General features: G+C 40.9%; 33 protein-coding genes and 1 pseudogene. 17 read left to right on the forward strand and 17 right to left on the reverse strand.

The features are described from left to right. Positions 1-195: pseudogene (locus VB732_RS20405) on the forward strand (Uma2 family endonuclease); the annotation flags it as partial. Between the two features lie 117 nt (positions 196-312). Here the strand turns inward: VB732_RS20405 and VB732_RS20410 are convergent. The 3 genes from VB732_RS20410 to VB732_RS20420 all read right to left on the reverse strand — a co-directional run bounded on the left by VB732_RS20410 (position 313) and on the right by VB732_RS20420 (position 4425). Further along, positions 313-1368 (reverse strand): 3-deoxy-7-phosphoheptulonate synthase, encoded by a 1056-nt coding sequence (locus tag VB732_RS20410; RefSeq protein ID WP_323232728.1) that lies wholly within the window; start codon positions 1366-1368, stop codon positions 313-315. Positions 1369-1867: 499 nt separating this feature from the next. Further along, entirely contained in the window at positions 1868-3526 is a 1659-nt protein-coding gene (locus tag VB732_RS20415) for an alpha-amylase family glycosyl hydrolase (RefSeq protein ID WP_323232729.1), read from the reverse strand. 521 nt (positions 3527-4047) lie between these two features. Continuing rightward, positions 4048-4425: a DUF1823 family protein gene (locus tag VB732_RS20420; protein ID WP_323232730.1), complete on the reverse strand. Its 378-nt coding sequence runs from the start codon at positions 4423-4425 to the stop codon at positions 4048-4050. A gap of 260 nt (positions 4426-4685) precedes the next feature. Here VB732_RS20420 and VB732_RS20425 point away from each other — a divergent pair, with 260 nt between their 5' ends. The 4 genes from VB732_RS20425 (at position 4686) to VB732_RS20440 (ending at position 8304) form a co-directional block, all read left to right on the forward strand. Next, positions 4686-4988: an acylphosphatase gene (locus tag VB732_RS20425; RefSeq protein ID WP_323232731.1), complete on the forward strand. Its 303-nt coding sequence runs from the start codon at positions 4686-4688 to the stop codon at positions 4986-4988. 3 nt (positions 4989-4991) lie between these two features. Further along, positions 4992-6698, forward strand: coding sequence for an RluA family pseudouridine synthase (locus tag VB732_RS20430; protein ID WP_323232732.1), 1707 nt, complete (start codon positions 4992-4994; stop codon positions 6696-6698). Between the two features lie 189 nt (positions 6699-6887). Then, entirely contained in the window at positions 6888-7559 is a 672-nt protein-coding gene (locus VB732_RS20435; protein ID WP_323232733.1) for a cysteine dioxygenase family protein, read from the forward strand. Further along, on the forward strand, positions 7543-8304 hold the full coding sequence (locus VB732_RS20440) for a class II aldolase/adducin family protein (RefSeq protein ID WP_323232734.1): 762 nt from the start codon (positions 7543-7545) through the stop codon (positions 8302-8304). The genes VB732_RS20435 and VB732_RS20440 overlap by 17 nt, the downstream gene beginning before the upstream one ends. A 131-nt stretch (positions 8305-8435) precedes the next feature. On the opposite strand, the gene VB732_RS20445 is transcribed toward VB732_RS20440, so the two are convergent. Next, the gene (locus VB732_RS20445) at positions 8436-8690 is read right to left on the reverse strand and encodes a hypothetical protein (protein WP_323232735.1); all 255 of its coding nucleotides are present in this window, start codon (positions 8688-8690) and stop codon (positions 8436-8438) included. A 107-nt stretch (positions 8691-8797) separates the two neighbouring features. Here VB732_RS20445 and VB732_RS20450 point away from each other — a divergent pair, with 107 nt between their 5' ends. The 5 genes from VB732_RS20450 to VB732_RS20470 all read left to right on the forward strand — a co-directional run bounded on the left by VB732_RS20450 (position 8798) and on the right by VB732_RS20470 (position 16014). Beyond that, positions 8798-9616 (forward strand): NADPH-dependent oxidoreductase, encoded by an 819-nt coding sequence (locus VB732_RS20450; protein ID WP_323232736.1) that lies wholly within the window; start codon positions 8798-8800, stop codon positions 9614-9616. 243 nt (positions 9617-9859) lie between these two features. Continuing rightward, positions 9860-12268 carry an EcoAI/FtnUII family type I restriction enzme subunit R gene (gene hsdR, locus VB732_RS20455; RefSeq protein WP_323232737.1) on the forward strand — a complete coding sequence of 803 codons (2409 nt, stop codon included), beginning with the start codon at positions 9860-9862 and terminating at the stop codon, positions 12266-12268. Positions 12269-12496: 228 nt separating this feature from the next. Beyond that, positions 12497-13984, forward strand: coding sequence for a class I SAM-dependent DNA methyltransferase (locus VB732_RS20460; protein WP_323232738.1), 1488 nt, complete (start codon positions 12497-12499; stop codon positions 13982-13984). 86 nt (positions 13985-14070) lie between these two features. Further along, positions 14071-14649, forward strand: coding sequence for a transposase (locus VB732_RS20465; protein WP_323232739.1), 579 nt, complete (start codon positions 14071-14073; stop codon positions 14647-14649). Positions 14650-14700: 51 nt separating this feature from the next. Next, positions 14701-16014 carry a restriction endonuclease subunit S gene (locus VB732_RS20470; RefSeq protein ID WP_323232740.1) on the forward strand — a complete coding sequence of 438 codons (1314 nt, stop codon included), beginning with the start codon at positions 14701-14703 and terminating at the stop codon, positions 16012-16014. 153 nt (positions 16015-16167) lie between these two features. On the opposite strand, the gene VB732_RS20475 is transcribed toward VB732_RS20470, so the two are convergent. From VB732_RS20475 to VB732_RS20495, 5 genes are all read right to left on the reverse strand, one after another. After that, positions 16168-16713 (reverse strand): RNA 2'-phosphotransferase, encoded by a 546-nt coding sequence (locus VB732_RS20475; RefSeq protein WP_323232741.1) that lies wholly within the window; start codon positions 16711-16713, stop codon positions 16168-16170. A gap of 59 nt (positions 16714-16772) precedes the next feature. Beyond that, on the reverse strand, positions 16773-18071 hold the full coding sequence (locus tag VB732_RS20480) for an amino acid permease (protein WP_323232742.1): 1299 nt from the start codon (positions 18069-18071) through the stop codon (positions 16773-16775). Between the two features lie 595 nt (positions 18072-18666). After that, on the reverse strand, positions 18667-18828 hold the full coding sequence (locus VB732_RS20485; protein WP_323232743.1) for a ribbon-helix-helix protein, CopG family: 162 nt from the start codon (positions 18826-18828) through the stop codon (positions 18667-18669). Positions 18829-19951: 1123 nt separating this feature from the next. Then, positions 19952-20224, reverse strand: coding sequence for a GlsB/YeaQ/YmgE family stress response membrane protein (locus VB732_RS20490; RefSeq protein WP_323232744.1), 273 nt, complete (start codon positions 20222-20224; stop codon positions 19952-19954). 441 nt (positions 20225-20665) lie between these two features. Further along, positions 20666-21517 carry an SDR family oxidoreductase gene (locus VB732_RS20495; protein ID WP_323232745.1) on the reverse strand — a complete coding sequence of 284 codons (852 nt, stop codon included), beginning with the start codon at positions 21515-21517 and terminating at the stop codon, positions 20666-20668. 569 nt (positions 21518-22086) lie between these two features. Here VB732_RS20495 and VB732_RS20500 point away from each other — a divergent pair. Then, positions 22087-22458 carry a hypothetical protein gene (locus VB732_RS20500; protein WP_323232746.1) on the forward strand — a complete coding sequence of 124 codons (372 nt, stop codon included), beginning with the start codon at positions 22087-22089 and terminating at the stop codon, positions 22456-22458. A gap of 226 nt (positions 22459-22684) precedes the next feature. Here VB732_RS20500 and crtE read toward each other — a convergent pair whose 3' ends face one another. The 4 genes from crtE to VB732_RS20520 form a co-directional block, all read right to left on the reverse strand. Then, a complete protein-coding gene (crtE, locus tag VB732_RS20505) occupies positions 22685-23614 on the reverse strand; it encodes a geranylgeranyl diphosphate synthase CrtE (RefSeq protein ID WP_323232747.1) in 930 nt (309 codons plus the stop codon). Between the two features lie 129 nt (positions 23615-23743). After that, positions 23744-25153: a family 2B encapsulin nanocompartment shell protein gene (locus VB732_RS20510; protein WP_323232748.1), complete on the reverse strand. Its 1410-nt coding sequence runs from the start codon at positions 25151-25153 to the stop codon at positions 23744-23746. A 370-nt stretch (positions 25154-25523) separates the two neighbouring features. Further along, entirely contained in the window at positions 25524-26933 is a 1410-nt protein-coding gene (locus VB732_RS20515) for a family 2B encapsulin nanocompartment shell protein (protein WP_323232749.1), read from the reverse strand. 68 nt (positions 26934-27001) lie between these two features. Then, entirely contained in the window at positions 27002-29359 is a 2358-nt protein-coding gene (locus tag VB732_RS20520; RefSeq protein ID WP_323232750.1) for a family 2 encapsulin nanocompartment cargo protein terpene cyclase, read from the reverse strand. 876 nt (positions 29360-30235) lie between these two features. Between VB732_RS20520 and VB732_RS20525 the strand changes: the two genes are divergently transcribed. Together VB732_RS20525 and VB732_RS20530 are read left to right on the forward strand one after the other, a co-directional pair. Beyond that, entirely contained in the window at positions 30236-30949 is a 714-nt protein-coding gene (locus VB732_RS20525; RefSeq protein ID WP_323232751.1) for a Crp/Fnr family transcriptional regulator, read from the forward strand. Positions 30950-31157: 208 nt separating this feature from the next. After that, the gene (locus tag VB732_RS20530; RefSeq protein ID WP_323232752.1) at positions 31158-32405 is read left to right on the forward strand and encodes a damage-control phosphatase ARMT1 family protein; all 1248 of its coding nucleotides are present in this window, start codon (positions 31158-31160) and stop codon (positions 32403-32405) included. Positions 32406-32454: 49 nt separating this feature from the next. Here the strand turns inward: VB732_RS20530 and VB732_RS20535 are convergent, their stop codons facing one another. Next, complete coding sequence (locus VB732_RS20535) at positions 32455-33831, reverse strand: dihydrolipoyl dehydrogenase family protein (protein WP_323232753.1); 1377 nt, start codon at positions 33829-33831, stop codon at positions 32455-32457. A 238-nt stretch (positions 33832-34069) separates the two neighbouring features. On the opposite strand from VB732_RS20535, the gene VB732_RS20540 reads away from it, so the two are divergent. Both VB732_RS20540 and VB732_RS20545 read left to right on the forward strand, forming a co-directional pair. Then, entirely contained in the window at positions 34070-35869 is a 1800-nt protein-coding gene (locus tag VB732_RS20540) for an ATP-binding protein (protein ID WP_323232754.1), read from the forward strand. Further along, the gene (locus VB732_RS20545; protein ID WP_323232755.1) at positions 35845-39501 is read left to right on the forward strand and encodes an ATP-binding protein; all 3657 of its coding nucleotides are present in this window, start codon (positions 35845-35847) and stop codon (positions 39499-39501) included. The genes VB732_RS20540 and VB732_RS20545 overlap by 25 nt, the downstream gene beginning before the upstream one ends. Positions 39502-39783: 282 nt before the next feature. Here the strand turns inward: VB732_RS20545 and VB732_RS20550 are convergent, their stop codons facing one another. Next, positions 39784-40485 carry a response regulator transcription factor gene (locus VB732_RS20550; protein ID WP_323232756.1) on the reverse strand — a complete coding sequence of 234 codons (702 nt, stop codon included), beginning with the start codon at positions 40483-40485 and terminating at the stop codon, positions 39784-39786. A 60-nt stretch (positions 40486-40545) separates the two neighbouring features. Beyond that, positions 40546-42468, reverse strand: coding sequence for a transglycosylase domain-containing protein (locus VB732_RS20555; protein WP_323232757.1), 1923 nt, complete (start codon positions 42466-42468; stop codon positions 40546-40548). A 425-nt stretch (positions 42469-42893) separates the two neighbouring features. On the opposite strand from VB732_RS20555, the gene VB732_RS20560 reads away from it, so the two are divergent. Further along, on the forward strand, positions 42894-44294 hold the full coding sequence (locus VB732_RS20560; RefSeq protein ID WP_323232758.1) for an ATP-binding protein: 1401 nt from the start codon (positions 42894-42896) through the stop codon (positions 44292-44294). A gap of 413 nt (positions 44295-44707) precedes the next feature. On the opposite strand, the gene VB732_RS20565 is transcribed toward VB732_RS20560, so the two are convergent. Further along, a complete protein-coding gene (locus VB732_RS20565; RefSeq protein ID WP_323232759.1) occupies positions 44708-45139 on the reverse strand; it encodes a biotin carboxylase in 432 nt (143 codons plus the stop codon). A gap of 133 nt (positions 45140-45272) precedes the next feature. On the opposite strand from VB732_RS20565, the gene VB732_RS20570 reads away from it, so the two are divergent. Next, positions 45273-45884 (forward strand): hypothetical protein, encoded by a 612-nt coding sequence (locus VB732_RS20570; protein WP_323232760.1) that lies wholly within the window; start codon positions 45273-45275, stop codon positions 45882-45884. Positions 45885-45943: the final 59 nt, after the last annotated feature.

Consider the following 45943-nt stretch of genomic DNA (forward strand, 5'->3'; position numbering starts at 1 on the left):
GCTTACCACTTACGGGACAATTCTCAAAATGACTTTGCCACCATCTACCCTGATACCTATGGGTATGAGCAAATAGCAGTAAGCGAGATACTGCCAGGATTGGACATTTCCCTGCTGGAGCAATGCATTTCAATTTCAGATTCAATTCAGGCTGTTGATGAATTTGAACAGGGGCTAAAAGCAAGCGGACAATGAGTGAAATAGATCGCACCGCGATCGCTCAACTTCACAGTGTAAAAAGCTAACGGTTTTTGCTGCAATGGCTTTAAAAAATTCCCGTGGAAAATACCCTACTGATTTGCTCCTCCTCCTTCAATTAAGTTTTTCGTAAGCAGCCAAAATAATTTTTTCGGTTTCTTCCCAACTAATACATTTATCAGTTACAGAAACACCATATTTTAATTCTTCTTTACCAGTAATTGGTTGACTACCTTCATACAAGTGCGATTCCAACATCATGCCAACTATTGATGTATTACCATCCACTATTTGCTGAATAATATTTTCTAAAACAGCACCTTGCAATCTGTAATCTTTATTGGTATTGCCGTGGCTACAGTCAATAACAATTCTCGGTGGTAAATTTGCCTGTTTTAATTTCTCTTCTACCAGTTTGACATTTGCTGCATCAAAGTTGGGTTGACTACCACCCCTTAAAATTACGTGCCCATAGCCATTACCTTTAGTTTGAAAGACGCTGACTTGTCCGTTTTGATTAATTCCCAAAAAATTATGCGGATTTCCAGCTGATTGCAAGGCATTCAAAGCTACTTGAATATTGCCATCAGTTCCATTTTTAAAACCTACAGGCATCGAAAGTCCACTTGCCATTTCGCGGTGAGTTTGTGATTCAGTTGTCCGTGCGCCAATGGCAGACCATGTAATTAGTTCACTAATGTATTGAGGTATGATTGGATCTAGTGCTTCTGTACCCGCAGGTAATCCCAATTCTGTAATTTTTAATAACAGATCGCGTGCAATTAATAAACCATTCTCTACATGGAAAGAATCATCCATATCTGGATCATTAATTAATCCTTTCCAACCAACGGTTGTTCTTGGCTTTTCAAAATACACTCGCATAATTAATAGCAGCTTATCCTTAACTCGCTCGGACAATGCTTTTAACTTTTCAGAATATTCGAGTGCTGCTTTTGTGTCATGGATTGAGCATGGGCCAACGACTATAAACTTTCTCCGATCCTGGAAATCCAAGATCGCTTCTATTTCTTGTCTGTATTCTAAAACTCTTTGTTCAGCTAATTGTGTTAAAGGTAATTTCGATTTAATTTCATTGGGAGTTAATAAAACCCGATCGGTCTCGATGTTAGCGTTGTCGATATTACTATTAAATAATTTGTTGTGCATGGGGATGCTTTGGCAATTTTCTATACGCACTTCAACTCAAAATTGTAACACAAACCCATGAAGTTTTAAAATAGCTTATTTTTTACTTGACAAATTTCTAATTAAACTGTATTTTTAGCAGATTGCAACTTAGTTAACTACAGATAATCGTAGGGGCAATTCATGAATTGCCCCTACCTTTGTACTTCATTTACCTGAAGTAATATCATGTTCGGCAAATCACTTATAATATGTCATTGCGAATGCAACGAAGTGGAATGTTCGCGTAGCGTCTCGTAGAGATAGCAATCGCAAAGGTTTGGGATTGCCGCGCAACGCTCGCAATGACATAAGTATTAAGTCGAACATGATATAAGCTGTAAATAGAACTTACGCTAAACTACATGATGATAAGGGTTTTGGCTATTATTTGGGTAAGTCCTAGTAATAACTGAAAAAGGGAGAATATGTCCCCCTTTTTTTTGCTATTGGATTACTGATTCAGTGTTTGTGTATATAATTACTGCCATACAAACACTTTGGCTTCGTATGGGCCTAAGTCAGTTCTGATACCATCATCACCAGCTTCGACATCATAATTACCTGTCCACTCGTGCCATGTACCAGCGCTAGGAATGTTAGGAACATGATAGTCAGCTAGGAAGTTTTCTGAGAAATTTGCGATTACAACTACACGAGAACCTTCATCGTTCCAACGAGTATAAGCTAATACTTTTGCTTCAGCATTTTCGTGGATAAAATCAATATTTTCTGTGTAGAGAGCGTGATTACTTTTACGCAGGTTAGTTAAGCCTTTGTATGATTCAAATAAACTACGATTGAGATCGTTACCTAACAATGTCCAATCGATTTTAGATGATTCAGGTTGTTTAGGTTTGTACTCGCCAAATTCCTCTCCCATCCAAATCAGAGGTACGCCGATAGCAGTCATTAAGATGGCGACTCCTAATTTAGCCCGTCTAAAGGCTTCTTCATTAAAAATTTCACGGTTCCCCAGTTCCACCATAACGTGGTTGTGGTCATGGTTGGTGAGATAATTGACTACATTTGTAGCACCCAAGAACCCTTGGCGTTTACAGTCAATAACATCTTTAAGGCGCTCTAAATCAAATGTATCACCGCAGATATGTTCTAGAATGCAGTGATAAAAACTGTCATGCCAGCAACCATCCATTGGCCCATCTACATTGGTAATGCTGGTAGTTTCAGGAATGTGTTCGGCAACGTTGTAAAAAGGCTTCATGCTAGCAGTTTTTTTGGCTTCCTGAACAATCCAGTGCATGAAGTCATAGTTAGCAATTTGCCGCGCGGCATCAAAGCGAATACCATCAAGATGATATTCTTGAATCCAGAAACGGATAGTCTCACCAATAAATTTCCACGCTGGCTTAATATCTAATTTTTCATCATAATGTTCGTAATTAAACTCAGGCCCCCAGTTATTATCAGGGTCACGAGGTTCATGATGATACCAATAATCGTGGTCAATTTGCGTTAAGGGAGCAGATGCTTCTGAGTGATTATAAATACCGTCAAGAATTACACGGATACCTTTGGCGTGACATTCATCAATCAATTTTTTCAACTCAGCAGTTGAACCATAACTAGATTCTGTTGCAAAGAAGTGACGCGGATTATAACCCCAACTATAATCACCAGGATATTCTTTAAGTGGCATCAACTCAATAGCATTTATTCCTAGTTCGCACAAATAATCTAACTTTTCAATGACGTGTTTGTACTTACCTCTTGCATAAGGATCATCCTCGCCACCAGAAAAGTCACCAACATGCAATTCATAAATTACTAATTCGTGGTCAGCAGGTAAAGGTTTATCATCATGTTTCCAGACATAAGTATCGGTAATTCTTTCGCCATCTTTTACACGGATGACACCATCATCTTTTCCACTTAGTTCATCTATATCAGTTGCTTGAGGATCTGTAACATCAACCCATTGTTCTGGCTCAAAAAACCATGAATTTGACTGGACACGAAATTTATATTTATAAACACCATCTTCTAGTTCAACACTTGTACGAAAATAACCATCATCACCTTTTTCCATTGGTATTTCTTGCCAATCGGAAAAAGAACCAATCAATGCGGCTCCTTTGTTATAAGGTGCAAATAAATTAAATTCAATTGGCTTTGCCATAGAAGTGTTTGTAATATCAAGGGTTGATAGAAGTATTCTCGGATAGTCAATTGAATTTGCAAATCGCTCTAGAGAAAGAATTATATAACCAGCGCTTCTATCTTCAGGATTAAATTATAAATGTTTTTGTAAATAATTAATATTTTCGGCGTTTTTTGGCTGTTTATCACGTTTATTTTTTTAACCAATATTTAGATTCGATATAAGACATTTTTTGCCGAAAATACTACTAACCTGAAAATGCTATTAAATCAAAGTGCAAAAACTCAATAGATAAGAGGTTATTTATAAAGTAAATATTAAGTAGGGTGTGTTGCGGCTGTTTAGGAATTTGAGGGTTTGAGAAAGTCTAATTTAGCGGTAGCACACCATATTTTTAGGTGCGTTACGCGCTGCTTTAACGCACCCTACAATTTTAGGTTTACTTTATAAATGGTCTCTAAATAATGTAATGGTTTTATTAAACAGTAGATATTCAGTAAAACAAATATTTTGCTTACTAAATATCTGTTATGTTTAGATTACTCAATTTTGCCGTTAGTTTGTTGCAGATAACTTAAAAACCAACTGGCGGCAGTTGCTCTGCGAGTTTGGCGAGGCCCAAATTCACCGATTTTATATCCTTTGAAACCAAGCTTTTCTTTTAACATTTGTTTGTTTTCAGCAGGGATAGAACGAGTTAATTTTACCGTTGCAGGGCGAGATTCGATGAAATTTGGTGGTTGTGGATAATCGTTTTGCCATTCTGGTGCAACTTTGCTAGTGTCCCATTGTGCAGTTGAGGAATCATAGCGATAGCCTAAATAATGCCATAGTAATTGGTTAACTGTGGCATCATCAATTTCATCATTAAGAATTGCCCAAATTGTTTCTGTATTTAGTGGTGGCAGGTTAGACATAAGCAATTAAAAATTACAAGTAAAAAAAATGATCTCTAGTGGAAGAAGAATACAAAATTTAGAACAATTAAGTGGGAGGTTCAGATCCGCCACTAAAGTGTACCGAGTTTTGTTGAAAAATCAAATAGGCGTTTTATATATGGTTTAGCGATCGCACTCACCCACATTCCCAGATGCAGGCTGGGCTATCAGATAAAAATCAAAGCAGACTGCTATACATAAACTAGGTAAACTGGAAATCGTAAAGATTAGACCAGTTTATGCAGAATTCTACAGCGCTACCAAAGATTATCCGTGCCCATGTATTCATTTCTGGCCGAGTTCAAGGAGTAGGATATCGCTATTCCACTGTGGATACAGCTAGACAGTTAGGATTGACCGGTTGGGTGCGGAATCTCCCCGATAGTCGAGTCGAAGCAGTCTTTGAAGGGGCGCAACAGGTTGTAGATGAGATGGTTCGCTGGTGTCACTCTGGGCCACCTGCTGCTGTGGTTAAAGATGTTGTGGTTGAGTATGAAGTACCTGAAGGATTACGGGGATTTGAAGTTAAGCGGATTGAGTAGTATATGGTAGTTCTCCACGCACTTTCAGATTTCATCGACTGCGATTTTGCCCTCAGCGATTTATCTCCAAGTTATTGGTACGAAGGGCGTTGTCTTCAAAGTGGCAATCGCTTAAAATTACCCCGCACCTCAATGTCTGAAGCGATCGCTCACAGACTAATGCAACAGCTTGCAAACAATGACTGTTATTCTCGTGAAGGTAAGATGTATGGAATACTCTTGGTTGAACTGCCTAATGGCGAACAACGAGTACTAAAAGCCTTTTCCGGTCTTTTGAATGGTTGCAGTTTGGTTGAAGGTTGGGTTCCACCAATTCCAGGACGGGACGAAGTTGCTTTAGAGGAAGCCCGCACTTTAGCTGAGTTGGACGCGATTAAACAGGAAATCCTTACCTTGAAGCAACTAACCGAACGCCAGCAATATGAAACCTTGTCTGATGAATTTGAGCAACAATTGCAAGCAATGAGCGATCGCCATCGTCATTGCAAACATCAACGACAGGAAAAACGTCAGCAAATCTGCGATACTCTTACTCTAGAAGCACTTGCGATCGCCCTTGAACAACTCGCCGAAGAAAGTCGTCAGCAAGGAATTGAGCGGCGACAACTTAAACGCCAGCAAAATGAAGTATTACAGCCCCTCCGACAGTTAATTGGAGCCACGGATGCGCGAATTAGCGAACTGAAACAACAGCGTAAAGCCTTATCCCGGCAATTACAAGCTCAGATGCACGCTACTTACAGCCTGACTAATTTTTTGGGGCGATCGCTATCATTGCAGCAATTGATGCCGGGAGGTTTGCCTACTGGTACAGGTGACTGTTGTGCCCCAAAGTTACTGCATTATGCAGCAACACACAATTTAAAACCATTGGCAATGGCTGAGTTTTGGTGGGGTGCATCTTCAGTAAATCAGGATAAAATTCAGGGAGAATTTTATGGCGCGTGTATTGAACGATGTCAGCCATTAATGGGGTTTTTACTCTCAGGGTTGAAACCTAACCCCCCGGCCCCCTTCCCTGCAAGGGAAGGGGGAGTAAGAAGCCCCTCCCCTGATAGGGGAGGGGTTTGGGGAGAGGTCACTTTACCGATTATTTATGAAGACGAATGGCTGATTGCTGTAGACAAACCTGCTGGACTACTTTCAGTACCTGGGCGTTATAGCGATCGCCAAGATAGTGTTTTGAGTCGCTTACGTCATCTATTACCCGATGGTATGGCGCTTGCATCTGTGCATCGCCTAGATCAAGAAACTTCTGGGATTTTGTTGGTAGCACGCGATCGCCAAACCCATAAGCAACTCAGCCAGCAGTTTCAGCAACGTCAGGTTCACAAGGTTTATGAAGCCATACTTTCCGGTATTGCGATCGCTGAACAAGGTGTAATTGACTTGCCATTGTGGGGAGATCCTGAAAATCGCCCCTATCAAAAAGTTGATTGGCAAAACGGTAAACCCAGCTTGACACAATTCCAAGTAATATCAAGAGAACAAGATTACACCCGCGTTGAATTTACGCCACTCACAGGACGCACCCATCAATTGAGAGTTCATGCGGCTGATGCGCGAGGACTTGGGATTGCTATTTTAGGCGATCGCCTTTATGGATGTGATGCAGTTACTACTCGCTTACATCTGCACGCTAGAGAACTTAATTTCGAGCATCCACAGTTAAAAAAAACCTTATATTTAAAAGCAATTACGCCCTTTTAACGGAACCCTCAAGAATCAAAGTATAGCTTTGTCTGCCCTAACGGTAGCCCTTTCAAGATGACTCGTAAAATCTCTTATCTTTTCTCAGCGCTCTCTGCGCCCCTAGCATTAAAATAATTCGTAATTCGTAATTGAATTCTTAATTACGAATTAGTTAATCTTATCCGCCTCCCAAACCGAGGAATATAGATGACGCAGACTATCTTAGAACCATTGCCAGAAGACCAATGGTTTATTGAGAGTCAGGAACTACGATCCTTTGTAGCAACAGTGCGAGAAATTAGCGCTATCACTGCTGACGATCGCATACAAACTCTCGCTAGATTAGAACCCTATTTTCAAGAACTACTTGCCCAACAGGAATGGCTAACTGAAAAATTTGCCCAAATTAATCCTGAAAGCAAGATGGGCGGCGGTATAGGTCAGTGGCTACTTTATCGCGCTAAAGACCGTTCTCTGTCAGTCTTTAGTTTGGTGATTCCCCCAGGTTCCACGACTCCCGTCCACGACCATTTAGCCTGGGGATTGATTGGTTTATACCAAGGCAATCAAGAAGAAACAGTCTACCGCCGTGTAGATAGCGGCAATGCCGAAGGACATGCACAATTACAAATAACTGAAGTGCGTAAACTTCAGCCAGGCGATATCTACCGCCTTTTACCCCCAGATGGTGATATCCACGCCGTCAAAACTACATCCCAGAGCGCATCTGTATCTATTCATATTTTGGGTAATGATACTGGTTGCATTTTGCGTCACCAGTTCATCCCAGAATCTCATAGCGTCAAATCTTTTCGCTCTGGATATTCCAACGCTCCCTGCAAAGAGGAAGAAGAAAAAGAACATGCCCAGATACGATAGACCAAAACCCCCTGTATTCGAGCGAGTTGAAGACGAACGTCTGCACCGCAAGCAACGTCTAGCTGCGGCTTTTCGCCTATTTGGTAAATTTGGTTTCAGCGAAGGAATCGCAGGCCATATTACGGCTCGCGATCCTGAATTTACAGACCATTTTTGGGTCAATCCATTAGGAATATATTTCGGTCATATCCGAGTTTCTGACCTGATCTTAGTTAACAAAGAAGGTGAGGTGGTTAAAGGCGATGCGGAAGTAAATCGAGCTGCTTTCACCATCCATTCTCAGATTCATGAAGCTCGACCTGATGTCATTGCGGCGGCTCATGCTCATTCAATTTATGGTAAAGCTTGGTCTAGTTTAGGCCGTCTCCTTGACCCCTTGACGCAAGATTCTTGTGCTTTTTACGAAGATCATGCCCTGTTTAACGATTTTACAGGTGTGGTTTTAGAAACTTCTGAAGGTCAACGACTGGCGGAAGCTTTGGGGGCCAAGAAAGCCATGATTCTCCGTAACCACAGCATTTTAACTGTGGGACAGACGGTAGATGAAGCTGCCTTCTGGTACATTAGTTTAGAGCGATCGTGCCAAGCCCAACTGCTGGCAGAAGCTGCGGGTAGACCCACTATTATCAAACATGAAACAGCCCGTTTAACACAAACTCAAGTGGGGTCGCGTACAAGTGGATGGTTTGGTTTCCAGCCCCTTTATGATCGTATTCTACGTGAAGATCCTGATTTTCTGAATTAATATTGTATTTTTTTAATACTAAATTAACGAGTAGGGGAAGTCTCAATTTCCCCACTTCCCATTATTTTTATGTCACATTTACTTGAATTTATTTATATACTCCGATAAACCTATAAGTCTACAGTATTAATCTAGTTTAGAGAAATCATTTTGATGATTAACCTAGTGTTTCGCCGTTTCATTGCCAAGTGGATATCGTTGACTAAGTACAGGAATATCCTATCTAACAACCAGCACAAATTATTCTCTTCTTCTGTTTTGCCAATTGTAGGGATTACAGGGCTGTGTCTGAGCTTGCTATTTGCTGCCTGCTCATCGCCATCAACTATTAATTCTTCTAATCCCAGTGCTAAACCTGTTAGTAATTCAGCTTCTAATAAAGCCATTCCTCAGAATTCCTCAATTCAAAAACTTACAATCATAAGTCGGCTGTAGGGGTGTAATGGATTTATGCCTCTACACAATAAAATATCTGAAAATTTAGGAGTTGATTATGACTAATCCTACAGAACTACTGCGATCGCGCTACGGTGAAATTCCCTTCAATCCCGAACAATGGAATGATTCTCTAACAGCACTATTATCTCACCGTTCCATCCGCTCTTATCTATCTGATCCTTTACCGCCGGGAACTCTGGAATTGTTAATTGCAGCCGCCCAATCTGCATCTACTTCCTCTAATTTGCAAACCTGGAGTGTGGTAGCAGTCGAAAATCAAGAACGCAAAGAAGAGTTATCTAAATTAGCGGGAAACCAAGCACATATTAAGCAGGTTCCTTTATTTTTGGTTTGGTTAGCAGACTTAGCGCGTCTAAGTTACGTTGCTGACAGTCGCGGCATATCTCACGATGCGCTGGAGTACTTGGAAATGTTTGTGACGGCAACAGTTGATGCAGCTTTGGCGGCACAAAACGCAACAGCCGCAGCCGAGTCACTCGGTTTAGGAACAGTATATATCGGCGGAATCCGCAACCACCCGCAAGAGGTAGCAGAGATATTAAATTTACCTTCCTCTGTGTATGCTGTATTTGGGCTGTGTGTAGGCTGTCCAAATCCAGAGGTAGAAGCAGCGATTAAGCCAAGATTGCCTCAGTCAGCCGTGTTGCACCGCGAAACTTATAAATTGGCAGATCAAGAAGAAGCGATCGCTCATTACAACGAGATCATCAAAGAATTCTATACTGAACAGAAGATGAATGTCCCTGGTGATTGGTCAGAACACTCATCCCAAAGGATCGCCACTGTTGAATCATTGAGAGGACGCGATCGCTTGCGGGAAGTTCTCAATCATCTTGGCTTCAAGTTACTTTAGAACAATACTTACACACAAAATAGCTCAAATCTTTATTTTGCACTTGGGGCAATTCGTGAATTGCCCCTACGGTGTGTAGTTTTGCCTAAGTCCTAATAATTTCTATTTTTGGCATTTTTCCTACCAATTCCATAATGAGGTTGGTATTAGTCGCAATTACAAGTGTGTATAATTGAGCAATTCATTCTTGGGTAGGGGTAATTCATGAATTACCTCTACCCAAAAAAATAAGTAAATTTACAGATGACTAATAAACGAGAGCTTTCAGAACAAGATATTTGTACACAGTATATTTTACCTGCCTTGCTTAAATCAGGGTGGGATGTCAGCAAGCAAGTCCGAGAACAGGTCTATTTCACTGATGGTCGGATTTATGTCAAAGGCAATCAAACACAACGCGGAAAGGGCAAAAAAGCCGATTATATTCTTTATTACCAGCCTAATATTCCTATTGCAGTAATTGAGGCTAAGAAAAATATTTATCCTGTTGGTCACGGGATGCAACAGGCTTTAAATTATGCAGATATTTTAGATTTACCTGTGGCTTTTAGTTCTAATGGTGATGGTTTTTTAGAACATGATAAATCTGGTTTTTCTAGTTTAATTGAACGAGAATTAAGTCTTGATAATTTCCCGACTCCCGATGAACTTTGGCAGAGATATAAGAAGTTTAAGCAGATTGAAACCCCAGAAGCGGAAGAAATAGCAACTTTTGATTACTTTTTTGATCCTAAAGGTCGCCAACCGCGATATTATCAACAAATTGCGATTAATCGGACAGTGGAAGCGATCGCTAAAGGTCAAGATCGTTTACTGCTAGTCATGGCAACAGGTTCAGGTAAGACTTACACCGCTTTTCAGATTATTTATCGGCTGTGGAAAAATGGCAGTAAAAAACGAGTTTTATTTTTAGCCGATCGCCAAGCCTTAATTAGTCAAACCAAACGCGGTGATTTTAAGCATTTTAAAAGCAAAATGACAGTGATTAAAAAGAAAGTCATTGATACTGCTTTTGAAATATATTTAGTATTATATCAGGGTTTGGTTAATTATGATGAAAGTGCTGATGCTTACCGAGAGTTTAGCCCAGAGTTTTTTGATTTAATTATAGTTGATGAATGTCATCGTGGTAGCGCGGCTGATGATAGTAAATGGCGAGAGATTTTAGAATATTTTAGTTCAGCAACCCAAATTGGCTTAACAGCGACTCCAAAGGAGACAAAGGAAGTTTCTAATGTTGAATATTTTGCAGAACCAATTTATACTTATTCCCTGAAGCAAGGGATTGATGACGGTTTTCTTGCTCCCTATAAGGTGATTCGAGTTGGGTTAAATGTTGACTTAGAAGGATATCAACCAGAAGCGGGTAAGCGAGATAAATCAGGGGATTTTGTCGAAGATCGGGTTTATAATCTCAAAGATTTCGACCGAAATTTAGTAATTGATGAACGGACAAAAGCTGTTGCAAAGCGAGTGATGGAATTTTTGCGGGAACCTGATGTTTACTCAAAAACAATTATTTTTTGTGTGGATACAGAACACGCCGAACGAATGCGACGGGCTATTACTAATGAAGCCGGAGATTTAGTCAGGGAAAATTATAAATATGTGATGCGAATTACAGGAGAAGATAAGGAAGGTAAGCTGGAATTGGATAATTTTATTAATCCAGAAGAACGTTATCCTGTAATTGCTACAACTTCTAAGTTAATGACGACGGGGGTTGATGCTCAAACCTGTAAATTAATTGTCCTAGATTCTAATATTCGTTCGATGACAGAGTTTAAACAAATTATCGGGCGAGGAACAAGGATTAATGAAGAATTTGGTAAGCAATTTTTCACAATTATGGATTTTAGGAATGTGACGGATCTGTTTTTAGATCGCGCTTTTGATGGTGATCCGGTGATGATTAAGGAAGTAGGGGAAAATGAGCGATTTACACCAGAAAATATTATCGGGGATATAACAGAAGAAATTATTGATCAAGAGACGGGAGAAAAAGTTGATTTTGAGCAAAATCACGAGATTCCAGAAAATACCAAACCGACAATTATAGATGGTGGCGAAATTACTACAGAAAAACAGGTTAAGGTTTATATTGCTGGCGTAAATGTGGCAATTTTAAATGAGCGAATTCAATATCTTAATGATGATGGGGAGTTGGTGACAACAAGTTTACGAGACTATACTAAACAAAACTTGCTACGAGAATTTAGCAGTTTAGATGAGTTTTTGACACGCTGGAATCAGGCGGATAAAAAAAGTGCTTTGATTGCAGAACTTCGTCAACAGGATATTATTCTTGAGAGTTTGCAGAAAGATGTTAAAAAAGATTTGGATTTATTTGATTTGATTTGTCATATTGCTTGGGATCGCCCTCCCTTAACTCGTAAGGAACGGGCAGAAAATGTCAGGAAACGAGATTATTTTACTAAGTATGGTTCACAAGTACGGGCAGTTTTAGATGCTCTTTTAGAAAAATATGCTAGCGATGGTATTGAGAATATTGAGGAACTTTCGGTGCTAAAATTAGAACCCTTGAAGCAACTTGGCTCTCCAGGTGAAATTGTACAATTATTTGGCGGAAAATCTCAATATGTTTCAGCTTTGCAGGAATTAAAATCCCAATTGTATCACTTAGCAGCGTAGGGGTAATTCATGAATTACCCCTACGATGAATTACGCCTTGACTTTTCACGTTATGTGGAAAAACCTAACCCCCTAACCCCCTTCCCTACGAGGGAAGGGGGAAAATTTAAAGTCTCTCTCCTTTTAGGAGAGAGATTTAGAGAGAGGTTTTTCAGATACCGTGAAAAGTCAGGAATTATCCCAACTACAAATTTTGGTCAACGTATAATTAAATTCGGTTAATGTCTCATGAAAAATCTGGGCGGTAATATTAAAAGTCTGCGTAATTTTATGCGGAAAGATCCGGGTGTGTCTGGTGATGGACAACGGATTGAACAGTTGGGCTGGTTGCTGTTTCTAAAAATTTTGGATGCAAGCGATCGCGAGTTAGAATTACTCAAGGATGATTTCGTTTCGGTGATTCCAGAAAGGTTGCGTTGGTGCAATTGGGCAATTTCAGAGAAGGGAATGACTAATGGTGAAAAGTCATTAACGGGGGATGAATTACGGATTTTTATCGATCAAGAATTGTTTCCGACACTGCGAAATTTAGACACTAGCACGGGTAATCAACGGGCGGTGATTGTGCGGGAGATTTTTGAGGGTACGAATAATTACATGAAGAATGGGACGATTATTCGCCAAGTTTTGGATAGTCTCAATGAAATTGATTTTGAAAGTTCCGAAGATCGTCATTTATTCGGGGATATTTACGAAACGATTTTGCGCGAACTCCAAACGGCGGGTGCTTATGGCGAGTTTTATACGCCCCGCGCTTTAACGGAGTTTATGACAGAGATGGTTAACCCGATGTTGGGGGAAACGGTACTCGATCCGGCTTGTGGAACAGGTGGTTTTTTAACCTGTGCGATTAATCATCTGCGTCAGCAAGGGATTGATGAGGTGCGCGATCTGGAGACGTTGGAAAAGACGATTAAGGGGATGGAGTTTAAGCCCTTACCGTTTATGTTGGCGGTGACGAATTTATTTCTCCATGATATCGAGGTTCCGAATATTGAATATATAGATAGTCTGAATCGAGAATATACTTCCATCGGTGCGGCGGATCGGGTAGATGTGATTTTGGCTAATCCACCTTTTGGGGCTTCGGTGACAGATGGGGTACAGGATAATTTTCCCATGAGTTATCGCACTACGGAAAGTGCAGATTTGTTTCTGTTGTTGATGGTGCGATATCTGCAAGATGGGGGACGGGCTGCGATCGTTTTACCCGATGGTTCGTTAACGGGGGATGGGGTAAAGGCGCGGATTCGTCAGCATTTATTAGAGTCTTGTAATCTGCATACGATTGTGCGTTTACCTAATTCGGTGTTTCAACCTTATGCGTCTGTGGCGACTAATCTTTTGTTTTTTACGAAGGTAGGGGCAATTCATGAATTGCCCCTACGTCATGAATTGTACCCTACCCGTGAAATCTGGTATTGGGAACATCAATTACCGGAAGGGGTAAAGGCTTATTCTAAGACGAAACCGATTAATAAAAGTGAGTTTAAGTCTCTGAAGGCATGGTGGCATCAGCGTGAAGAGAATGAGCAAGCATGGCGGGTGAGTTTTAAGGATTTGGAGAAAAACGGATTTAATTTAGATGTGAAAAATCCCCATATTTCAGAACAAGAAAGGGGTTATAGTTCGGTAGAGTTATTGGGGATGTTACATGATTCTTTTCGTAAGAGTGATGAACTTTTAGATTTATTAAAAAATCAATTGTCCCCGTAGGGGCAATTCACGAATTGCCCCACAGTCGGTTATGGTAGGGGTAATTCATGAATTACCCCTACCATAACAACGGACAGATAAAAATTATGTCAAAATTCATTAATCGTAATCGCCGATCTATTCGATTAAAAGGTTATGATTATTCTTCTAATGGAGCCTACTTTCTGACAATTTGCGTGCGTAATTTTGAATGCTTATTAGGAGAAATTCACGATGGACAGATGATTCTAAATCATTATGGTGAGCTTGTTAGAGCAGTTTGGGAGGATTTACCCAATCAAGTTTCAGATATTGATTTAGATGAATATGTAATTATGCCAAATCATTTTCATGCAATTCTAGTTATTGAAAAGTCTGGAAATTCAGCAGAGATTTATGAAACTTTGGATGTCAATGATGAAAAAGAGCGTAGAAAGATGATTTTACCTAAAGTGGTAGGGCGATTTAAAATGTTAGCTGCTAAGGCTATTAATCATAACCGTGAAGTTGAAGGATCATTTTGGCAACGTAATTATTATGAGCATATTATTCGTAGTGAGGAAGATTGTCAAAAAATCCGAGAGTATATTATCAATAATCCGATGCAATGGGAACTGGATGAAAATCACCCGTCTCTCGTTAAAATCAAGAAGAAGAATCGTAAATCACGCACACAACCATCGTAGGGGCAATTCATGAATTGCCCCTACGATCAGGACGAGAAAGGCAATTAATTAATGAAAAAACATCCTAAAAAAACAATTGGTGAACTCTGTGATATTCAAAAAGGTGAAACAGGAATTCTCAGTGCTATCCCTGGAGAATATCCTCTTGTGACAACGGGAAAAGAGCGAAAAACATCGGCAACTTATCAATTTGATACCAAAGCTGTCTGTATTCCTCTTGTCTCATCAAGCGGTCATGGGAAAAAAAGTCTTAATTATGTTCATTATCAGGAAGGTAAATTTGCTCTTGGGACAATTTTAGCTGCAATTGTTCCGAAGAATAATACAGATATTTCTGCTGCTTTTCTACATCAATATTTATTATTTTATAAAGATATCAAAATAGTTCCTTTAATGAGAGGTGCTGCTAATGTATCTCTTGCAGTAAAGGATATTGCAAAAATAGAAGTTCCACTTCCTCCCATTAATGAGCAAAAAGACTTTATTTTTTTGTTTAATAAACTCCATAAATTTAATGACCAACTAGTTCAAGAGTTTGATAGTCAAGAAAAATATATTTGTCAACTGAAACAGGCGATTTTACAAGAAGCGATCGCAGGGCAACTCACGGCAGAATGGCGCGATCGCAACCCAATGCAAAAAGGCAACCCAGATACCGACGCAGCCGCACTCCTAGCCAAAATCAAAGCCGAAAAACAACAATTAATTACTGACGGAAAGCTCAAAAAAGAAAAAACGCTCCCCGAAATATCACCCGATGAAATCCCATTTTCTTTACCTGATAGTTGGGTTTGGTGTCGGTTTGGTACATTCGCAACTTTTGAAAGAGGTCGCTTTTCAATCAGACCTAGAAATGATCAATCTTGTTATGGTGGACAATATCCATTTATTCAGATTAATTCTTTAAGTAGAAACGGAGATGTTATCACAGAATATAAGCAAACGTTAAATGAAAAAGGTCGTTCTGTATCTAAAGAATTTCCAAAAGGGACAATTATTATCGCAATTGTTGGTGGAACAATTGGTAATTTAGGTGTCTTGGGAATGAATATGTGTTTCCCTGATAGTATGGTTGGAATTAAGCCTTCAGGAATAAGAAACCAAAATTTCACACTTTTACTTTTAAGATACAAACAGCCTGAAATTAAAAAAGCTGCTTATCAAATGTCTGGCCAACCAAATATAAAAATTCCTACATTTACAGAGTTAATTATTCCCCTTCCTCCGCTTGCCGAACAAAAAGCGATCGTTGAAAAAGTCGATTATCTGATGAAAATAATTGACCAACTAGAAGAACAAATCAAACACCGGAAAAAACTTGCAGAAGACCTCATTCAAACCGTCCTCCGCGAAGCCTTTGAATAATCTTCCACCTCTATTAATGTAGGGGCAATTCATGAATTGCCCCTACCGCGTGTAATTTTGGGTAAGTCTTACTTTTGAGTCACCTTCAATCAAGAAAGAACAGTGATTAGTATCCAGCAAATACATATTTATGGTTGCAGAGGCAATTAAAATTCAAATTTTTTGTAAATACTCAGGTGGCACATTATCCACTAACCAAACACCATTAGCAGAACAATAAAAAATGTAACCTGCCTGATGCATTGCCGCAGTATTCACAGCAAAAACCACTGGTTTTCCATGTCTTGCACCAACCGTTTGCGCTGTTGCAATATCCTTCGATAAATGGACATGATGCCGTGACATTTTGCAAAGTCCCGTTTGCAGAATTGACTCTACAGATTTGAGTCCCGTGCCGTGATAAAGCTCATCTGGGGGAGTAACAGGTTCTAATTGTAAATCGACTTTTACACTATGTCCTTGGTTAGCCCGAATTAGAGTACCTGTAGAATCAAAAGAAAAGCGTTGTTTGTCGTTGAGTTCTACTACCACCTCTAATTCTTGACGGGTAATCGGAAACTTGTTTTTCGCACAAGCTGTAAGTAGTTCATCAACAGCAACCCAACCACTAGGAGCAAGTTTAATTCCAATTGCGTCAGGTGTGTGTCGCAGATATTTGCTGAGATATTTGCTGATTTTGACGAGGCGAGAATCACTCATAAGATTCTGGTTAGCATACAATATACTACAATTGTATACTTTTATGTTACACCAAGTTTTTAGTAAATTGACAAAATTTGTCTTCCTATCATGGCTAATGCCACCCCAATCATCAGAATCAGCGTCACCTTGCCACCAGGAGCGAGTGATTGGTTGATGCTATCTGAATTTTCTTGTTTTTGACGTTGCTTCCAACTCATTAACGCCGGAATAATTCCGCCTAAAACTGAGATACTGAACGTTCCAGTGTAATCTAGGGCAGTAAAAAAGATGCTGGGATTGAGTGTTCCAAGTGCCATTGGAGGGAAAAGAGCCAGGGAATATAAGGGGAGGCGACTAGAAAATTTGCCCTGTGTGAAGAAAATATCTTTGAACAAATCCAGCAAACCGTAGACAAATCCAATGAATGATGTAGCGATCGCAAACTCTGAAAAAATGGATACTAGCACTCCTAACCATTCTCCCCCTCCACCTGTTCGGAGAATTTGCAGTGGATTAAAAACAGTTTTATCGCCAGATGCACCATGTACCATATCGGAACTGACGCTTCCTAAAATTACGGCATTCCACGCCAAGAACATAATTAGAGGAATCACAGAACCAATAAAGATAGACTGACGAATTTTGCGGACATCCCCTTCGAGTTGCGTTACAACCAATGGCACAACATTTTGAAAAAATAGCGCCACAGACATGACTGAAATGGCACTACCAAGGGCACTCCAGTTTTGAAATAACAGTTGGGCACTCTGAATATGCCTTCCTCCTAAAAACAATAGTCCCAAGAAGGAAACGATGACAATTCCGACAAAGGCGCTGTTTAATTTTTCAATAAACTTTTCTCGCCCAAGATACATAATGCCACCAAGTAAAAGCGTGAAAGTCGTTGTGCCCACCCATGTAGGCAATATCTGTACACCCCCGATTTTTGCCGCCGCATCAGCTAAAATCTCTCCGCCTTGGGTGATGTATGCCACCAAGAGAGCATAGTGCATGAATAAATATGCACCGCCAGCCATTCGCGCTCCCAACTTACCGAGGATTTTTTCAACAACTCCCAAAAAACCGATACTTGCACGCCCTTCTGTTCGCATCGTGTTTAAGGTAACATCTGCAACCAATAACGCGGAAACTAAAGCGTAGAGCCAAACAGCAATCAATCCAGATGTAGATGGCACAATTCCAGATGGCATGGTAACGGCTGGTAAGGCGAGAATCCCTGCCCCAACTGTGGTTCCCGCAATCAATGCAGTACTTCCCAAAACGCTACCCGGTTGATGATTGAGCTTTTTTCCATCAAATTCGAGATGAGAAAACAACTGAGTGATTTGCTCTGAATCCTTAAGAACAGTCTTCATGGCAACCATACTGAATACCCGTACCTAAACCAAGCAATATTAACATACGTAAATATTATTGACAAAAAACCTAGTTTTATGTATTTATTGATTTCAAGCGATCGCTCGATATTGTTTGAGTTGGGCAAATAAATTCTCACTAGAGTGCCAGTCCAGATGGTTCGGCAAACAAAGAACGAGGTGAAACAGTACAAGCACTGCATCACCTCTAGCTTATTGTCCCTATTGATTTGCTCTTTATCTAGAAACTCTATTTTGTTGCGGCTAATTGATCATAGTCAGCGCTCCTCTGCTACTCTTTTTGACATCATCAGCCAGCATAAGGTTATGCGCTGTAATATAATAATTAATCCAAACACGACTAAGAGGATGCTTTAAAAGTCCTCTTGTCGGTATCAAAAAGTTTTAGATCCTCCTTAAAAAGGAGGACTTTGATTTCGGTTCCCCCTTTTTTAAGGGTAGCCAGCGAGGTCTTAGGGTCTCCCCAAGTGGAGCGACTGGCGTGGGTTAGGGGGGATTAATAAGTGCCTAAAATCACAGCCAAATACTTTTAAAACAACCTCTAACAGAAATTCACTCAGCATTTGATGAATAATTAATCAGTGTTTTGTGTTTCTTCAGTTCGTAAAGAGCGAATTAATTCCCGAATTACATCGGTTGCGGGTCTACCAGTCGTTGAGCAGTATTTTTCCAACTTCTCTGCTTCACTTGATGTAAGATTGATTGTAAGTCGTTTAGCAGCCCATTTTTTATTCATAGTATTAGACAAGTTCGAATTTTTAAACTACTTCTCTAATATCAATCACTTAATCTGTTACTACATGGGTATTATCAATGACTTTTAATTCAAGAGATGATGAAGAAAACTAATACCTTTTCTAGAAAAAATAGCAAAGATGTAAAGTCTAGTTTAGAGTGTGAAGCTTAAGTTATTTAAAAGTAGTAACTATAAAGCCAGTATTAAGAAGGTATAAAATAACTACTTACAAGATAAGTACTCTCTAAAGTAAGTTTTTACTGTTTCTTAAAAAGTGTCGGCAGTCCTTTTATCTGCATCAGCAGGGAGCAGGAAAGTCTTACTGAGGTTCAGAAACTGGATCATTTATTTTTTGGAATACTCTAACGCAATTGAGCAAGCGATCGCAATTAAACTCCAAAACTAATTTTGGCTCAATTGCTGCCCCATTCCCAGCAATCTATCCTTGCTGCTTCCTCATACAAGGGAACGAGCATCATTGGTAATTGCAAATTTGTTTGACAACTCCCCAAATCGTTTTCTTTCGTCATTGGTTATATAACTGTATCAGAGTCAAAATACTATCTTTTCTGCCTTTCCAAAATTGTTGGGTAAGAGTTGAGAAACAGGGATCTGATTCCTATAAAAATACTCTACTGATTTATTTGCCTCAGTAGAGTATATAAATGTATATGTATTTTATGCCTCTAAATATCATCTTATTCAAGAGTACTTCTTTATACGACGGTGTAATTACTGGAAATTTTGAACGATAGACCACGATCGCCCTCTATTTACCGAAATTAGCGATTCTATAGGTTGTCAAAAATAAATTGTGAACTTAATCACCCAACGAAATGCAGACTATCGCTCTTTTATGACTCTAATGAAAGAAAAAAAATGTAAGTTGGGTTGAACTTTAGTGAAACCCAACAAAACCAAGGATTTTTCGTGTTGGGTTTCGTTCCTCAAACGCCACGTGCTTCTCCTGTCGGAGACGCTGCGCGAACAAATCGGGGAACCGCATAATATTAGCGCCTACCTATATATAGGTAAGCGCTATTGTTTTATTTCAATTCAGGGAGAAAATATAGTCAAATTAGTTCCCTGATTTTTACTATTAATTAATTCCAATTTAATTACATTACACAGCACTGCGGCGATTTAGCAAGTTCCACAAGAAAACTGCGACGATTGCACCAAGAACTGCTACTGCAATACCGGGAATGCTCAACGACGGAGCCGCTAGAGCTAAGGTTCCTGTACTGAAAAACACACCCAAGCTACCACCAATAAAAGCACCAATAATTCCTAATAAAATTGTTCCTAAAATTCCGCCGCCTTGATGACCGGGGTAGATAGCCTTTGCAATAGCACCAGCGATTAGACCTAAAACAATCCAAGCAAGAATATTCATTGTTTTAATTTGATAAACGTTTTTAACTGACAAATACACAATAGCAATCTAAACATTGACATTCAATCTATCAGTAGAATCAACTATTAATAGTCTTGAGGATGAATGCTGCTACTTCTTGTGACATATCCCTTGATTCCAACGGATAATTAATTAAAAAAAAGCTCCTAGCAGGTCTAAAACTAGGGGCTTATTAATTCTTTGCTTGATAGTTGCAGTATATATATTTCTAATGATTTATCTCATCTACTTTAAGAATTAAGCTCAAGTTTCAAAGCAGAATATTATTTGACAGGGTGGAGGGGCAAATGGCTTGTAGCTGCTTGGTGAGGTACAGATGATTTTAAGGACACAGCAATGCTGTGCCCCTAGCTGTGTACTTCATTTACCTGAAAAACGCTGTAGTTGGAGAAGCGATCGCTCTCTGGCATACCATTTGATTTATAACCAAAAATGTCGATAGTCCTCGACATACTGTCGCATCGTCAGTGGTGAACGATTGAGTAATTGCTCTGTATCAGATGTGATATCACCCGCCAATCCTAAACGAGCAGTTGTGTAGATTGCTAGCATCACTAAAATAAAGTCTATTGACAGACCCAATGAGTGCATCCGTCGAATAAACTTTAGCGCATTGGGATGATAGCGTACAGGTTTACCTAAAATAGATGTAAAAATATCTGCAACTTCGTAATAGGTTAAGGCTTCTCCACCAGTAAGTGCATAGGCGCGTGACTGATGCCCATCTTCAGTTAAAGTCCGAACTGCAACAGCAGCAATATCCCGCACATCAATGAAACTTGTTTTACCATTACCTGCTGGAAGAAGCAATTCACCATAAGTTTTGATGTCTTGTCGGTGTGTGGTGTGAAGATTTTGCATAAAAAAGCTGCACCTTAAAAAGGTGGCAGGTATACCCAATTGGTTAATATAGCGTTCAATTTTCGAGTGCGGTACAAAAGAGTTATGTTCGGCTCCAAGTAGTGAAAGAAACACGATATGCTCAATACCAGCAAATTTTGCTGCATTTAATGCTGGGACAATTTGTTTGCGAACATTAGCTAGAGCAGGCGGACGTACTAAAAAAAGCTTATTGACGTTTTCAAAAGCATTTACAAAGGTGTCAGGATTGGTAAAGTCAAAGGCTATACACTCCACATTGCTGCCTAACATCTGTTGAGCGTTCATTGGATTTCTAACCCCAGCGCAGATATGGCAATTTTGAGAGCGTAGCAAGCGAATCACTTCAGTTCCGACGTTACCTGTTGCACCTGTTACTAAAATTTTCAACATTATCGGTATTTCTTGTTACAGCATAACCCGTTATATAGCAATCCTAAATCATTCGTGAACAACGAGATCCCCGACTTCTCTAAGAAGTCGGGGATTTGAGTCTTGTGATTTTCACAAATAAAATAGGATTGCTATAGCTACTTTCTTGGCAGAATTTTCTAAGAGGTTATTTATAAAGTAAATATTAAGTAGGGTGCGTTACGCGCTGCTGAAACACTCCACTACTGTCGTGTCGAGGCTAAAATAGTGTATTAGAAAAAAGCACAAAGCATTAATTTATCTCAATTTTCTCAAAAATATATTGCATCATTTTAGCTTTGACACGCCACTACAAGACTACTTTGCTTTAGTATCATTTATGCTATGTCGACAACAGCAGTTTCTCAATTCGTTTCTTTCTTAGGCTTTATAATAAATAGTTAGTCTAAGTTTTTTACTTACATAGATAGATTTTGAATCGAGTGAGGTAAAACAGAATGTCTGAAACTATTACATGGCAAAGTCTCTGATGTACCTCATCCATATCGGAAGCTCTGTATTAGTTTTTCAATTTTTTGGAGGAGAGGAAAATGAAGAAGTTCACCTGTTTGATGATTGTTGGGGCAGTATTGTCGATTAGTGCGCCGGCCTTTGCTGAAAGTCGTGCGGTTAATATCAGTATTGGCAGTATTGGTGGTTCCTTAGATAATGCCGCTTTGCGAACAGTTCGGCGGGTTATCGGGTTTGCGATCGCTACTGGCACTGTCGATAAATTTATTGTATATAGTCCCAGGGACGGATCTCCTATTCCCATCGAAGGAGGTTTATCTGCTTGTGCTGAAGCCGGCTTCGGCATAAGCAAGACAAAATTTAATGCTTTTATCCAAGAGTTGCGTTCAATTAATCCTAAGAAAGGGACTTTCTATAATGTAGAACTTACTGCAAGCTGTAAACAGGAATGAGAATGTCGTTTGCACTCAAGGGTAGTAGATTCTCTCATTCGTATTAGGGATTTCCAAGAAATAAATTATCTAAATAAACCTCAACGCAAAGCGGCTTTCCGCAGGCTACCACAGAGACAAGGCAGCGCAGTCTTGGGGTTTCCCCCACGAGCGACTGCCGCCCAGAAAACACAGAGTGAAGAGGAATAGAGAGATTTTGCGATCTTCTGAGCAGAGTGAGCGCTGACTAATGCGTTCTAGCTGTGATATAATCTGCGATCGCCATTAGAGGTTGTGCCTTGGCTCCAAAATCAACAAGTTCAGCTTTGGCTAGGTCAATTAATTCTTGGCTCTTGCGTTTTGATTCCTCAATACCCCATAAACTGGGATACGTCACTTTCTGTGCCTTTTGGTCTTTGCCTGGGGTTTTACCAAGTTCTTCTTGTGTCCCAATTACATCCAAAATATCATCAACAATTTGAAAAGCTAGACCAATGTAGGAAGCATAGCAAGAAAGCTTTTGCAGAACTTCGTTGTCAGCTTTCGCTAGCATTGCACCTGAGAGAATAGAAGCTTCTAACATTGCTCCTGTTTTGTGAGCATGAATAAAGTTGAGAGTTTCGATTTCAATATTCTGCAATCCCTCAGATTGTAAATCAACAATTTGACCGCCAACTAGACCTGTTGCTGCTACTGCATGAGCCAACTTAGCAACAACCTGCAATAACTGCTGGGCAGCAACTCCTTTGGTTTGAACCACAAGAAACTCAAAGGCGTAGGCTAAAAGCGCATCACCAGCTAGAATGGCAATGTTTTCGCCATAAATTTTATGGTTAGTTAACTTGCCGCGTCGATAGTCATCATTATCCATTGTCGGTAAATCGTCATGGATCAAAGAAAAGGTGTGAATCATTTCCAGCGTACAAGCAGTAGGCATCGCCATCTCGACTGTGCCTCCAACCAGTTCACAACTGGCAAGACATAGAATCGAGCGTAGGCGCTTTCCTCCAGCCAACAGAGAATAGCGCATGGATTCGTAGAGTATTTCTGGATAGACTACAGTGATTGATTGTTCAAGGGCTGCTTCAACTTGCGATCGCCGTTCTGATAAATAAGCTTTCAGGTCAAAGCTAGTTTCTTTAACAGATGACCATTCAAAGACTTGAGTATTCACCATAAATAATTCATTTTTAAGATTACAGTACTACGCCTAATCGACAAAAGTTGGTTGGAGTATCAAACAACGCTCTACTTATTTCAAAGACAGCAATTTTTGACTATAAAAAAAGTCAGGTTTACCCTTCCCTCAGCGCCCAATTTCGACATCTTCCAGAATGCCAAGTGCATCGGGGATGAGTATAACTGCACTGTAGTAGGCGGTGACAAGATAAGAAGCGATCGCTTTTTCGTTGATACCCGAAAACCGCACAGACAAACTGGGTTGGTATTCATCAGGGATACCCGTTTTGTGTAAACCTATTACCCCTTGGTTTTCTTCTCCGGTTCGGAATATCAAAATAGAGCTAGTACCCTCTTTAGTGATCGGAATTTTGTTACAAGGAAAAATCGGATAGTTGCGCCATGCAGGTACAATCTTTCCATTGACCTCCGTGCTTGGGGAATAGATTCCACGGCGGTTACACTCCCGGTTAAAAGCAGCGATCGCGCGAGGGTGAGCTAGGAAAAAATGGGATTTGCGCCGCCGAGAAAGCAATTCATCAAAATCATCTGGAGTCGGTGGCCCGGTGCGGGTAAAGATGCGTTGCTTAAGATCGGCATTGTGCAACAACCCGAAATCACGATTATTCAGCATTTCGTATTCTTGCCGTTCTCGCAACGCTTCGATAGTCAGCCGTAATTGTTGCTCCGTCTGGTTCATGGGTTCGTTGTAGAGGTCAGCAACTCGCGTATTCACCCGTAAAATGGTTTGAGCGACGCTTAACTCATATTCCCGTGGACTCAAGTCGTAATCAACAAATGTCCTGGGTAACTCAGTTTCCTGACTATGACCTGCGTCCATAGCGATCGCCGCTTGATTATGCCGATCCTGGGGTTTGCTCAATACAGTTCTAAAGCGATCGACCTGAGTCTGCAACGCTTCAGACTGGTTCATCAACTCCCGAAACGCCTGTACTGGCAAAGACAAAACTATGCAGCGCGTAACAGCTTTCAGGCTAACCTCCCAAGTTTCCTGAGATAGAACTATAGCTTCGCCACCAAAACAATCGCCATCAGCTAAGATATCCCGTAAAGCTTCCGCCTCATATTTGCCTGCCTTCAGCTTATTAACCTTACCATGAGCAATTAATAATACCTGGTTAGCTGGTTGACCTTCCTGTACAATTACCTCACCTGGGGCAAATTCTTGTTGTACAAAGCGGTCTGCTAAAGCGTTGAGTACCTCAATATCTTCAAAACCACGTAGTAAAGATAGTTCACAAAGGGCTTGGGGAATGACCCGCACCTGGGCCCCTGTATTGGTAAAGCTGACCCGTCCGTTACCAACATCATAGGTCAAGCGACGATTCACCCGATAGGCTCCACCCTTAACTTGCACCCAAGGCAACATCTGTAACAACCACCTGGGCGTAATGCCTTGCATCTGGGGCGGAGTTTTCGTGGTTGTGGCTAATTTCCGCGCCCCTTTTGTGCTTAAGCTCATCTGGAGTTGCCTGTTTTCTTGGTCTAAATCAGGCCTAATCAAAGCATCTGTCATAAAGTTAACGTTTCATGCAACTAAATTTACATTCTTAAGAGAAAGCATCGGAGAGTAAGAGCGAACGAACGTTCGCCCTTACTTTGGAGAGGATATCCGACTACTTAGTACAGCATTTCATTAATTCGTAGCGAATTAAATTTGGCAATGCCAATGCATCGACTAACAATGCCAACGCATCGCTTTGCATCAAAAACGCTAAGTAACTACGCAAAATTAATTACAGTCATTGCGAGCGTTCGCGGAGCGTCTCGTAGAGAAGCGAAGCAATCCCAGCCCTTGCGATCGCTTCATTTCGCTTTGCTGCATTCGCAATGACATTGTGTAATTAATTATGTTTACCTACTTATGATTTTACGCAAAGCTGTATTTAGAGGCCAATTTCTACATCTTCAAGGATGCCTAGTGCATCAGGAACAAGAACGGCTGTAGAGTAGTAAGCACTAACTAGGTAAGAAATAACGGCCTTTTCGTTAATACCCATGAAGCGGACAGACAAACTAGGCTGATATTCATCAGGAATGCCAGTTTTATGCAGACCAATGACACCCTGGTTGCTTGCTCCCACACGCATTAACATGATCGAGCTAGTACGCTCTTTGGTAACGGGAATCTTATTGCAAGGATAGATGGGAATACCACGCCAAGACGGAATTGCACTGTTACCCATAGGGATAGGGTTAGGATAAAGTCCAAGGGCGTTGCATTGCCGACCAAACGCGGCAATGGTGCGGGGATGAGCTAAGAAAAAGCTTGGTTCTTTCCAAACAATGGAGATCAATTCATCAAGATCGTCAGGAGTTGGAGGGCCACTGCGGGTAAAGATGCGTTGTTTGAGATCGGCATTGTGTAACAGTCCGAAGTCACGATTGTTAACCATTTCGTGTTCTTGGCGTTCCCGTAATGCTTCAATGGTGAGGCGCAATTGTTCCTCAGTCTGATTCATGGGTTCGTTGTAGAGGTCAGCAACCCGCGTGTTGATTTGCAAAACGGTTTGAGCGACACTTAACTCATATTCTCGTGCATTGAGTTCATAATCTGCAAAAGTCCCAGGTAGTAATGCCTCTGCAAGGTGGCCGGAGGTAATATCAATCGAGGCTTCCCCGTATTGGTTTTGGGGTTGGCGCAATTTTTCCCTGAATTGATCCACTTGCGTTTGCAAAGCTTCAGACTGGTTGACCAGGTTTTGAAAAGCTGCTTGAGGCAGAGACAAGATGGTGCAACGGGTAATGGCTGTGAGAGTCACATCCCAAGTATCCTGGGATTCGACTAAAGCGTAATCACCAAAATGATCGCCATCGGCTAATACACTCAAAACAACGCGATCGTCATACTTGCCTGCGCCAATTTTGTTGACTTTACCATGAGCAATCAGCAATACTCTATCGGCTGCTTGACCTTCTTGGATGATCACATCACCCGCAGCAAATTCTTGTTGTACAAATTGACTAGCTAAGGTGTTTAACACCTGGACATCTTCAAATCCCCGAAATAAGGGTAGCTCAGTGAGTTCTTGCGGAATGACCTGTATCTGGGCCCCTGTATTAGAAAAGCTAACCCGTCCATCCCCAACCGTGTATGTTAAGCGGCGGTTGACCTGATAGCTACCACCCACGGTTTCTACCCAAGGCAGTAGTTTTAAGAGCCACCGTGAGGTAATTCCCTGCATCTGGGGTTGGGTTTTGGTGGTGCCTGCCAATTTCCGCGCCGCTTCGGTCTGCAAACTCATTGGCAGTTGCTCAATTAGATTTTCTAAGGGAGTGTTTGCTGTATTAGTCATGATGAATCTCCATTGGTAATGTTTGTTGACAAGTTATTTGATTAACCGGAATAGGGACTCAGATAGAGCTAACCTTTCCTTCCTAACAGCGTTCCGATTTTGGTCGCTGAAGTCCCTAACCCTGTCGGACTACTCAGTACGTTCTGCACTATTGGCTGAACATTGGTTTGAGTTGTTTTCTGACCAACACTTGGTCTAATCTGAGTCGCGGCAGTGCCTAATCCTGTGGGGCCTTGGAGTAAACGCTGTTCTGTCGAGTTATTCCGCAATTCAAATTCCTTATAGCGGTCTACTGCCCTATGCCATTTGAGTACGCCGCACATCCACTGTTCTAGTTTCTTGACGTAGCCGTACAGTTTCTTACGGGCACTGGTATCCAGGTTGAAATCGTCACACAATATAGGGAGTTCAGTTGCAACGATATGTTCAAACTGAAGGGCACGAGAGGTCATCAGGTCGTTAACAATGGTGACGGACTGGGGAATATTGCAGTTAAGGAAATTTTGAACCGCCAGTACACCGTTATTAATCTCGCCCTCAAATTCGATTTCTTTTTGGTAAGAAAAAATATCGTTCGTCAAACAGGCGAAATCGGCGGCTGAATTCTCGATATTCTGCATGGTTCGGGTGCGGAATATCTCTGATGGGATCTCATCCCCTTGAGAAAGTCGAGACAGGCTCATGGTTAGGTCAGAACCAAAAGTCTTACGGCGCATTTCCACATAGTCTATGGGGTCGGGAATGCGATTTTGGATTTGGTTAGCCAGTTCCCATAACCAACTTTCCGTCATATCCTCGATCGCACGACGGAACTGGCGACGAGCATTAGCTGTCATCGGCCCAGCCGTCCGCGCCCAAATATCCGCTAAACCCCGTTCGACTGGGTTCGTTGGTACGGGAATAGGACTCCCATCAAGGGGCATAAACGCTGATAGCCGAGCGTTGAAAACTTTTGCCCCTGCCATGTTGCGGCTATAGCCGTACAGTGCAGGGAAGTAGTCATCGGCATAAGTTCCCCAAACCAGCCAACAGGCTGTGATATTCAACTCAGGACTAGAACCATTGGGATGAATATAAGCACCGCATAAAGCTACGTCGGCCACATCGAATTTGTGGTCATCCCAGATGTAAATGCCCGGCATCCCTGGCAGTACATCCAGCATCCCCATTTGACGCGCCCATTCCTTAGAATGCCGCCGAGCCTCGTCTAAATGAGGATTCAAACTGGTGGAGAAGGGCATATAAAACTGCGGCAGAGTTACTGGCCCTACAGGCTGATGGAGGACATGAGTGAAGCTTTTGAACCGTTTCAGTCCCAAACTATCGGATAAAGCTCCTAGACGGGCCGCCGATGTGCCTAGTCCAGTGGGGCCGCCTAAAAACCAGCTTGCTGTCGAAGATTTGTCTGATGTCTGGTTCATGTAGCGGCTCGATCTCGTATGCCACTCATGACCCCCCGATTGCCAGTCCTGAAGTCCTTTAGCATATAGGACGACTTTCAGGCGCTCATCAGGAGTCAGACTATATTCCTCGAACAAAGAAGGAAGCTCGGTGACAAAGGTGTTCTCGAACTGTTGCACCCTAGATGTTAGTAAGTCGTTAGTGAGGTTAGCCGCCTCTTGGGTACTCACATCCAGGAATTGTTCTAAAACCAAGATACAGTTAGCATTTTCCCCTTCTTCTTCCACTTCTCTTTGGTAAGAGAAGATGTCATTTCGCAGATGTACCCCATCAGAAAAAGTGTCTTTGAGGACACGCATCGGTCGAGTCGGGGCGATCGCAGCCGGAATTTCTGCCCCAACCGCGTGTTCCACTAGGTTAGCCGACCAGGGCGCTCCCCCCACCTTACGGCGCATCTCGATGTACTCAATCGGGTTAGCAACTCGATTCTGGCTGATATTGGCGAGTTCCCACTGAGACTCTTTGAGAAGATTGATGGTACTCTCAGAAAACCGGATTACCCAGTCTTGGGAGGCATTGGGGATGGTGCGATCCCAGAGGTCTACTAGACCCCGTTCTACGGCATTGGTGGGTTCTGGCGGCGTTTCTTGGGGTTGGACAGGCATAAACGCTGGCAGTCCATCGAGGTACTTCTTAGCCCCAGCCATATCTTGGCTACGCTTGTAAAGCTCAAGGAAGTGATCGTCGAAGAAAAATACCCAAACATACCAGTCAGTTACCAGATTGAGCATGGGTTCGTCAGCATCTGGGTGGGTATAAGAACACAACAACGCATAGTCATGGGCATCAAACTTGCGCTCATCCCAAATCCCATAATCTTCTGAACCCTCTACTCCACCCAAAATCCCCATTTCATAAGCCCAGGTTTTAGAATGTACCCGTGCCGCTTCCAGGTTTGGGTTCAGCCGTGCCGGCCAAGGCACATAAAAACTCGGCAACTCAAAAGGTTGCTTGCTTGAAGTCATTGTCCATTTAAACCTATTAGTTTAAGCTCAGTGTCTTGATTGAAGTCGCCCTATAGTGTTTCTAGTTTACGTAAGTTATACTTGTAGGGGCACGGCACTGCCGCCCATACACCTAGCGATATAATGTTTTGCCGTCCCTGAGTGGGAACCGCTATCATTTGATATTCGCTGTTAATCTTGAGCAACTGAAATTATTTCTAGTAATCGAAAAAATTACAAGTTACTCTTGCCAAATATTTACTAAGCATTAAGTTACAGCTTATCAACAGCATTATCAAGAGTTTCTATAAAACGTCCTACTTTTCCCACTTTTCCCACTTTTCCACTTAACCAAATCAATACTTTTATAGCTAAGTATACGGATATTGTTTTGTTGATAAAAATACCAGATTCTATTAAGTAATTCTGTGGGAAAATTTATAGGTAAGTAACTACACAAAATTAATTACAGTCATTGCGAGCGTTCGCGGAGCGTCTCGTAGAGATAGCAATCGCAAGGGCTGGGATTGCTTCATTTCGCTTCGCTACATTCGCAATGACATTGTGTAATTAATTATGTTTAACTACTTATGTAAAAAACTGCCATTACTTTTTTTGTACCCAATCCCGAACTCAAAACTGTGGCAGCTACGGCAGCAAACCATATATAGGAATCTGACTTGATAAATGAAATTATTTGTGTAGGCAGGGAGTAGGGAGTAGTGAATTAACCTTTTCGAGATGTACGGAGTTTTTTTAGAAATCAAATAGGAGTCCTATAGGCTGGAATCTAACCATAATTAATTTTCTTTCTTCACTGTCAGTGCTACCTTGTTGCTATGCTTGAAGTGAACTTAGCAATATTAAGATCATTATTGATGTTAGGAGGCATCGGTGATGTCTACTCATCAAGACATACTATCACTTACGCAAAATCAACTGCTTGCCAAACTACTTCCTGATGAGCTAAAACGCTTGCATCCTCATCTGGAGAAAGTTTCACTTTCACAGGGACAGGTGATAATTGAGCCAAATGAGCCTATCCTATATGTCTATTTCCCCCTTAACTCATTGCTGTCTCTAGTGACGATAATGGAGGATGGGTCAACAGTCGAATCCGGCTGTGTCGGGCGTGAGGGAATGGCAGGTGTGCCAATTCTTTTGAATGTAAATACGACACCGATGCAGACATTGGCACAAATCCCAGGGCAAGCCGTGCGTATCAAAGCGGATATTATTAAAGAGGCGTTCGATACTGGCGGTTCGCTGCAAAAGCTTCTCTACCGTTATATACATACAGTTATGGTCTTAAGCTCACAAAGTACAGCCTGCAACCGGATTCATCATATAGAAGCAAGGTTGAGTCGCTGGTTGTTAATGAGCAGTGACGGTATAGGGTCAGATTCACTTCCCCTGACGCAAGAATTTTTGTCCACAATGCTTGGGGTGAGGCGTTCTGGAGTCAGCGAAACTGCTAGAAAACTTCAGAGCAAGGGCTTAATCTCTTACCAGCGCGGACACATCCAAATTTTTGACAGAAAGGGGTTGGAAACAAACGCCTGCGAATGTTACGGTATTGTCAAGGCAGAATACAAGCGCTTGTTTGGCTGAGGCTAAGTTTTAAAATTTGTGATTTTACCATAAAAGGTCTAAATATAATATTGAAAATTGCAAACATGAACTTTAGAGCGATCGCTCTGCTTCTATAATTGACAATGCAACAGAGATGTGATGATAGTTCGTTTCAATCACCTGCTACTGAAAATCCAAGGGCAATGAATTATGATTTATCCATAAATTATCAAAGCAATAAATTTTTATGGTCAATTCATATAAAGTGCCGAAATTACCACTACCAACGCCAATTTTAGGTTCAGAAGCTGGTTCTTTTGCTGAGTTCACAGTTACCCAAAGAATGCCTGCAATTGCCCGTCGAGTTATCGTTGAAAATAATTTTCCACCAGAAATTAATCTAAGATTAGAAAGGCTTGCGATAGAACTGCCAACAGGAACTTTACCACCTCTGCTGAATGAAAAATGTGAAGATTTTCCAGCTTGGGATATATATCTAGAATCTTACAAGAATCAGCGTTGGATAGACGTTCCTTGGTTCTTTGCAGAAACTTATTTTTATCGATTAATTCTAGAGATTACTCATTACTTCCATCCTGGTGTATGGCAAGCTATTGATCCATTTCAATTGCAAAAATCTCAGGGTTTAGAAGCATCTCTTGACTCAACTATTCTTCTATGTACTCAGTTGAAGAAATGGTTAGAAGATTCTGAAATTGATTCTTCACCAAACAAAACAGCTTTAATTGCACTATTATATTTTGCTTTATGGGGAAATCGAGTGGACTTGAGTTTGTGGTCAGCATTCGAGGATGACCGGAGCAGTTTTGATATTCAAAATCAACTAGCTCACATTTTAGTAAATGATGCTGAACAAATTAGTGAATTATTAACTATTTCTCAAGGAGGTCGCATTGATTTTGTTATGGACAATGCTGGTTTTGAACTTGTCTGTGACTTATGTTTAGTAGATTTTTTATTAAGTAGCAAACTGGTTAATCAAGTTTACTTACATCTAAAACCCCATCCGACTTTCGTTTCTGATGCCATGATTAAGGATGTACATGATACAACAAGTTTTTTAGCCGCTACTAGTCATCAACAAGTGACATCTTTTGCCCAAAGGTTGGAGGAGCATATTGCATCAGGGCGTTTAGCTTTGTCTGAAGATTATTTCTGGACATCACCTTTAGCATTTTGGGAAATACCAAGCTCTGTTAATGATGAATTAGCTAATGCCAGTTTAATTATAGTCAAAGGAGATGCTAATTATCGTCGGTTATTAGGCGATCGCCATTGGAATATTACTACCAGCTTTGCAGATATAGTTTGCTACTTGCCTGTACCAATAGGCGCATTACGCACTCTGAAGTCGGAAGTAGCAGTAGGTTTAAAATCAGAGATTGTTGAGAAAGTAGCAAAATCTGACCATTCTTGGTTGACTAATGGGCAATGGGGTGTGATTCAGTTCGCGCACTGTGTACCTGAAAACTGATATGGGTTTTATTGATGTACAACGTCAGTTGTACATCAATAAAACCTCTTCACCTGTTGGGACAACCTGGCATATTATCTCCAATCAGCAACCGTGCTAGGCTAGGTAATGCTTCGCCATAAGTGGGATGGATATGAACCGATCGCTCTAACAACTGCCAGGTTGCTCCCGCTTCTATCAAATCCAGAAAAACATGCACCACTTCAGCCGTTTCGTACCCCACCAGGGTGGCTCCTAAGATTTTGTCTGTGTCGCTGTCGATCACCATACGGTAAAATCCCAAGTCATGCCCCCACTCGATTGCACGAGCAATTTGGCTCATGGGTAAGGTGACAGCACGCGCGTTGATGCCCTGCTTCTGAGCCTGTTCTAAGGTCATCCCCACTCGCCCAACTTGAGGTTCTGTGTACATAGCATAGCCAAGAACGCGATCGCTGCGCGTCCGGCTTTCTCCACACAAAATTGCTTTCAAACGGCGATAGTCTTCCCAGGAAACGTGGGTAAACGCAGGCTGTTTGGCAACATCTCCGATGGCATAAACTCCAGAACAGGTTGTGTGGAACTGGTCGTTAATTTTGATAAATCCCTGATCGTCTAGCTCAATTCCACTCTTGGCTGCATTTAATGCAGATGTATTTGGTTTGCGTCCAACTACAACCAACAACGCCTCTGCTTGGAGTTGCTCACCACTGCTCAATGTCAGGTTAAAGATATCATTTTCGTGTGCGACCTGATTTACATTCACCCCAAAGTGAAGCCCAATCCCATCCTGCTTTAATGCTTCTGCTAAGACCTTGCTGACATCAGCCTCTTCCCGATTGAGGACGCGATCGCCCCGTACAATTAAGCGGGTCTGACTGCCCAAACGCGCCAATCCCTGCCCCAGTTCCAATCCAATATAGCCAGCTCCAATTACCAGTAACCGGGGTGGTAATGTTTTTAAGTCAAAGAAGTTGCGATTGGTCAGGTAAGGAGTCCCTGCAAGGCCCGGAATCTCAGGAATCAGCGATGACGTACCAGTGTTGACGATAACTATTGGAGCCTGAACAGTGACATCGCCACCTCTGACGGTACGTTCACCAACGAAAGAAGCTTCAGCGCAGACGATTTCAACGCCTGCATCATCCAATCGCTTTTGAATTCCCTGGTTAAAGCTGCTACGGATTCCCCGAACTCGCTCCATGACGGCGGGAAAATCAACCTTAACTTCCACCTCGATGCCTAATTTCTTGGACTGACGGGCACGCCCTGCTGCATGAGCTGCTGCCAAGAATGCTTTAGAAGGAGTGCAACCATAATTGATACAACTGCCGCCCAAAGCATCCCGCTCAAACAAAACTACTTTGCGACCCGATGAAGCAAAATCAGTTGCCAGTGGAATGCCCCCTTGACCACTGCCAATCACAATCATGTCTGCTGTTTCCATCGTGTTGGACTCCTTGACGATAGTTTGCTTTCATAAGATTCTCATACTCTAGGTGAAAGATTTTTCACGCACGCATTATTGTATGTTTAATTTTTTTGTCGTTGAATGCTTTCAAATACCTATTTGATCGTGAACTAAGAGAGCGATCGCCTATTGAAGAGTTAACTTGACTTGAATTTTGGGAATTATCATAGGAACCGCCAAAACCCATTATAAAAAAACATTCAGGCAAGTAATAGTGTTTAAATTAATTGCTCGTATCCTAGATTATAATATTGCCAGTTTAATTTATGAAGCTGCTGCCACAGTAATTTATCGAGCATACTCCAAGGCTAACGGAGACTCTGTTGTAATCAAACTGCTCAAAGCAGATTATCCTACTGTCAAAGAGATTGCTCAGATTAAGCACGAATACGAAATTATCCAAAACCTGAATATTGCAGGTGTAATCAAAACCCATAAATTAATCAACTATGACAATGGCTATAGTAATGGTATAGCAATGGTTTTAGAAGATTTTGGCGGAGAATCCTTAAAACATCAGATATCTGCTACAGGGTTTGAACTTACAAAATTTTTCAACATTGCCATTCAAATTACTGAAACATTAGGAGAGTTACATAGTCGCCACATTATCCATAAGGATATTAAGCCTGAAAACATTCTTTATAACCCCAATACCGAAAAAATAAAACTGATTGACTTTAGCATTGCTTCGCTGCTGTCAAAAGAAAGCCCAGAAATTAGTAGCCTTAATCTGCTAGAAGGAACGCTGGCTTATATGTCGCCGGAGCAAACCGGACGTATCAACCGAACTTTAGATTATCGTACAGATTTTTACTCATTAGGCGTGAGTTTTTACGAAATGCTGACGGGTCGGCTCCCTTTTCACAATGCTCAAGACCCAATGGAGTTGGTACATTGTCACATTGCAAAAATTCCAGTGGCTCCTCACGAGATTAATCCTAATGTACCATTGGGAATCTCTGCGATCGCCATGAAACTCCTGAGCAAAACTGCCGAAGAACGCTACCAAAGTGCTTACGGGTTAAAAGCTGACCTAGAACAAGCAATGCTCCAACTGCAAACAAAAGGAAATATTGAACTTTTTAACTTAGGTCAGCAGGATTTTTCGCATCAATTTCAAATAGCTCAAAAACTTTATGGTCGGGAAGCAGAAGTGGCAACTCTAATGGCTGCTTTCGATAAAGTTAGCCTCGGTTCGAGTGAAGTTGTGTTAGTGGGGGGATACTCAGGTATCGGTAAATCTTCACTGGTTAACGAAGTTCATAAACCGATTGTGCGGCAACGAGGTTACTTTATTGGTGGGAAATTTGACCAACTCAAACGAGATATTCCTTATGCTTCTTTGATTCAGGCATTTCGAGAATTGATGCGGCAACTGTTAGCTGAAAGCCAAACCAGAGTTGAAGTTTGGAAAAATAAATTGCTACAAGTATTGGGAGTTAACGGTCAGGTAATTATTGATGTTATCCCTGAAGTAGAACTGATTATCGGGCAGCAACCGCCTGTCCCGCAGTTGGGGGTTGCTGAGTCTCAAAACCGTTTTAATCGAGTGTTTAAGCAATTTATCCATGCCTTTACTGCTGCGGCTCATCCCTTAGTACTGTTTTTAGATGACCTGCAATGGGCAGATGCTGCCTCTTTGAAGCTGGTCGAAAATTTGATGAGTGACCCAGAAAGCCAGTATTTATTGATGATTGGAGCTTACCGAGATAACGAAGTTAATCCCACTCATCCGCTAATACTAATGTTAGAGGCAATTCAAGCATCTGGGGCAATCGTTGAAGAGTTGTTTTTGAAGCCATTAGCAGCGCCTCATATTACTCAACTACTTATTGACACGTTGAATTGTGAATCATCTCAGGCAGAACCTTTGGCTGATTTGCTGCTTCAAAAAACCCAAGGTAATCCCTTTTTCTTGACTCAGTTACTCAAAGTATTACATCAAGATAATCTCTTAACCTTTGATTATCGTTCAGGTTCCTGGCAGTGGGATCTCAACAAACAGCCCTGACCGATAATGTAGTCGATTTAATGGTGAATAAAATTCAGAGATTGTCAAAAGAAACGCAGCAAGTTTTACAATTAGCTGCTTGTGTTGGCAACCGTTTCAATCTAGAAATTCTAGCGCTAGTAAACGAAAAATCTGCATCAGAAACAGCAGTAGATTTATGGTCAGCTTTGCGAGCGGGATTGATTCTTCCTTTGAGCGATTCTTATAAAATTCCTCAGTTGTTAAACCAGTCGGAATTGGCAACATACTGCGATACGGCGCTAAAAGTTGACTATAAATTTTTGCACGATCGCGTTCAGCAAGCTGCCTATTCTCTAATTCCAACCAATCAACTACAACAAGTACACTTGAAAGTTGGAAAATTGCTATTACATAATACTGACAAAGCCCAAGTTGAGGAGCATCTTTTTGATATTGTCAACCATCTCAATGCTGGAAATTCATTGATTGTTGAAACCGCAGAAAGATACGAACTGGCAGAATTAAATTTGAAAGCAGGTCAGCGAGCAAAATCATCTTCGGCGTTTGTAACTGCACTAAAATTGCTGGGAACAGGGATGAGCTATCTCCCTAAGAATAGCTGGCAAGAGAAATATTTACTCACATTAGCTTTGTATTTACAAGCTGGAGAAGCAGAATTTTTAAATGGTAAATATGAGGAAGCCTTGTTAATTTTTGAGCAGACTTTCAGCCAGGTTAAAACAACTCTTGATATGTGTCGAGTCAATGAATATCGGATTATGTGTTATCGCATGGAGAATGATTTAAACTCCGCATATAAAATTGGGTTAAATACCTTAGAGCTTTTAGGCTTTGAGTTTGCAGCTTATCCCGATGATGCATATCTGTTAGAAAAACTTAATTATACCAAAGAAGTTATTGGCGATCGCTCAATTTTTAGTCTCGCAGAACTACCACTTATGCAAGACGAAGAGAAGTTAATGGCGCAACGCATCTTAAAAGAAGTCTGGCCTATCGCCTACTTTTTAGGTTCTAAAGCGTTGCACATTACATCGATGAACATAACTCAACTTTCAGTTCAGTATGGCAACTCACCGATTTCGGTATTTGGTTACATGCTGTATTCTTTCAACTTAGTATTTCAATATGGTGAGGTAGATTCAGGTTATGAGTTTGGGCAGCTTTCTCTTCGACTCCATGAAATTATGAGAACGAAGGAATTAGAAGCTAATATTTTAAATATGTGGGGAGGTTTAATATGTCACTATAAAGACCATATTAGCGAGGCTAAACCTTATTTATTGAAGGGATTTAATAGTGGTTTAGAAACAGGTTCTTATCAATGGTCTGGTTATTGTTCAGTTAATTTTTTATGGCAGTGTTTATTTGGGAATGAATCTTTAGAAAAAACCGCAGAAGTAGCCGATGATTTTATTCCGACTCTCCGCAAGATTGACAAAAATATGTTGAATTATCATTTGCTAGCTAGGGAAGCGATCGCTAACCTGACTAAGCCAACAGAGAAGATTGACCAACTTGTTGGAACTTGGGCAGACGAACGGCAAGTGCTAGAGTTTGCACTGGCATCTTCGGATATGTTAAGCGCATTTGTAGTTTACATCTATAAACTCGCACTCTGTAACTGGTATGGAGAATTTATCAAAGCTGTTGAGTATGCAGACAATGCAGAAAAATTTGTTGGGGGAGCGCGAGGAATTTTTATTAATCCTGTTTTCTATTTTCACCAAAGTATTGCCTTAGCAGGGGCTTATGCGGAGGCAGATACAGAAACTCAAGTGATTTATCTAGATAAACTAAATGTCAACTTAGAAAAATTCCAGAAATGGGCAATGCACTGCCCAAGCAATTATCAAGACAAGTTCCTACTGATTCAAGCTGAAATTGCTCGGATTCACCAACAAGATTATCAGGCAATGGAACTTTATGATAAGGCGATCGCTTCTGCTGCCGAAAACGGTTATTTACAAAATGAAGCCTTGGCAAACGAACTTGCATTTCGATTTTACTTAGCCAAGGATAGGAAAAACTTTGCCAAAATTTATTTAAAAGAAGCCCGCTATGGCTATTTAAAGTGGCAAGCTACGGCTAAAGTTCGACAACTGGACGAACAATATTCCCAAATTTTTAGAGATACAGTCGAGCGGCGTATGGCTACAAAGCCGATTCAGGACATTTCTGAAGCTAAAACCCAAACTCTAGATATTAGCACAGCGATTAAAGCATCCCAAGCACTCTCAAGCGAGATGGAGTTAAATCCTCTGCTGGAGAAGATGATGACGATCGCGATCGAGAATGCTGGGGCCCAAATGGGTTATCTACTTGTAAAACGAGAGAACCAGTGGGTGATTGAAGCCGAAGGAAGCATTGATCGAGGTGAAGTGACAGTGCGATCGTCTAGTCTGTTTCAAGTAAAGCATAAATTGCCAGTTTTGCTGATTAACTATGTTGAAAGAACAAAAGAAAATTTGGTTTTAGACGATGCTAGCCACACAGAGCGTTTTGTGAGTGACAACTATATTGTTGCCAATCAACCCAAATCAATTTTGTGTTTGCCTTTCTCTCATCAGGGTAAGCTAACTGGAGTTCTTTACCTGGAAAATAACCTCACTACCGGAGTCTTTACCGCAGAGCGGCTAGAGGTACTAAACTTATTGACTTCGCAAGTTTCCATCTCTATAGAAAATGCTCGGCTTTACACAAATTTGCACATCTACTCTCAGGAGTTAGAAATTTCGGAAACACAAGCGCGTGAGAAAGCAAGGCAGCTAGAGCAGACGCTTGATGAATTGAAGCTCACCCAGTCTCAGATTGTGCAAAGCGAAAAAATGTCTAGCTTGGGGCAGTTGGTGGCAGGCATTGCTCACGAAATCAATAACCCAGTCAGCTTTATCTATGGCAACCTTACTCACGTCAATAATTATATTAAAGACTTGATGGATGTAGTACAACTTTATCAGCAGCAAAATCAGAATTTACCAGCTAAAGTTCAGGATGAAATAGATGCGGTTGACTTAGATTTTTTGATGGAAGACCTACCTAAATTGTTGACTTCAATGAAAGTGGGAACCGATCGCATTCGCCAGATTGTATTATCTTTACGAAACTTTTCCCGTCTAGATGAAGCTGAAGTCAAAGCCGTTGATATTCATGAGGGCATTGATAGCACCCTGATGATTATGCAAAATCGGCTTAAACCCGAACCAGACTCTCCAGGAATTCAGATAATCCAGGAGTACGGCAATCTGCCACCCGTAGAGTGCCACCCTGGGCAACTGAATCAAGTATTTATGAATCTAATCGCAAATGCCATTGACTCTTTAGAAGAATTTAACAAACATCGGACTTATGCCGATATCGCCCGTCAGCCAAGTATCATTACAATTCGTACTACTGTTGAAGGCGATTTTGCTGTCATTCGCATTGCTGACAACGGTTCTGGGATCTCTGAAAATATCCAGCAGCAAGTCTTTGCACCCTTTTTTACTACAAAACCTGTCGGGAAAGGAAGTGGTTTAGGGCTATCTATTAGTTACCAGATTATAACTAGTAAGCATCAAGGACAGTTAAAATGTGTATCGGTTTTAGGACAAGGGGCTGAATTTATTATCTCTATCCCCCTTCAGGCAAAACTAGAAGCAATAAGTGTCTAATCTTGACATTAGAAATCAGTGGTTTTTTGTTAGCCGTTACCCAAGCTGTAGCTAGTGGCGATCGGGTAACGCTTGTTGGGTTGGGGTCATTCGAGTAACGCGATCGCAGCGTTCAGCTTCATCTATATAGGGTGTGGCGACAATTGTCAATTAAAATTCCCCAAACCATTAAATCGGTTTGGAGAACGTGTAGTGTAACGATGAGGTTAATTTCAGTAATATTAATCTAACAATCAATTGTAGAGATAAGGGGTAAATATCAGGTAGAAATCGGGTAGTTTACTAAAGTTGCTTTAAGCGATAGCCCAGTCCATGAACTGTTTCAATAAAATCGTCAGGCGCACCTGCATCTTTAAGTTTATACCGTAAACCCTTGATATGAGACTTAACCGTTTCTTCGCTTGGAGGGTCATCAAGTGACCAAATACGCTCAATAATTCCGGCTCGACTTAGCACCCGGCGACCGCTAGAAACCATTAGTTCTAGAAGGGCAAATTCTTTGGGTGTTAGGTGTAAGGATTGGTCAGCATAAGTGACTTCATAAGTGCTGGAATTTAAACGCAGACTACCCCAACCAAGGTCTGAAAAAGATGCTGCAAAACTATTGCGGCGCAACAGTGCGCGAACACGAGCCATTAGCTCTGGCATTTCAAAAGGTTTGACCATATAATCATCTGCGCCAGCATCTAACCCGGTAATTTTGTCACTGAGGGTGTCGCGGGCTGTTAACATCAGAACGGGTATTGTATTATTATGCGATGATGTACCCTCTATTAGATGCGATCGCAAGCGTTGACAAAAACTTACACCATTCAACTTGGGCAAGGTAATATCTAACACCACCAAATCATATTCCAACACTTTGATGCAATCCCACGCTTCCTCTCCATCTTGGGCTATGTCTACCACATATTGACGGTCAGTAAGCGCTTCCATCAACATTTCTGCTAGCTGGACATCATCTTCAACTACCAAAATCCGCATTTCTTGAATATTTGTGAATTAAAAAACTAGGATCAATCCCAAGATATAACCTTAATACTTTCAATTTGATTTAGGACGAGGGAATTTAGAAGAAGGCTGGAAGTTTTTTACTGGTACACTCTTAAGTGCCTTCTGCATAAAATCACGCCAGATAGGAGCCACCATACCTCCGCCTGTCGCACGGTTAGATAATTGTCGATTATCGTCCCTCCCTACCCAGATAGCAGTTGTCAATTGCGGTACAGTACCGATAAACCAAATATCTTTTTCTGAAGAGGTTGTACCCGTTTTTCCTGCAACTGGACGACCTATATCTGCACCTCTACCAGTTCCTTCTCTAACTACTGTTTGCATCACGTCTAAAGTTGCTGCTGATGCCCAAGGATCAAGCACTAGCTGAGGTTTAGGAGTATTATCCATTAATACATTGCCACTACCGTCAGTAACACGGGCGATAATCGTTGGAGGCGATTGCCAGCCATAATTAGCAAGAGTCGCATAAGCACTAGCCATTTCTAGGGGTGTAACACCAATTGCACCTAGTGGTAAAGAACTCACAGGTAACATTGGACTCATAATTCCCAAAGTACGGGAAGTTTCAATTACTTTATTCATGCCCACAGCTTTGCCAATCTTAATTGCAGGAATATTACGAGACAAGGTGAGGGAAGTGCGAACCGATATTGCTCCCATAAAGCTATTATCGTAGTTTCGAGGATAATACCAACCGTTACCATCACGGTAACTAACTGGAGTATCTAGAATTGTTGTATTTGGTGTAAATTTACCATTAGCAAAGGCAGTATAGTAAACAAAGGGTTTAAAAGAAGATCCTGGCTGACGGTGGGCTTGAGTCGCTCGGTTAAATTCGCTACTTTTTGAATCTACACCACCCACTAATGCTTTGACAAAGTGTGTGCGGGGGTCAATTGCTACTAAAGCAATTTGATTATTTTTTAATCCTTGACGTTCAAGGGTTCTATGCCACTTCTTGATAGTTTTTTCTGCCATCATTTGGAAGCTGGTATCTACTGTGGTTTGTACCTGCATTCCGCCTTTGATAACTGTTTCACGCCCAAACTTTTTAATCAGTTCTTGGGCTACGGTGTTGGTAACGTAAGGCAAAGCGCTACCTTGAAATGACCTAATTTCACCAAGTTTAATTTTTTGTTTCAGGGCATCATTATACTCTTGCTGGCTAATCCAATTCAGTTCCAACATCCGCCCCAGTACTTCTTTTTGTTTTTGTTTTGCCAGCTTCATACTCACAAACGGGCTAAGTTCTTCTGGGGCTTGAATTAAACCCGCCATCATTGCTGATTCGCCCAAAGTTAAATTTTGTGCTGATTTTTTAAAGTAAGTGCGTGCTGCTGTCTGAACACCATAGTTATTGTGACCCCAGTAAACTTGATTGAGGTACATTTCTAATATTTCGTCTTTACTGAGAACTTGCTCTGACCGAATTGCTAATACCGCTTCTACTATTTTTCGGGTAAAGGCACGTTTCTGAGATAAAAACAGATTTTTCACTAACTGCATGGTGATTGTAGAACCACCTTCTCGCACTTCCCCAGATGCCAAATTGACTAATGCAGCACGTCCAATACCGCCGGGATTAATACCATGATGCTCATAGAAGCGATGATCTTCACTAGCTAATACGGCTCGTTTCAAATTGGGAGAAATTTGATTTAGAGGCACTACTTGACGATTAGCTTCCCCGTGTATACGCGTTAAAAGTTTGCCTTTGATGTCATAGATATAAGTTGTTTCTGAGGGTGAAAAATTTTGTAATTGTCTAACGTCTGGTAGATTACGGAAACTAATGGCTAAACCAACTAGCCCTCCAGCCATAACAGAACTTGATAGCATAGTTATTGACAGAAGTGTGCCACCAGTTACTTGACCGACCCCTTTCAAAAACTCAAAACTAGGTATTTGAACTTGTGATTGTTTTTCTTCAAAAGTTTTAAATGAAGACACGGCAATTGGATTCCCTTACTTGTAAATATAACTATAATTTTTATTTAATTTTGTTTTGCAAAACTTTCATCATAATGGTAGATGGTTGCTGCGTGCATACAATGTAAATGCAAAAGTTATTATTTTGATATAGTAATTCTTCTTTTAATCAATAAGAACTAGAATATATATTATTCAAAGTATATAAAATCAAAATTCTCCAAACAAACAATTAAATTTATTTGGAGATATTTTAAGTGAAAGAGAGTTTATTTCAATTAGGATTATAACAACCAGTTGTGGAAAGAAAAGGTAGAAATCGGGTAGAAATCGGGTAGAAATAAAAGTGATTCTGAACTAAGCTTAATATTGGATATTAGAAAAATCTTTACTTTGATGTAAAGTCGTGGTTAAAATATGGACTCTGAACCATTAATCTATTTTCTATGAAATGGTCATTGGAAAGGAAATGGATTGCCTCTGGCTTTGGCTTGTGCTTATTATTAATGAGTACAGCTAGTCTTATTTCTTACCAAAACGCTACCCAGTTAATTGCCAGTAGCGATCAAGTGAAGTACACACATGAGGTAATGAAAAATGTTATCGATATCTTTGCTACACTAACCGATGCAGAGGCAGGACGCAGGGGATATATTTTATATGGAGAGCAACTAGAACTCAATCGTTACTATCAGGCAATGCAAAGCCTAGATGCCAAAGTTAAAAAGTTGCAGCAACAAATTGCTGATGACTCTTATCAACAGCAGCAACTAACAAAGCTAAAGTTCCTTATTGCTCAAAGAGTTGAACTATCCAAACAATCAATTAACCTCAAGAAAGTAGGTAAATCAAGCTTTGCTATTCAAGCGCCTCTAGTTAATCAAAGCAACCAAAACCGTGGTCAAATCCGCGAAACGCTTACCAAAATGCAAGCTAGAGAAGAACAATTACTGCAAATCTCAGTTAGACATTCTCAAGACAATATCCGCAACCGGATGTTGATTGAATTCCTCGGTACGTTTCTGAGTTTTGCCATTTTATTAGGTGTTTATGCGTTGCTTTATCAACAATTACTTAAGCGCCAACAAGCAGAAACTATTCAAAAAACTTTAGCTCAAGAAAAAGAACTTACTGAATTGAAGTTACGCTTTTTCTCAATGGTATCCCATGAATTTCGCACTCCATTGAGTATTATATTGGGGTCGGCTCAACTATTAGCTCAAAGTAATCAGCAGTGGACAGAGGAGAAAAAGCTTAAAAATCTGCATCGAATTCAATCTTCAGCCAGGTTAATAAACCAGTTATTAACAGATATTTTAACTTTGACTAGAGCAGAAGCTGGTAAGTTAGAATTTCATCCAGAACTCATGGACTTAGAAGCATTTTGCATTAATTTGATAGAAGATATTCAATTTTATAATCAACAACAGCATACTATAAAATTTATTAGTCAGGGTAACTGTACTCATGCTAAGTTAGATGAAACTTTACTGTATTCGATTTTGACGAATTTACTTTCAAATGCAATGAAGTATTCACCTCCAGAGGGTAATATTTTCTTAATTCTAAGCTGTGAACCACACGCAATATTTTTCAAAGTTAAAGATAATGGTATAGGAATTCCTTTAGAATTTAAGGAGCATTTATTTGAGCCTTTTCATCGTGCTAATAATGTAGGCAAGATTGTTGGCAGTGGACTAGGGTTAGCTGTAGTGAAAAAGTGTTTGGAAATACATAATGGAGAAATTTATGTAGATAGTAATGCACAAGGTGGAACAAGTTTTACGGTAAAATTTCCACAAGAGGAAACAGTAATAGTCAAGAGTAAATTAAACAGCCATCATTAAAAGAATTCGGAATGGGCTACGCTAACGTAATTCGTATAATTTGAATACATTTACATATAATAAGATATTAATTAAACGTAAATATAGTACACCCACCCGTAAGTAAGGGCACGGGCACTGCCGTGCCCCTACAGCATGGTCTATGTACCATTGGAGGATAATTAAGAAAAGCCTGAAATAGGGTATTTCAGGTAACGCATATCACGATGTATTTGTACAGTGCGTAAGTTGTATATTCTTATTAACTAAACTGTATTGGACTAAATTGATCATTGAGTCCACTTGAGTGGACTTCAGCTAAAAGCCAAAGAACTTTAGTTCTGGGCGGGATGTCGGTGAGTGTGACAGTTTCACTATGGGAACCGCTATAAGGCAGGCGATCGCAATTTCTGTATAGATAGCTCAAGCTCTCATTACCTACGCACTTGGCCACTAAATCCAGCTGCTTTAAACTGCTTCAGCTTCAAGGGCGTAGGCTGATTTGCGGGGACAGAAATTCTCAACTCAAAATCGCTAATACCTGTTGGTACTTCAGCAATAGAACCTAAGCGAGTGCGGTTTTGCATCACCGAGTCGTTGTTGGCATCATAGATACGTCCAAAAATATCTGCGTCGTAGACTGTTTTATTAGTACCGTTTTCTGCCTTGCCAGTAACAATAAAGCAATTGGCGGCTGCGCTACCACTACTAATCACCGCGCCTTCTGCTAGTTCTGGCGGACAATCCTTATAACTAACGTCAAATAATCTAATCTGTGTCAACGCTACAGCAGAGGGAGCGATCGCAGATGATAGAAACGCAATGACACAGGAAATCAAAACAACCGTGAGTGAGCGCAACCGCATAGAAGACCCCGTTACTGAATCCAAGAATATGTAACTTATAATCTCAGCTTACCTGAATTTAACTACAAGGATTGAAGACTTTAATTTAACCTTTGTAATAATTAGGGAAATAACCCTCAATTGCTATTAAATTATGACTCCAGATGAGATTGAAGCATCTATGCTCGCAGCCTTTAATGATTGTGATGCAGCAAGCTGTCCTCTCACTGACAGGCAGAAACAGATATTACTGCAAGTGATTGAGCAAATTCAGGGAAGTTGCGCCTCCGGGGTGTCAGATATTGCTAACCCCTTGGATGAACTCACCGCAGAGGAGTTAGAAGCATTTTTACAGTTTGTTAAAAGCGAAGAACAAAGTAACCGCACTTGGAAAGTGCAATTGCTCAACGACTGGCTGCTAGGTAATGACTCTGGAACAGTACAGTTTATTCGACAACGTTATGGTTTACAGTGGCTCAATCGCGTTGAGTCATACCATTTTGATAAGTATTCTTATTTTGAGGATGCACTAAAGTTAAGAGTAGGCGATCGCATTGAAGTTTCCAATGCACTATGGGAATGGGTGCAAGAAGATGGGCCTTGTAAGCGTGAATGGTTTCCTTGTATGGTGATTAGGGTCGAGAAAATTAGCAGAGGTGATGATTACTCTACTAACTGCGTCGTCCGCTTCTTCAATGGCGCTGAGTATGAAATTCAAGGAATGTACGAATGGAATCGCTATAACTGGCGTTGGCCGAAGAAGTAGTGCTGAGTAAATCTTAATGAGTCTCTGAACTCCATTAATGAGTGTTTGAACTCCATTAA

The organism is Nostoc sp. UHCC 0252, assembly GCF_034931145.1.
In the GTDB taxonomy this organism is placed as follows: domain Bacteria; phylum Cyanobacteriota; class Cyanobacteriia; order Cyanobacteriales; family Nostocaceae; genus Nostoc.

What these genes read in the sequence shown, in the direction of transcription:
- VB732_RS20410 (WP_323232728.1), bottom strand. Translation starts at nt 1,368, where the DNA reads ATGCACAACAAATTATTTAATAGTAATATCGACAACGCTAACATCGAG.
- VB732_RS20415 (WP_323232729.1), bottom strand. Translation starts at nt 3,526, where the DNA reads ATGGCAAAGCCAATTGAATTTAATTTATTTGCACCTTATAACAAAGGA.
- VB732_RS20420 (WP_323232730.1), bottom strand. Translation starts at nt 4,425, where the DNA reads ATGTCTAACCTGCCACCACTAAATACAGAAACAATTTGGGCAATTCTT.
- VB732_RS20425 (WP_323232731.1), top strand. Translation starts at nt 4,686, where the DNA reads ATGCAGAATTCTACAGCGCTACCAAAGATTATCCGTGCCCATGTATTC.
- VB732_RS20430 (WP_323232732.1), top strand. Translation starts at nt 4,992, where the DNA reads ATGGTAGTTCTCCACGCACTTTCAGATTTCATCGACTGCGATTTTGCC.
- VB732_RS20435 (WP_323232733.1), top strand. Translation starts at nt 6,888, where the DNA reads ATGACGCAGACTATCTTAGAACCATTGCCAGAAGACCAATGGTTTATT.
- VB732_RS20440 (WP_323232734.1), top strand. Translation starts at nt 7,543, where the DNA reads ATGCCCAGATACGATAGACCAAAACCCCCTGTATTCGAGCGAGTTGAA.
- VB732_RS20445 (WP_323232735.1), bottom strand. Translation starts at nt 8,690, where the DNA reads ATGGCTTTATTAGAAGCTGAATTACTAACAGGTTTAGCACTGGGATTA.
- VB732_RS20450 (WP_323232736.1), top strand. Translation starts at nt 8,798, where the DNA reads ATGACTAATCCTACAGAACTACTGCGATCGCGCTACGGTGAAATTCCC.
- hsdR (WP_323232737.1), top strand. Translation starts at nt 9,860, where the DNA reads ATGACTAATAAACGAGAGCTTTCAGAACAAGATATTTGTACACAGTAT.
- VB732_RS20460 (WP_323232738.1), top strand. Translation starts at nt 12,497, where the DNA reads ATGAAAAATCTGGGCGGTAATATTAAAAGTCTGCGTAATTTTATGCGG.
- VB732_RS20465 (WP_323232739.1), top strand. Translation starts at nt 14,071, where the DNA reads ATGTCAAAATTCATTAATCGTAATCGCCGATCTATTCGATTAAAAGGT.
- VB732_RS20470 (WP_323232740.1), top strand. Translation starts at nt 14,701, where the DNA reads ATGAAAAAACATCCTAAAAAAACAATTGGTGAACTCTGTGATATTCAA.
- VB732_RS20475 (WP_323232741.1), bottom strand. Translation starts at nt 16,713, where the DNA reads ATGAGTGATTCTCGCCTCGTCAAAATCAGCAAATATCTCAGCAAATAT.
- VB732_RS20480 (WP_323232742.1), bottom strand. Translation starts at nt 18,071, where the DNA reads ATGAAGACTGTTCTTAAGGATTCAGAGCAAATCACTCAGTTGTTTTCT.
- VB732_RS20485 (WP_323232743.1), bottom strand. Translation starts at nt 18,828, where the DNA reads ATGAATAAAAAATGGGCTGCTAAACGACTTACAATCAATCTTACATCA.
- VB732_RS20490 (WP_323232744.1), bottom strand. Translation starts at nt 20,224, where the DNA reads ATGAATATTCTTGCTTGGATTGTTTTAGGTCTAATCGCTGGTGCTATT.
- VB732_RS20495 (WP_323232745.1), bottom strand. Translation starts at nt 21,517, where the DNA reads ATGTTGAAAATTTTAGTAACAGGTGCAACAGGTAACGTCGGAACTGAA.
- VB732_RS20500 (WP_323232746.1), top strand. Translation starts at nt 22,087, where the DNA reads ATGAAGAAGTTCACCTGTTTGATGATTGTTGGGGCAGTATTGTCGATT.
- crtE (WP_323232747.1), bottom strand. Translation starts at nt 23,614, where the DNA reads ATGGTGAATACTCAAGTCTTTGAATGGTCATCTGTTAAAGAAACTAGC.
- VB732_RS20510 (WP_323232748.1), bottom strand. Translation starts at nt 25,153, where the DNA reads ATGACAGATGCTTTGATTAGGCCTGATTTAGACCAAGAAAACAGGCAA.
- VB732_RS20515 (WP_323232749.1), bottom strand. Translation starts at nt 26,933, where the DNA reads ATGACTAATACAGCAAACACTCCCTTAGAAAATCTAATTGAGCAACTG.
- VB732_RS20520 (WP_323232750.1), bottom strand. Translation starts at nt 29,359, where the DNA reads ATGACTTCAAGCAAGCAACCTTTTGAGTTGCCGAGTTTTTATGTGCCT.
- VB732_RS20525 (WP_323232751.1), top strand. Translation starts at nt 30,236, where the DNA reads ATGTCTACTCATCAAGACATACTATCACTTACGCAAAATCAACTGCTT.
- VB732_RS20530 (WP_323232752.1), top strand. Translation starts at nt 31,158, where the DNA reads ATGGTCAATTCATATAAAGTGCCGAAATTACCACTACCAACGCCAATT.
- VB732_RS20535 (WP_323232753.1), bottom strand. Translation starts at nt 33,831, where the DNA reads ATGGAAACAGCAGACATGATTGTGATTGGCAGTGGTCAAGGGGGCATT.
- VB732_RS20550 (WP_323232756.1), bottom strand. Translation starts at nt 40,485, where the DNA reads ATGCGGATTTTGGTAGTTGAAGATGATGTCCAGCTAGCAGAAATGTTG.
- VB732_RS20560 (WP_323232758.1), top strand. Translation starts at nt 42,894, where the DNA reads ATGAAATGGTCATTGGAAAGGAAATGGATTGCCTCTGGCTTTGGCTTG.
- VB732_RS20565 (WP_323232759.1), bottom strand. Translation starts at nt 45,139, where the DNA reads ATGCGGTTGCGCTCACTCACGGTTGTTTTGATTTCCTGTGTCATTGCG.
- VB732_RS20570 (WP_323232760.1), top strand. Translation starts at nt 45,273, where the DNA reads ATGACTCCAGATGAGATTGAAGCATCTATGCTCGCAGCCTTTAATGAT.